This is a genomic window from Saccharibacillus alkalitolerans (genome assembly GCF_011090185.1).
GTDB classification, from domain to species: Bacteria; Bacillota; Bacilli; order Paenibacillales; family Paenibacillaceae; genus Saccharibacillus; species Saccharibacillus alkalitolerans.
This window is the reverse complement of the sequence record NZ_JAAFGS010000003.1, coordinates 57672-115342: the sequence shown is the minus strand read 5'-3', so window position 1 is coordinate 115342 and position 57671 is coordinate 57672. Positions and strand designations below refer to the sequence as shown.

At 55.9% G+C, this 57671-nt stretch carries 57 protein-coding genes; all 57 read left to right on the top strand.

Going from position 1 to position 57671, the window contains the following annotated elements; all coding sequences use genetic code 11:
• The first annotated feature begins 81 nt into the window (after positions 1-81).
• The 57 genes from fliI (at position 82) to dapA (ending at position 57327) form a co-directional block, all read left to right on the top strand.
• Positions 82-1401: a flagellar protein export ATPase FliI gene (gene fliI / locus GYN08_RS09265; RefSeq protein WP_166273938.1), complete on the top strand. Its 1320-nt coding sequence runs from the start codon at positions 82-84 to the stop codon at positions 1399-1401.
• 12 nt (positions 1402-1413) lie between these two features.
• A complete protein-coding gene (gene fliJ, locus GYN08_RS09260) occupies positions 1414-1857 on the top strand; it encodes a flagellar export protein FliJ (RefSeq protein ID WP_166274423.1) in 444 nt (147 codons plus the stop codon).
• Positions 1858-1897: 40 nt separating this feature from the next.
• Positions 1898-2854: a MotE family protein gene (locus GYN08_RS09255; protein WP_166273937.1), complete on the top strand. Its 957-nt coding sequence runs from the start codon at positions 1898-1900 to the stop codon at positions 2852-2854.
• A gap of 30 nt (positions 2855-2884) precedes the next feature.
• A complete protein-coding gene (locus GYN08_RS09250) occupies positions 2885-4270 on the top strand; it encodes a flagellar hook-length control protein FliK (RefSeq protein ID WP_166273936.1) in 1386 nt (461 codons plus the stop codon).
• 21 nt (positions 4271-4291) lie between these two features.
• A complete protein-coding gene (locus GYN08_RS09245; RefSeq protein ID WP_166273935.1) occupies positions 4292-4900 on the top strand; it encodes a flagellar hook capping FlgD N-terminal domain-containing protein in 609 nt (202 codons plus the stop codon).
• On the top strand, positions 4897-5271 hold the full coding sequence (locus GYN08_RS09240; protein ID WP_166273934.1) for a TIGR02530 family flagellar biosynthesis protein: 375 nt from the start codon (positions 4897-4899) through the stop codon (positions 5269-5271). Before GYN08_RS09245 ends, GYN08_RS09240 begins: the two co-directional genes overlap by 4 nt.
• Positions 5272-5427: 156 nt before the next feature.
• Positions 5428-6246: a flagellar basal body rod protein FlgG gene (gene flgG, locus GYN08_RS09235; protein WP_166273933.1), complete on the top strand. Its 819-nt coding sequence runs from the start codon at positions 5428-5430 to the stop codon at positions 6244-6246.
• A 70-nt stretch (positions 6247-6316) separates the two neighbouring features.
• Positions 6317-6541 carry a flagellar FlbD family protein gene (locus GYN08_RS09230; RefSeq protein ID WP_166273932.1) on the top strand — a complete coding sequence of 75 codons (225 nt, stop codon included), beginning with the start codon at positions 6317-6319 and terminating at the stop codon, positions 6539-6541.
• Entirely contained in the window at positions 6538-7002 is a 465-nt protein-coding gene (locus GYN08_RS09225; protein ID WP_166273931.1) for a flagellar basal body-associated FliL family protein, read from the top strand. Before GYN08_RS09230 ends, GYN08_RS09225 begins: the two co-directional genes overlap by 4 nt.
• An 83-nt stretch (positions 7003-7085) precedes the next feature.
• Complete coding sequence (fliM, locus tag GYN08_RS09220) at positions 7086-8084, top strand: flagellar motor switch protein FliM (protein ID WP_166273930.1); 999 nt, start codon at positions 7086-7088, stop codon at positions 8082-8084.
• A complete protein-coding gene (gene fliY, locus GYN08_RS09215) occupies positions 8074-9402 on the top strand; it encodes a flagellar motor switch phosphatase FliY (RefSeq protein ID WP_166273929.1) in 1329 nt (442 codons plus the stop codon). The genes fliM and fliY overlap by 11 nt, the downstream gene beginning before the upstream one ends.
• 28 nt (positions 9403-9430) lie before the next feature.
• Positions 9431-9796, top strand: a complete 366-nt coding sequence (locus tag GYN08_RS09210; RefSeq protein ID WP_087800886.1) for a response regulator — start codon at positions 9431-9433, stop codon at positions 9794-9796.
• Positions 9797-9812: 16 nt separating this feature from the next.
• Positions 9813-10355, top strand: coding sequence for a flagellar biosynthetic protein FliO (locus GYN08_RS09205; protein ID WP_166273928.1), 543 nt, complete (start codon positions 9813-9815; stop codon positions 10353-10355).
• Positions 10352-11125 (top strand): flagellar type III secretion system pore protein FliP, encoded by a 774-nt coding sequence (gene fliP / locus GYN08_RS09200; protein WP_166273927.1) that lies wholly within the window; start codon positions 10352-10354, stop codon positions 11123-11125. Before GYN08_RS09205 ends, fliP begins: the two co-directional genes overlap by 4 nt.
• A 37-nt stretch (positions 11126-11162) precedes the next feature.
• Complete coding sequence (gene fliQ / locus GYN08_RS09195; protein ID WP_166273926.1) at positions 11163-11432, top strand: flagellar biosynthesis protein FliQ; 270 nt, start codon at positions 11163-11165, stop codon at positions 11430-11432.
• A gap of 12 nt (positions 11433-11444) precedes the next feature.
• Positions 11445-12245, top strand: a complete 801-nt coding sequence (fliR, locus tag GYN08_RS09190) for a flagellar biosynthetic protein FliR (protein WP_166274422.1) — start codon at positions 11445-11447, stop codon at positions 12243-12245.
• A gap of 25 nt (positions 12246-12270) precedes the next feature.
• Positions 12271-13359 (top strand): flagellar biosynthesis protein FlhB, encoded by a 1089-nt coding sequence (gene flhB, locus GYN08_RS09185; RefSeq protein WP_408015054.1) that lies wholly within the window; start codon positions 12271-12273, stop codon positions 13357-13359.
• 23 nt (positions 13360-13382) lie between these two features.
• Positions 13383-15416 (top strand): flagellar biosynthesis protein FlhA, encoded by a 2034-nt coding sequence (flhA, locus tag GYN08_RS09180; protein ID WP_166273925.1) that lies wholly within the window; start codon positions 13383-13385, stop codon positions 15414-15416.
• Complete coding sequence (gene flhF / locus GYN08_RS09175; RefSeq protein WP_166273924.1) at positions 15413-16837, top strand: flagellar biosynthesis protein FlhF; 1425 nt, start codon at positions 15413-15415, stop codon at positions 16835-16837. The genes flhA and flhF overlap by 4 nt, the downstream gene beginning before the upstream one ends.
• Positions 16834-17730 carry a MinD/ParA family protein gene (locus tag GYN08_RS09170; protein WP_166273923.1) on the top strand — a complete coding sequence of 299 codons (897 nt, stop codon included), beginning with the start codon at positions 16834-16836 and terminating at the stop codon, positions 17728-17730. Before flhF ends, GYN08_RS09170 begins: the two co-directional genes overlap by 4 nt.
• Before the next feature lie 33 nt (positions 17731-17763).
• Complete coding sequence (locus tag GYN08_RS09165) at positions 17764-19266, top strand: chemotaxis protein CheB (protein ID WP_166273922.1); 1503 nt, start codon at positions 17764-17766, stop codon at positions 19264-19266.
• 29 nt (positions 19267-19295) lie between these two features.
• Complete coding sequence (locus GYN08_RS09160; protein ID WP_166273921.1) at positions 19296-21383, top strand: chemotaxis protein CheA; 2088 nt, start codon at positions 19296-19298, stop codon at positions 21381-21383.
• A gap of 133 nt (positions 21384-21516) precedes the next feature.
• Complete coding sequence (locus GYN08_RS09155; protein ID WP_166273920.1) at positions 21517-21978, top strand: chemotaxis protein CheW; 462 nt, start codon at positions 21517-21519, stop codon at positions 21976-21978.
• A gap of 3 nt (positions 21979-21981) precedes the next feature.
• A complete protein-coding gene (locus GYN08_RS09150; protein WP_166273919.1) occupies positions 21982-22608 on the top strand; it encodes a chemotaxis protein CheC in 627 nt (208 codons plus the stop codon).
• A complete protein-coding gene (locus GYN08_RS09145) occupies positions 22601-23098 on the top strand; it encodes a chemotaxis protein CheD (protein ID WP_166273918.1) in 498 nt (165 codons plus the stop codon). The genes GYN08_RS09150 and GYN08_RS09145 overlap by 8 nt, the downstream gene beginning before the upstream one ends.
• A gap of 3 nt (positions 23099-23101) precedes the next feature.
• On the top strand, positions 23102-23563 hold the full coding sequence (locus GYN08_RS09140; RefSeq protein WP_166273917.1) for a hypothetical protein: 462 nt from the start codon (positions 23102-23104) through the stop codon (positions 23561-23563).
• 2 nt (positions 23564-23565) lie between these two features.
• A complete protein-coding gene (locus tag GYN08_RS09135; RefSeq protein WP_166273916.1) occupies positions 23566-24354 on the top strand; it encodes a FliA/WhiG family RNA polymerase sigma factor in 789 nt (262 codons plus the stop codon).
• Positions 24355-24425: 71 nt separating this feature from the next.
• Positions 24426-25829 (top strand): DUF342 domain-containing protein, encoded by a 1404-nt coding sequence (locus GYN08_RS09130; RefSeq protein ID WP_166273915.1) that lies wholly within the window; start codon positions 24426-24428, stop codon positions 25827-25829.
• 48 nt (positions 25830-25877) lie between these two features.
• Positions 25878-26198, top strand: a complete 321-nt coding sequence (locus GYN08_RS09125) for a hypothetical protein (protein ID WP_166273914.1) — start codon at positions 25878-25880, stop codon at positions 26196-26198.
• A 54-nt stretch (positions 26199-26252) separates the two neighbouring features.
• Positions 26253-26834, top strand: coding sequence for a hypothetical protein (locus GYN08_RS09120; RefSeq protein ID WP_166273913.1), 582 nt, complete (start codon positions 26253-26255; stop codon positions 26832-26834).
• Complete coding sequence (locus GYN08_RS09115; RefSeq protein ID WP_166273912.1) at positions 26834-27589, top strand: endolytic transglycosylase MltG; 756 nt, start codon at positions 26834-26836, stop codon at positions 27587-27589. Before GYN08_RS09120 ends, GYN08_RS09115 begins: the two co-directional genes overlap by 1 nt.
• A gap of 271 nt (positions 27590-27860) precedes the next feature.
• The gene (gene rpsB, locus GYN08_RS09110; RefSeq protein ID WP_166273911.1) at positions 27861-28559 is read left to right on the top strand and encodes a 30S ribosomal protein S2; all 699 of its coding nucleotides are present in this window, start codon (positions 27861-27863) and stop codon (positions 28557-28559) included.
• Between the two features lie 139 nt (positions 28560-28698).
• Positions 28699-29346, top strand: a complete 648-nt coding sequence (tsf, locus tag GYN08_RS09105) for a translation elongation factor Ts (protein WP_166273910.1) — start codon at positions 28699-28701, stop codon at positions 29344-29346.
• A 124-nt stretch (positions 29347-29470) separates the two neighbouring features.
• Entirely contained in the window at positions 29471-30196 is a 726-nt protein-coding gene (gene pyrH, locus GYN08_RS09100; protein ID WP_166273909.1) for a UMP kinase, read from the top strand.
• Complete coding sequence (gene frr / locus GYN08_RS09095) at positions 30196-30750, top strand: ribosome recycling factor (protein WP_166273908.1); 555 nt, start codon at positions 30196-30198, stop codon at positions 30748-30750. Before pyrH ends, frr begins: the two co-directional genes overlap by 1 nt.
• A gap of 81 nt (positions 30751-30831) precedes the next feature.
• The gene (locus GYN08_RS09090) at positions 30832-31608 is read left to right on the top strand and encodes an isoprenyl transferase (RefSeq protein WP_166273907.1); all 777 of its coding nucleotides are present in this window, start codon (positions 30832-30834) and stop codon (positions 31606-31608) included.
• An 83-nt stretch (positions 31609-31691) separates the two neighbouring features.
• Positions 31692-32492 carry a phosphatidate cytidylyltransferase gene (locus GYN08_RS09085; RefSeq protein ID WP_166273906.1) on the top strand — a complete coding sequence of 267 codons (801 nt, stop codon included), beginning with the start codon at positions 31692-31694 and terminating at the stop codon, positions 32490-32492.
• Positions 32493-32543: 51 nt separating this feature from the next.
• Positions 32544-33683 (top strand): 1-deoxy-D-xylulose-5-phosphate reductoisomerase, encoded by a 1140-nt coding sequence (locus GYN08_RS09080; RefSeq protein WP_166273905.1) that lies wholly within the window; start codon positions 32544-32546, stop codon positions 33681-33683.
• A gap of 100 nt (positions 33684-33783) precedes the next feature.
• Entirely contained in the window at positions 33784-35070 is a 1287-nt protein-coding gene (gene rseP, locus GYN08_RS09075) for an RIP metalloprotease RseP (protein ID WP_166273904.1), read from the top strand.
• 74 nt (positions 35071-35144) lie between these two features.
• Entirely contained in the window at positions 35145-36602 is a 1458-nt protein-coding gene (gene proS / locus GYN08_RS09070; protein WP_166273903.1) for a proline--tRNA ligase, read from the top strand.
• A gap of 137 nt (positions 36603-36739) precedes the next feature.
• Positions 36740-41071 carry a PolC-type DNA polymerase III gene (locus GYN08_RS09065; RefSeq protein WP_166273902.1) on the top strand — a complete coding sequence of 1444 codons (4332 nt, stop codon included), beginning with the start codon at positions 36740-36742 and terminating at the stop codon, positions 41069-41071.
• A 208-nt stretch (positions 41072-41279) separates the two neighbouring features.
• The gene (gene rimP, locus GYN08_RS09060; protein WP_166273901.1) at positions 41280-41747 is read left to right on the top strand and encodes a ribosome maturation factor RimP; all 468 of its coding nucleotides are present in this window, start codon (positions 41280-41282) and stop codon (positions 41745-41747) included.
• Between the two features lie 34 nt (positions 41748-41781).
• Entirely contained in the window at positions 41782-42879 is a 1098-nt protein-coding gene (gene nusA / locus GYN08_RS09055; protein WP_166273900.1) for a transcription termination factor NusA, read from the top strand.
• A gap of 32 nt (positions 42880-42911) precedes the next feature.
• Positions 42912-43223, top strand: coding sequence for an RNase P modulator RnpM (rnpM, locus tag GYN08_RS09050; protein ID WP_166273899.1), 312 nt, complete (start codon positions 42912-42914; stop codon positions 43221-43223).
• On the top strand, positions 43216-43539 hold the full coding sequence (locus GYN08_RS09045) for a L7Ae/L30e/S12e/Gadd45 family ribosomal protein (protein WP_166273898.1): 324 nt from the start codon (positions 43216-43218) through the stop codon (positions 43537-43539). The genes rnpM and GYN08_RS09045 overlap by 8 nt, the downstream gene beginning before the upstream one ends.
• Positions 43532-46036, top strand: coding sequence for a translation initiation factor IF-2 (gene infB, locus GYN08_RS09040; protein WP_166273897.1), 2505 nt, complete (start codon positions 43532-43534; stop codon positions 46034-46036). The genes GYN08_RS09045 and infB overlap by 8 nt, the downstream gene beginning before the upstream one ends.
• Positions 46037-46054: 18 nt before the next feature.
• Positions 46055-46459 (top strand): 30S ribosome-binding factor RbfA, encoded by a 405-nt coding sequence (gene rbfA / locus GYN08_RS09035; RefSeq protein WP_166273896.1) that lies wholly within the window; start codon positions 46055-46057, stop codon positions 46457-46459.
• Positions 46446-47423, top strand: a complete 978-nt coding sequence (locus GYN08_RS09030; protein WP_166273895.1) for a DHH family phosphoesterase — start codon at positions 46446-46448, stop codon at positions 47421-47423. The genes rbfA and GYN08_RS09030 overlap by 14 nt, the downstream gene beginning before the upstream one ends.
• Positions 47420-48334, top strand: coding sequence for a tRNA pseudouridine(55) synthase TruB (truB, locus tag GYN08_RS09025; RefSeq protein WP_166273894.1), 915 nt, complete (start codon positions 47420-47422; stop codon positions 48332-48334). The genes GYN08_RS09030 and truB overlap by 4 nt, the downstream gene beginning before the upstream one ends.
• Positions 48335-48400: 66 nt before the next feature.
• Positions 48401-49342, top strand: a complete 942-nt coding sequence (locus GYN08_RS09020; protein WP_166273893.1) for a bifunctional riboflavin kinase/FAD synthetase — start codon at positions 48401-48403, stop codon at positions 49340-49342.
• 145 nt (positions 49343-49487) lie between these two features.
• Complete coding sequence (rpsO, locus tag GYN08_RS09015; RefSeq protein ID WP_087800924.1) at positions 49488-49757, top strand: 30S ribosomal protein S15; 270 nt, start codon at positions 49488-49490, stop codon at positions 49755-49757.
• A 143-nt stretch (positions 49758-49900) separates the two neighbouring features.
• On the top strand, positions 49901-52003 hold the full coding sequence (gene pnp / locus GYN08_RS09010; RefSeq protein ID WP_166273892.1) for a polyribonucleotide nucleotidyltransferase: 2103 nt from the start codon (positions 49901-49903) through the stop codon (positions 52001-52003).
• Between the two features lie 220 nt (positions 52004-52223).
• A complete protein-coding gene (locus GYN08_RS09005) occupies positions 52224-53489 on the top strand; it encodes a M16 family metallopeptidase (RefSeq protein WP_166273891.1) in 1266 nt (421 codons plus the stop codon).
• Positions 53467-53913 carry a dUTP diphosphatase gene (gene dut / locus GYN08_RS09000; RefSeq protein WP_206023678.1) on the top strand — a complete coding sequence of 149 codons (447 nt, stop codon included), beginning with the start codon at positions 53467-53469 and terminating at the stop codon, positions 53911-53913. Before GYN08_RS09005 ends, dut begins: the two co-directional genes overlap by 23 nt.
• A gap of 182 nt (positions 53914-54095) precedes the next feature.
• Positions 54096-55139, top strand: coding sequence for an aspartate-semialdehyde dehydrogenase (locus tag GYN08_RS08995; RefSeq protein ID WP_166273889.1), 1044 nt, complete (start codon positions 54096-54098; stop codon positions 55137-55139).
• A gap of 15 nt (positions 55140-55154) precedes the next feature.
• Positions 55155-56375: an aspartate kinase gene (gene dapG / locus GYN08_RS08990; protein WP_166273888.1), complete on the top strand. Its 1221-nt coding sequence runs from the start codon at positions 55155-55157 to the stop codon at positions 56373-56375.
• A 67-nt stretch (positions 56376-56442) separates the two neighbouring features.
• Positions 56443-57327, top strand: a complete 885-nt coding sequence (dapA, locus tag GYN08_RS08985; RefSeq protein ID WP_166273887.1) for a 4-hydroxy-tetrahydrodipicolinate synthase — start codon at positions 56443-56445, stop codon at positions 57325-57327.
• Positions 57328-57671: the final 344 nt, after the last annotated feature.

Sequence of the window (57671 nt, the reverse complement as noted above, 5' to 3'; positions counted from 1 at the left end):
AGCACTTTTTAGCCTTAGCGGGTTTTTTATAACCATGTAGAATAACAATTGTAAAGAGAACGACGGCATGGAGGTGACGGGATGAAAGAAATTCTGGTCGACAAATACTTGGATCAACTGAGACAGCTCGATCCGATTCGGGTCAACGGCAAAGTTACGCAGGTTATCGGACTGATGGTCGAATCGGAAGGGCCGGATGCAAGCATCGGCGAGGTTTGCTACATTTATCCCACCAAAACCGCGCCTCCGCTTCAGGCCGAAGTCGTCGGATTCCGGGACAACAAGGTGCTGCTGATGCCGCTGGGCGAACTGCAGTCGATCGGCCCGGGATGCGACGTGGTCGGCACGGGCAAGCCGCTTACCGTACAAGTCGGGTCGGAGCTGCTCGGAAAGGTGCTGGACGGTCTCGGAAGACCGCTGGACGGTTCGCTGCTCCCGGCTCGAATGGCTCACGCTTCGACGTTCAATACGCCGAGCAACCCGCTCCAGCGCCCAAGAGTACACGAACCGATCAGCGTCGGCGTTCGGGCCATCGACGGGCTGCTGACGATCGGCAAAGGACAGCGGGTCGGCATTTTCGCCGGTTCGGGCGTCGGCAAAAGCACGTTGATGGGCATGATTGCCCGAAACACTTCGGCTGACATCAACGTCATCGCGCTGATCGGGGAACGGGGACGCGAAGTGCTCGATTTCATCGAACGCGATCTCGGGCCGGAAGGCTTGGCCCGATCGGTCGTCATTGTCGCCACCTCGGATCAGCCCGCGTTGGTACGCATCAAGGGAGCGCTGATCGCCACCAGCATCGCCGAGTACTACAGGGACCGCGGCATGAACGTCATGATGATGATGGACTCCGTTACCCGGTATGCGATGGCGCAGCGCGAAGTCGGATTGGCGGTCGGCGAGCCGCCGGCGATGAGAGGATACACACCTTCGGTATTCGCGAGTTTGCCGAAACTGCTGGAACGTGCGGGTACCGGTCCCACCGGCTCGATCACCGCGTTTTACACGGTCCTGGTCGACGGCGACGACATGAACGAGCCGATCGCCGATGCGGTCCGAGGCATTCTGGACGGCCACATCGTTCTGAACCGCGGCATCGCCAACCGTGGACACTTTCCGGCGATCGACGTTCTTGCCAGCATCAGCCGGGTTATGAAAGACATTTCGCCCGAGATTCAAACGGATGCGGCCAACAATCTCAAACGGCTGCTGTCGGTATATAAAGAATCGGAAGATTTGATCAACATCGGCGCTTACCAACGGGGCTCGAGCATCGAGATCGACGAAGCGATCGAAAACATCCAGCGGATCTGGGACTTTACCAAGCAAAAAGTTGATGAAAAGACGACATTGGACGAATCGATAGAACGTTTAATCCAAGAATTCTCAAGGAGCTGACCTTAGGAAATGTTGAAATTCAATTATGCATTTCAAAAAGTCGTGGATCTGAAAGCAAGCGAAAAAAATCATGCGGAAATGAAACTTTCTTCGGCGCTGGGCGAGCTTCAGGCCGAAGAACAGACGCTCAGCCGGCTGTTTTCCGACAAAGATTCGCTGGTCGATTCCATTCAGAGCGAAACCGTCAACGCCGTTTCGGCTCTGCAGCTTCAGCAGATGCAGGATTATATCAACTATATCGATCAATGCATTTTCCAAAAGCGTCAAGATATTCAAACGGCGCAGGTGAAAGTCGAAGAAAAGAAAGAGCACCTCACGACGAAAATGTTGGATGAGAAAGTCTGGATGCAAGCGCGCGGAAAAGCGTTGGAATCTTTTCAAAAAGAAGAAATGCTGCGGGAACAAAACGAGCTTGACGAAATGGCGACCGTTCGTTTCGTGGCACGCGCCCGTTAAGAACAAATCGCGGCAGCAAGTGTAGAAGGAGGTCAAACGCGTGGCAAAAACCCAAGCGGAAGCCGAAATCGGCTTGGAAGAGGAATCGGGAAGCAAAGCCGGACGAATTCTGCTGTTCGCAGTGCCGATTCTGTTCACAGTCGTACTGGTCGGAGTGCTGATCACCCTGATGAATCCGAATACCCGCAATTCCGTGCTGGAAACGGCCAATAAAGTTCCGGTTGTCGGTTCTCTGCTTCCGAAGCCGACTTATACGCCGGAGCAGCAGGCGGAGCGTCAAAAAGAACAGCAGGCTGCCAGCGCGGAAGCAACGATCGATAAGCTGAAAGCGCAGCTTGAACAAAAAAACACCGAACTAAAAACCGCGCAGCAGGCGCAAGCCGATACGCAAGCCCAAGTGGACAGCCTGCAGAAAAAGCTTGACGATACGCAGGCTCAGCAGGAAGAACAGCAGGCAGCGGCGGCAGCGGCGCCGGAGGAAAAAGAAGGGCCGAGCGATCAGGTGAAGCAGCTCGCCCGAACTTACGGAGCAATGAGCGCAAGCAAAGCGGCTCCGATTCTGGATACGCTGACCAAAGAAGAGATCGCCATGATCTTGAACGCCATGAGCACGGAGCAAAAGTCGGCCATTCTGCAAAGAATGACGGCCGACAAGGCTGCGGAGGTTTCGATCATGCTGAAGAATGCCTCTTCGGCAGCGAAGCTGGAATCTGCGGCCAACGCGGCAAGAGCCGCAGCGGCGAGCGCGGAACAGCCGGCGCAAAAGACTACTGCCAACGGTTCGTTGAACCAGGATCAATTGAGCCAGACGTTTTCTTCCATGGATGCTTCCAGCGCGTCTGCGCTTCTTGTCCAAATGTCCAAAACTAATCAAACTAAGGTGCTGACCATTTTGAAATCGGTAGACGATTCCACGCGTTCCAACATTCTGTCCCAGATGGCAAGCACGGACAGCGAAACGGCCGCTCTGCTGGCCAATAAACTGATCGGCGGTTAAAGCCGGATTGAAGGGAGGTGAGACAAAAAAATGGGAATGACGATTCCTGGCATGACAGTAAGCGCGGCAGCTCCGGCTACGGGGGGGAAAGCCCCGGCAGGCGCGGCGGCGGCGGGCGCGGCGGCCATCTTCGGTCAATCGCTTCAGCAGCTGATGGGGAGCGCGGCCGGCGGCAGTGGCAATACGGCCGGTCAAACCGCAGAAACGCCATCCAATCCGCTTTTGGCCGCGCTGCAGCAGCTGATCGCGGCGGCGGGAGAAGCGAGCGGAGAAGGAACAACGCCGATTGATGCCAAAGAGCTCGATGCGAAGTTGGACGATCTTTTGGGACAGCTCGATTCGCTTGACGATCAGCTGATGCAAAATCCCGAGCTGATGTCCATGCTTCAAAATTGGATTCAGCAGGCGCAGAGTGTTCTTGCCGGACAGGGAAATGAGACGGAGACGGCGGCGGAAGGGCGGCAGGCGTCAAATACGGTCGAAGCTTTGGCTTCCAACCCGGCGACGCTGAAATTCGCGCTGCAGGATACGGTCGCACAGCTGGTCGAGCTGCAGAAATCGCCGCAGACCGCTCCGGAACTGAAGGTGCAGGCGCAGCAGGCGCTTGCGGCGCTCGAACACACCGTCGAAGAAAATACCCGTCAAACAGGCACCAAGACACTCATGCCGCAGCAGAATGTCGAAACGCTTCCGGTTCAAGAAGGAACCCAGCCTGCGAAAACGGAACAACCTTCGGCGAAGCAGGGGGAAGTGCAGGTCAAAGCCGACGCGGCGATCGTATCTTCCAAAGCCCAGACGCAGCAGCAATCGGGATCGAACTTGCAGCAAAACGGCGAGCAAGCGCAGGAGGCCGAGCAGGACATCAAACCTCAAGGAACGATCACGGCCGGAGAACTGGCGCTTCGAACAAACGGCCTGACACCTGCAAAACCGGCAGAGGCGGTACCGGTTCACCGGATGGCGCAGGAAGTCGAAAAGCTTGTCGTGGACCGACTCGAAATTTTGCAGAAACAAGGCTTCACCGAAGCCAAAATCTCGCTGACTCCCGACCATTTGGGCAAAGTCGATATCCGCATCACGATGCACGCCGGACAGCTGGTTGCGCAGTTCGTAACCGAGCATGCGGCCGCCAAAGACATGCTTGAACAGCAGATGGCCCAGCTTCGCGGCACGCTTCAAGGGCAGGGACTGACGGTCGAAAAGCTCGAAGTGACGCAAAGCTCCTCGCTCCAGTCGCAGATGAGCCAAAACGGCGGACAGGCGGGAAGCGGGCAGCAGCAAGGAAGGCGGTCCCAGTCGAGAGAAGAAGCCAACGACGACGCGAGATTGACGGCGGAACTCGGCGAAGAACTCGGCGAATGGTTGAGACAGAAGACGGCCGCGCAATCGGGCAGCTCGTTTATAGCGGAAGCTTAATTCAGACAGGAGGTCAATTTTTTGGCAAACAGCAATGTTTCGACAACGAATATTTGGCCCAATTATTCGACGCAGAACGTCCAGAAGGCTTCCGCAAAGACTTCGGCCGATTCGGCGACGATGGGCAAAGAACAATTTCTGACGATTTTGATCGCCCAGCTTAAAAATCAGGATCCGCTGGCGCCGATGGACAATTCGCAGTTCACCGCTCAAATGGCGCAGTTCTCCTCGCTGGAGCAGCTGATGAATATGTCCACGCAGCTCACGCAAATGAATTCCTCCATGGGAACGGCTTCGCAGCTGATCGGTCAAAAGATCACTTGGTACGATTCCGAAACGAAAAACTACCTGACGGGCAACGTGGCCTCGGTTCTGCAAAAAGACGGGAAGATGTATGCGGCGGTAGGCGATTACCTGGTACCGACTTCCGATATCACGATGGTTGAAGCGGCAGGATCGGGAGACGGGTCGGCAGTTCAACCGTCGACGAAGTCGCCATCGGAAAAAGCGTCGGAAGACACGAAGACGGATACGCCGGCCGAGCAGACGTCCGCGCCGCAATCCTCCCAAAACTCCACAGAGGAGGCAGCCGCGACTACGGATTCCGGCGATAACGGAGGTGTAAAATGAATGATCCGATTCGCGTAGGCCAGTTATATCCGGCGAAGATTCCGCCGGGTGCTTCGAGGAGCCAGACGGCTTCCGCAGCCGGACGGGACAGCTTCCAATCCGTGCTCGGGGAACAGCTGCTGAAATTCAGCGGGCACGCTTCAAAAAGGCTGGAACAGCGGGGCATCGAATTGAATTCCGAGCAGCTCAGAAAGATCGGCAGCGCCATCGACAAGGCGGCGGCCAAAGGTTCGAAAGAATCGCTTCTATTGATGCAGGACATGGCTTTGATCGTCAACGTGCGCAACCGCACGGTCGTGACCGCGGTGGACGGCGGCTCCATGAAAGACAACGTCTTCACCCAAATCGACAGTGCCGTCATCGTTTCCTAGTTTTACCGGCTGGACCGATAGGAAGCCGGCGTGCCGCCGAACGCATGAAGCGGCACAAAATAGCACTTTTTAGCCGGGTTTTTTTCTGGCTGAGAAAGTAAAATGAAACAAAGCAAATACAAATCATATGAACGAAACCATAGGAGGAATCATCTAATGTTGAGATCCATGTATTCGGGCGTGTCGGGCATGAAAGGCTTCCAAACGAAATTGGACGTAATCGGCAACAATATCGCCAACGTCAACACGACCGGATTCAAATCTTCGCGCGTTATGTTCAAAGATATTCTGAGCCAGACTGCCGCAGGTGCCACAGGAGCGACAGCCGAAGTCGGCGGTTCGAACGCCAAGCAGATCGGCTTGGGCGTATCGATCGGTTCCATCGACACCCTGCATCTGGCGGGCAGCGCGATGACGACCAATAACCCGACGGACCTGCGGATCGACGGCGACGGATTCTTCGCCGTAGGCTTGACTGCAGAAACGGACCCGGAAAATGCCTTCCTGACGAGAGCGGGAGACTTCCATGTCGACGGTCAAGGCAACCTGGTCAACTCCGACGGTCTCTTCGTCCTTAATACCGACGGCGCCGTGATCAACGTGCCGACAGGTTCCAGTTTCTCGATCGGCAGCGACGGCACGGTAGCGATGAAGGATGAAGCAGGCGAAGTGAATACGGACAACCGGCTCGCAGTCGTTGTAGTGCGCAACCCGGAAGGTCTGGAGAAAGCGGGGGGCAACCTGTACCGGGTGGGCTTGAACGCGATGCCGGACGGAGAAGAGATCACATTTGAAGCAGGCGACGCCAACGCCATGGCAGGCAAGATCGTAGCCGGCCAACTCGAAATGTCCAACGTCGACCTGACAGGCGAATTCACCGAAATGATTACCGCTCAGCGCGGCTTCCAAGCGAACTCCAGAATCATTACGACATCCGACGAAGTGCTGCAGGAAGTTGTTAACCTGAAACGTTAATCGTAATATTGGCGGCGGAAGAGCCGGCTGATTAAAGCCGCTTTTCCGCCAGCTTTACGGGAGGAAAGTCATGATTCCAGTTACTCGCTTAAACGGATCGCCGCTGTGGCTTAACGCGCTGCAGATCGAAATGGTGGAAGAAACGCCGGACACTTACGTCACGCTGGTTAACGGCAAACGCATGATCGTGCTGGAGAAAGCCGCCGACGTCGTCAAGCTGATGACCGAATATTATGCCGCAATCGGCCTGCACACCGCATCGGTGAAAGTGCAGAATACGGGGGAAGAAGAATGAAGAAACTTTTGCCATGGATCATTACGATGTTTTTGGCGATTACGCTGATCGTCGTGGCCGTATTCCTGGTGCTGGGTAATAATAACAAAGAAACGACCGCATCAGGCGAAAAACAAGAAGTGAAGCACGAAAAGCAGCTTTCCGCCAAAGAAATCGTAGCGGTCAGCTCGGACATGACGGGAATCAAGACGAACTTGTCGGACCCTTCCTACATCGTTCAAGTCGACTTCTCGTTCCAGCTGGACAGCGCGAAAACGAAAGCCGAGTTCGACGAAATCAAGGAGATCACGGTTAAGCCGATCGTTTTGATGACGTTGGCCGACATGACGCCGGAAAGCCTCGGTACCGCAAAAGGCAAAATGCAGCTGAACACGAAGCTTAAAAATCTCATCAATAAATCGCTGCCGGAGGGCGAAGTGGTGAGCGTCAACATTACCAACTTCATCTTGGCGACGATCTGATTCGCACGGCGCCGGAGTTCGCCGCTTAAGTTCAAGGCCGCGCCTTTGGAGGCGGCCGTGTTTATGGGAGGGGGGTGAAAGGTTTGGTTGATGTATTATCCCAGAACGAGATCGACGCTCTATTAGCCGCGCTTTCCTCGGGCGAAATGGACGCGGAAGAACTCAAAAAAGAAGAGACGCAGCGCAAAATTCGTTCCTACGACTTTAAAAGGGCCGTACGGTTCTCGAAAGATCATATTCGCAGTTTAACGCGAATCCACGAAAACTTTGCGCGCAATCTGACCACTTACTTTTCCGCCCAGCTCCGTACCTTCGTTCAGATTAACGTCGTACAGGTCGAACAGCTGCCTTACGACGAATTTATTCGCTCCATTCCGAAAATGACCGTTCTGAACATTTTCGAAGCGGAGCCGCTCGAAGGCCGCATGGTGCTTGAAGTGCATCCCAACATCGCATTTACGATGGTGGACCGGATGCTGGGAGGCAGCGGTACGGCGCCCTTAAAACCGGGAGCGCTGACCGAAATCGAAACCATTATTATGGAACGGATTTTCAGCCGGGCCCTGGAAAATCTGCAGGATGCCTGGAAGACGGTCTACGACCTTTCTCCGCGAATGGAGGCGCTCGAGACCAATCCGCAGTTCATGCAGATCGTATCGCCCAACGAAACGATCGCGCTGATTTCGCTGAGCACCAAAATCGGCGAGACGAGCGGGATGATCAACTTGTGTATCCCGCACGTCGTGATCGAGCCGATCATGTCCAAACTGTCCGTGCATCATTGGTTCGTTTCGCAAAAAAAGGCGCGCGCTCCGGAAGAACTCGAAGCTTTGCGAGAACGGGTAACGCGAGCCGAACTTCCGTTCATTGCGGAACTTGGCCAATCCCAGCTGACGATTCGCGAATTTCTCAGTTTGGCCCCGGGAGACGTCATTACGCTGAACAAAGCAACGGAAGAAGGTCTCGCCATTAGGGTCGGGGAAAAACTGAAATTCATCGGAAGCCCGGGTATGATCAAAGACCGGGTCGCCGTGCAAATCGACGAGATCGTCAACGAAGGAGTTGAGGAATTTGACGAGTAAAGATTATTTGTCCCAGGAAGAAATCGATGCATTGCTGAGACAGTCCGAATCGGACGACGAAGGCTCGCCCTCGGCCGGTGCCGACAAGACGGTCGACGATTTCCTGACTTCGCTGGAGCAGGACGCCCTGGGTGAAATCGGCAACATTACATTCGGCAGTGCCGCGACGGCGTTATCCACTCTGCTGGGCCGCAAAGTCGACATCACGACGCCGAAAGTATCGATTATCACAAGAAGCCAATTCGAATCGGAGTTTCCGAAACCGCATGTCGCCGTGCACGTGAACTATGTCGACGGTTTCCAAGGGATCAACTCTCTGGTTATCAAAACGAGAGACGCCCAGATCATCGCCGATCTCATGCTCGGCGGGGAAGGGAATCCGCAGGATGAAGAGCTGAACGAAATCCATATCAGCGCCGTGCAGGAAGCCATGAACCAAATGATGGGTTCTTCCGCGACGTCCATGTCTACCATCTTCAACCGCTTTGTCAACATATCGCCTCCGGCTATCGATATTCTCGATGTCAGCAACGGGGACGGGGTCAGCAATCTTCCGATGGATGAAACGCTGATCAAAGTTTCTTTCCGGCTCCTGATCGGGGATCTCATCGATTCGACGATCATGCAGCTGATCACGGTTGACTTCGCGAAAAACATGGTGGAAATGCTTCTCGGAGGAGCACCGGCGGAAGAAGAACCTGCCGCGCCGGCTCCGCAGCCGCAAGCCGCCGCGCCGCAGGCGCCTTCTCCCGCGCCGGAACCGCAGATGCAGCAGCCTCCCGTTCAGAACAATCCGTATCCGGATCCTTATGCGGCTTCCGCGCCGCAGCAGGGAATGCCTCCGTACGGAATGCCGGGACAGCCGCAGCAGGCTCCTTATCCGGGGTACGGGATGCCGGGCCAGCAGCCGGATTACGGCATGCCTTATCCGGGTTACGGGCAAATGCCGATGCAGCAGCCGCCTCAACCGAACCATTACGGCAGCGCGGGGCGCAACGTCAACGTTCAACCGGTGCAGTTCGGCAATCTTCAGAACGGAGGATACAGTCCATCGGATGAAAATAATTTAGGATTATTGATGGACATTCCCCTTAAAGTCACCGTAGAATTAGGAAGGACCCGCAAACAGATTAAAGATATTCTGGAATTGTCCCAGGGGTCCATCGTCGAGCTCGACAAGCTTGCCGGCGAACCGGTCGACATCCTGGTCAACAACAAGCTGATCGCCAAGGGGGAAGTGGTCGTTATCGACGAAAACTTCGGCGTACGCGTTACGGATATCGTCAGTCAGTGGGACCGAATTCAAAACTTACAATAACGCATTCGACAGGGAGGATTTTTAATCAATGGCAAACCGTATTCTTATCGTGGACGACGCAGCTTTCATGCGCATGATGATCAGAGATATTTTGACGAAGAACGGCTTTGAAGTCGTGGGGGAAGCTCAAGACGGATCCCAAGCAGTGGAAAAATTCAAGGAACTTAAACCGGATCTGATCACGATGGACATCACGATGCCGGAAATGGACGGAATCGCCGCCCTCAAAGAAATCAAAAAGCTCGATGCGAGCGCAAAAGTCATCATGTGCTCCGCAATGGGTCAGCAGGCGATGGTTATCGACGCCATTCAGGCGGGCGCAAAAGACTTCATCGTAAAGCCGTTCCAATCCGATCGCGTTATCGAGGCTATCAACAAAACCCTCGGCGCCTAAGACGGGAACCACGCCTATGTTTTTATTGAACGAAGAGCAGCCGAACTTCACGGCGGATACCGGCGTATATTCTTATCTGGTATGGGTCATCTTCGTCCTGATTGCAATTGTCGCCCTTATTGTTTTTTTGATCCGCTACTTGGGCAAAAGAAATCGGGGCTGGTTCGGCGGCCGCTCTGTCCGTACACTCGGCGGAGTCGGCCTCGGCCAAAATAAATCGCTGCAGATCGTCCAAATCGGCGGCAGCATTTATTTGATCGGCGTCGGCGAGGATATCTCGTTGATCGACAAAGTCTCCGGAACCGAAGAAGTGGAGCAACTGATCGAGGCGTTGGAGCAGGAAAGTGCCGGTCCGAACCTGACTCTGCCCGCCTGGGCGGAGAAATTCACATCCAGATTCCGAAGCGGTTCCAGCGCTCCCGCGGAAGCGGAAGAGCTTGAAGCGGCTTCGTTCCAACAGCTGTTCGAGAGCAGGCTGAAGGAAGCCACAGATCGCCGGCGCAAGGTTGACGATTTGTTGGAAAAAGAGGAATCTGCTGACCGATCGAGGGAACCATGAAAAAAAAGTTAACGATTACCTTTGTTCTGCTGCTTGCTGTCGCGTTCATTCACATTCTGCCGTCCGCGCATGCGACCGGCACGGAGAATCCGATCCCGAATATCGATCTTCAGATAGGCGGGGATTCGGAAGGCGCGCCCGCAACAAGCACGTTGTCCGTCCTTCTTTTGATTACCGTTATCAGCATCGCGCCGGCTCTGCTGGTCTTGATGACGAGCTTTACACGCATCGTTATTGTGCTCAGTTTCGTCAGAACGTCGCTCGGTACGCAGCAAATGCCGCCGAATCAGGTGCTCGTGGGACTGGCACTTTTTTTGACTCTTTTTATCATGTCTCCTACGCTGTCGTCCATTAACGATACGGCCCTTCAGCCTTATATCCGGGGCGAATTGACGCAGATGGAGGCGCTGGACGAAGCGTCCGTGCCGATCAAGGAATTCATGTTCAAGCATACACGGGAGAAAGACCTTCTGCTGTTCATGGATTACACGGGAGCCGAAAAGCCTCAAAGCTTCGAAGATATCCCGTTGACGGTCATGGTTCCGGCTTACGCCATAAGCGAGATGAAGACCGCTTTTCAGATGGGCTTCATGATTTACATTCCTTTTCTGGTGATCGATATCGTCGTATCCAGTACGCTCATGGCGATGGGGATGATGATGCTTCCGCCGACCGTTATTTCGCTGCCGTTCAAAATTTTGCTGTTCGTGCTCGTGGACGGTTGGTATCTGGTCGTCAAGTCGCTGCTTCTCAGTTTCAATTCGGGCTGAGCCGCTGAAGATCGGATGAATTCGGGAGGGAAACGACATGGATTCAAATTTCATTATCGGTCTCGCCGGCCAAGCCGTGTATGTCGTGCTGAAGGCCAGCGCCCCGATGCTGATTCTGGGCCTTGCAGTCGGCCTGATTGTCAGCGTATTCCAGGCGACGACGCAGATTCAAGAGCAAACGCTCGCTTTCGTGCCGAAGATCGTGGCCGTCATGCTTTCGATTTTGATCTTCGGTCCATGGATCCTGAATACGCTCGTCGATTTTACGTACAATATTTTGAATAACCTGTATTTGTATATCGGGTAAGGCCGGTCGATGATGATAAATTTGATGCAGGCTTTTCCGGTGTTTTTGCTTATGTTTTGCCGAATTACGTCTTTCTTCGTCGTGGCGCCTTTGATTTCTTCGCGCAACGTGCCGACCCGGTTCAAGGTGGGGCTGGCGACGATGGTGGCGCTGCTCGTTTACTTGAGTTTCGGGACGAACCAGACGGCCGCGTTCGACGGCGGTTACGTGCTGCTGATCATACGGGAAATTCTGATCGGACTGATGCTGGGGTATGTCGCGAACTTGATGCTGATTGCCGTTCAGATCGCGGGAGCGATTCTCGATATCCAGATCGGCTTCGGGATGGCGACCGTATTCGATCCGACGACCGGGGCGGTTACTCCGCTTACGGGACAATTCAAGTACATGATCGCCATGCTTCTTTTCCTGTCGATGAACGGACACCATAGGCTGCTTGACGCCATCGTCTACAGTTACAACTGGGTTCCGATCGACAATCGGCTTTTCGTCGAGATTTACAACGGCAGCCTGACCGAATTTTTCTTAAAAGCTTTTGCGGCAGCCATGATCCTTGCTTTCCAAATGGCGGCTCCCATCGTCGTCTCTTTGTTTCTGACGGACGTGGGACTCGGATTCCTTGCAAAGACGGCTCCGCAGTTCAATATCTTTGTTATCGGCATTCCGATCAAGATTATAGTAGGGCTTCTTTTACTTTTGTTGCTGATGCCGAGTTTGTCTTACATTTTCGATCATTTGTTTTCGCTGATGGCCGAAACCATGCAGGGATTTTTGGGAACGGTCGGAGAGCGGCCCGGTTCGGCCGGTTCATGACGGACAGCGAGAGGAGGCAGGAAGATTGGAGCTTAGGCATACGCTCGACCTCCAGATGTTTGCCGGCGAGAAGACGGAAAAAGCGACGCCGAAAAAGCGGGACGAAAGCCGAAAAAAGGGCCAGGTCGCAAAAAGCCAGGAGCTTCCGGGAGCTGGCGTTCTGCTTGTGTCCATCGCGATTCTGATGATTTTCGGGGACAACTTCCGTACGGTCATTACGCACCTGTTCACGGACGTATTCGCAAACCGGATGAACATGGAGATCACGATCGACAATGTCATGAATATGATGATGCAGTACATGCTGGAGATCATGAAGCTGCTCGCTCCCATTTTCATCGCCGTCATTTTTATCGACATCGCGGCCAGCTTCGGCCAATACGGACTTTTGTTCGTAAGCGAGGGACTCAAACCCAAATTCAGCAAACTCGATCCGATCAAGGGGTTCAAAAATATTTTTTCCCTGCGGTCGCTGGTCGAATTGGCAAAGTCGTTGCTGAAAATGACGATAATCGGTTTTCTTGTATACAGCACGCTGCAGGGAGAACTGGATACCATTTCCAAGCTTCATGCCATGTCGCTGGAAGACACTTTGCAGTTTGCGGGTTCGGTCACTCTGTCGCTCGGTATCAAGATCGGCTCGGCCCTCCTTATCTTGGGGGCATTCGATTATATGTATCAGAAATACGAATTCGAGAAAAGCATCCGGATGTCGAAACAGGATATCAAAGACGAGTATAAAAAAGCGGAAGGCGATCCGATGATCAAAGGCAAAATCCGCGAACGGCAGCGCCGCATGGCGATGCAGCGGATGATGCAGGACGTTCCGACCGCCGATGTCATCATTACCAACCCGACGCATTATGCGGTAGCGCTCAAATACGACGGTACGCAGATGCAGGCTCCGGAAGTCGTGGCCAAAGGACAGGATTTCGTCGCGCTGCGGATTCGGGAGATCGCAAAAGAAAACGGCGTCATGATTATGGAAAACAAGCCGCTGGCACGCGCTTTGTTCGCCCAGGCGGAGATCGGGGACACGGTTCCCGCGGATCTCTTTCAGGCGGTGGCCGAAGTGCTGGCTTATGTATATAAGTTAAAAGGGAAAGTGAAGTAATCGAGCCCGGAGGGAGAAAAATTATGAAGAAAACGGACATAGTGGTTCTTGCCGGGGTGCTGGCAATCGTCCTGATGATGATTCTGCCGATTCCCACCTGGCTGCTCGACGTCCTGATCGTTATCAATATTGCGGGCGCAATGCTGATCATGCTGCTCGCGATGAGTACCAAAGAAGCGCTCCAATTTTCCATCTTCCCGGCGCTGCTGCTGATTACGACGCTGTTCCGGCTGTCGCTTAACATTTCGACGACCAAGCTGATTCTCGGTCAAGCCGATGCCGGCTCGGTCGTCGAGACGTTCGGCAAGTTCGTGGCCGGCGGCGAGATCGCGATCGGCTTCATCGTTTTCCTGATTTTGGTCGCTGTCCAATTTATCGTTATTGTCAAAGGTTCGGAACGCGTAGCCGAAGTAGGAGCGCGCTTTACGCTCGACGCGATGCCTGGCAAGCAGATGAGCATTGACGCCGATCTGAACGCAGGCCTGATCAATGAGCAGCAGGCGCGGGAAAGACGTTCTAAAATCGAGCGCGAAGCGGACTTCTACGGCGCAATGGACGGTGCGAGTAAATTCGTCAAAGGCGACGCGATCGCCAGTATCATCCTGCTGATCATCAACTTGGTCGGCGGTTTCATTATCGGGATGACCATCCACGGAATGCCGTTTTCGGACGCGCTGTCGACGTATTCGATCCTGACGATCGGGGACGGTCTGGTCAGCCAGATTCCGGCGCTGCTGATTTCCACGGCATCTGGTCTGATCGTCACGCGCGCCACTTCGGAAGGCAACCTGGCCGACGACGTGGTAGGTCAGCTGTTTTCTTATCCGAAGCTGCTGTACATCGTGGCTATCGCCATCGCCCTTCTGGGTTTCCTGACTCCGATTCATTTGTTCTCGACGCTGCCGTTGGCCCTCCTGCTCTTCTACGCCGCCCGGCGCATGCAGACGAACCTGAACAAACAGCAGGTTGCCGAGGAAATGCAGGTGGAGGAGCAGGAGATCGAGGAAGTGCGCAGCCCGGAAAGCGTCGTCAGCCTGCTTCAGGTGGATCCTATCGAATTCGAATTCGGCTACGGCCTGATTCCGCTGGCGGATATGCAGCAGGGAGGCGATCTGCTTGATCGGATCATCATGATTCGCAGGCAGTGCGCGTTAGAATTGGGATTGGTCGTTCCGGTCATCCGGATTCGTGATAATATTCAATTGAGGCCGAACGAGTATATTATCAAAATCAAAGGCAATATCGTCGGCCGGGGCGAACTGCTGTTGAACCATTACCTCGCCATGAGCCCGGGCTTCGACGACGAGAGCATCACCGGCATCGAGACCATGGAGCCCGCTTTCGGCCTTCCGGCCCTGTGGATCGACGAAGCGACCAAGGAACGGGCGGAACTGTCCGGCTATACGGTCGTCGATCCGCCTTCGGTCGTCGCTACCCACTTGACCGAACTGGTGAAGCGTCATGCGCACGAGCTGCTGGGCCGTCAGGAAACGAGAGCGTTGATCGACAACCTCAAAGAGAATTATCCGGTTCTGGTCGACGAGCTTATCCCTTCGGTTTTGGCGATCGGAGACATTCAAAAGGTATTGGCCAAACTGTTGAAAGAAAAAATTTCGATCCGCGACATGGTGACGATTTTCGAAACGCTGGCCGACTACGGGACCTATACGAAGGATCCGGATATTTTGACGGAGTATGTGCGGCAGGCGCTTTCCCGCCAGATTACGCAGCAGTTTACGCAGCAGGGGGAAACGATGCGCGTGATTACCGTCGGGCCGAACCTCGAAAAGAAAATCGCGGAAAGCGTGCAGCAGACCGAACAGGGCAGTTATCTGGCACTCGATCCTGTATCCACGCAGACGGTATACCAGAAGCTGACCGAGCAGGTTAACCGGGCGATTCAATCGGGCCAACAGCCGATTCTGCTCGCGTCGCCGACGATTCGCATGTACATGCGCCAAATCATCGAACGAACGATGCAGGACATCCCGGTGCTTTCTTACAGCGAACTTGAACCGAGCGTCGAAATTCAAAGTGTCGGAGTGGTGAATTTATGATCGTGAAACGGTACGTAGTGGAAACGATGATTGAAGCGATGCAGAAGATTCGTACCGACCTCGGATCGGACGCCGTCATTCTAAGCACGAAGGAAACAAAAGTAGGCGGCGTATTCGGCTTGTTCGGCAAAAAAAAGCTGGAAGTCGTGGCGGCGCTGGAAAACGACAAAAAAGAAACGGAGCCTGCGCAGGCGAATGCCGCGGCGGCTCCGCTGCCCGTTCCGGCAGCTATTCCTCGCAGCGCGGGAGCGGGCGCTTACCGAAAAGCGAGCGCTTCGGCAAATCCGGAGCAGATTACCGGAAAATCGGTGCAAACGGCGCCGAAAATCGAAAAAAATGAAGAAACTGAGCCCTCGGGCTCAGGTACGGGGAACCTATATATAAAACCTGAGCCCCAATCTTCCGATAATTTTACTAACGGGAGCGTTCTGTCCACGGCGTTTCCGGAAAACGGACCGATCCTTCCGAAAGAAACAGCCCCGGGTTGGCAGGCCGAGCAGCAGCTGCAGCTTGAAAAAAGCGTGCGCGAGCACAAAGGCGAGCAGGTTCTGGCCAAGGAGGATCGCCTATACCAAGAGCTGCATCAGATGAAGATAATGATCGACAAGCTTTCCAAACAAAAGGACGAAATCGAACCGCTGCCCGATAATTTGGAACGGCTGATTGAACGCCTGCGTGAACAGCATGTCGACGAAGGCCTGATCGAGGAGTGGCTGAATGCGGTGCGGGAGGGAGAAGAACAGACGTACTCCGAAGCTTCCGCGGATGAACTGCGGAAAAAGATTCGCAGCTTTGCCGAGACGCGGGAAGGGGGAGGCATCGACGAGCAGACGCGTATCGTTTACGTGGCCGGACCGACCGGGGTCGGGAAAACGACCACCATTGCCAAGTTGGCCGCCGAGCAGATGTTCAAGAAAAAGCGGAAAGTCGGGTTTATTACTTCCGATACGTACCGCATTTCCGCGATCGAACAGCTTCGGACCTATGCGTCGATCCTCAACGTCCCGCTCGAAGTCGTGCAATCTCCGGGGGACCTGCAGCGCGCTTTTCAAAAACTTGAAGGCTGCGATCTGATTCTGATGGACACCGCCGGGCGAAATTATCGAAACGAACTGCTGGTGTCCGAGCTTCAAGCTTTGATCGCTCCCGCCGAATACAGCGAGACGTACCTTGTGTTGAGCCTGACGTCCAAATTTATGGATATGGCCGAAATTACCGACAACTTCAACCAGTACAAGCTCGACAAAGTCGTCTTCACCAAAGCCGATGAAACCGGAAGCTTTGGAAGCATCTTCAGCTTGCTGTATCGTTATCCGCTTAAGTATTCTTACATCACGAATGGACAAAACGTGCCGGATGATCTGCTGCTTCCCCGCGGAGACCTGCTCGCCGACGTCCTGCTGGGAGAACAAAGCTTATGACTGATCAGGCCGCGGCGCTCAGGGAGTTGATTTCCTCGCTTCGCACCGACCCGTCGAAACAGACGGAAACCTCCGGACCCTCGGGAAAAACAGCGCATATCATTGCGGTGACGAGCGGAAAAGGGGGTGTCGGGAAATCGAATTTCACCTTGAATTTCGCTCTTGAACTTCAGAAGTTGGGACGAAGGGTGCTTGTATTCGACGCCGATATCGGAATGGCCAACATCGACGTCCTTATGGGCGTCCGATCGCAGTACAACTTGTTTCATTTGCTGAAAAGGGAAAAAAGCATGAGCGAGATTATCCAAACGGGACCGAATTCGCTGCCCTTTGTGGCAGGCGGATCCGGCCTGACCGAACTCTTCTCGCTTTCCGAGGAAGATCTGCTGTATTTTACCCGGCAGATCGAGGAAATCGCGCAGGACATGGATTACGTTCTGTTCGATACCGGGGCGGGACTGTCCAAGGAGACCATCCGATTCATTACGGCCTCCGACGAATGCATCGTGGTGACCACGCCGGAGCCGACTTCGATTACCGACGCTTACGCACTTGTCAAAGTCGTTCACGATCTGGAGAGCGAAGCTCGCTTCCGGCTGGTCGTCAACAGGGCGTCGGATTACAGGGAAGCGCAGCAGACGGCGGACAAGATCCGGCTCGTCGCCGAGAAATTTTTGCGGTTGGACATCCCGGTTCTCGGCCATGTCAGCGACGATCCCCATGTAAGCCAGGCGGTCAAGAAGCAGACGCCTTTCTCTATCCGATTTCCAAACAGTCAGGCTTCGAAAGACATCCAAGAACTGGCGCTTCGTTACACGCAGCATTCCTTACAGGTTCGAGCCGATTCGCCGAAAGGAATCAAAGGTTTTGTGCGCAAACTATTAAAACGGTGAAACTGATTCTGGAGCAGGACAGGAGTTGAGGACATGACGCCATATCGCGTGCTTGTGGTCGACGATTCAGGCTTTATGCGGAAGATCGTAACCGACCTGATCGAAAAAGACGTATCGTTTTCCGTAGTCGACACGGCTAAAAACGGACGAGAAGCCGTCGAAAAAGTCAGAAAAATCAAACCGGACATCGTAACGATGGACGTCGAAATGCCGGAAATGAACGGACTGGAATCGCTGCAGCATATCATGCGGGAATATCCGCTGCCCGTCATCATGCTGTCGGGCATCAACGAAGAGGGCGTGCGCGAAACGATCATGGCGCTGGAAGCCGGCGCATTCGATTTTATTCGCAAGCCCTCGGTGTCCAGCTCGCAGGATATCGAAGCGGTCGGCGAAGCGCTCCTCCGCCAGCTTCATGCGGCGGTACACGATTCCTCTTGGAGGAAAGACAAGCCGTCTTCGCCGCCGGCCGTAGGATCGGCTTCTGCGGAGAGCCCGGCTCCCGAACTTCCGGTTTCGGCGGACGTACCGCCCGCCGAAACCGGGAAGCGGGAAGAACGGGCGCCCGAAACGCCGCGTCCGAAAAACGAAACGCCGGTTCCGGAAGCCCGGCCGCGCAAAGATTCGCCGCCCGCCGCTTCCGCTCCGCCGCGCAGCGCTTCTCCGGCGCCGAAACCGAAAACGCCGCCGGCTCCGGCACCTCAGCCTTCCGTTCGTCCGTCGGCGCAGCCGCCGAGCGTTCGCGAAGAGAGAAAAACCGAGCGCCCGGCCGCTGCGCGGCCGACGGCTTCCCGGCCGTCCGTTCCGGCGGACAAGCCGCAGCCGCGGAACGAATCGGCCGCTCCGGCCAGAAAGCCGTCTTCCGCGCCGGCTCCCGCGCCGAAGAGCCAAGCTCCGAAAGCGCCGGAACGTTCGGCTGCCCCGCCGGCCGCTTCGCGCTCGCAGGGCGGCGATCATATCGATCAGATCGTCGCGGTCGGCTGTTCGACGGGCGGGCCGCGGGCGCTCAAGGAACTGCTGGAAAATATTCCGGCTTCCTTCCCGGCCCCGATCGTCATCGTGCAGCATATGCCGCCGAAATTCACCCACTCGCTGGCGCAGCGTTTGAATACGCTGAGCCCGCTGGAGGTCGTGGAAGCGCAGCACGGCATGCCGCTGCGCAAAGGCACGGCGTATATCGCGCCGGGAGCGCAGCATCTGCTCGTGAAACGTACGGGCAGCGGACAGTATGCGATTGAGCTGTCCGACGCTCCGCCGCAGAACGGGCATAAGCCTTCGGTCGGCGCCATGTTCGACTCCATTCTGCCGATGAACGAGATTCGCCGGCATGCGGTCATCATGACGGGCATGGGCAGCGATGGGGCCAAAGAAATGAAAAAGCTGTACGACTCGGGGATTTCCACCACGATTGCAGAAAGCGAAGAAACCTGCGTGGTTTACGGCATGCCTCGGTCTGCCGCCGAATTAAACTGCGTGATGCATCTGCTTCCTCTGCCGCAAATTGCAACAAAATTGAACCAGGTCGTTAAAACTTAACTGCACTTTAATGGAGGAGGTGTCTCACGATGGACATGAATCAGTATCTATCCATGTTTATTGATGAGTCGAATGATCATCTGCAATCGTTGAACGAAAAAATGCTGGAACTGGAAGGAAGCCCGGAAGATATCGGTATCGTACAAGTTATCTTCCGTTCCGCGCATACGTTGAAAGGGATGGCGGCTACCATGGGCTTCGAAGACCTGGCCGCTCTGACCCACCAGATGGAGAATGTGCTCGATCTGGTTCGTAACGACAAGCTGAAAATGCAAAACTTTATTTTTGACACCCTTTTCAAGAGCCTTGACGCGCTCGAAGCCATGGTTCAGGACATTACCCAAGGCGGCGAAGGCAAAGCCGACGTCTCCTCGATCGTGGCTGCCCTGCAGGCGATCGTACGCGGCGAAGTGCCGAGCGGAGAAGCCGGCGGCGCTTCGGCGGAAGCCGCCGCATCCCCGGCCGCTTCCGGACCCGCAGTTTCCAAAGAACAGGTTCAGCTGGACGAATTCCAGTATTCGATTCTCGAACAGTCGTTGGCGGCAGGACATCGCGTGCTGTATATCGAAGTTTCCATTCGGGAAGATTGCCAGCTGAAGGCGGCGCGGGCTTACATGGTATTCGACCTGCTGGAACGCAGCGGCGAAGTCGTGAAGTCGCATCCGACCGTTCAGGAAATCGAGCAGGAGAAATTCGATCGCAGCTTCTCCCTTTACTTCATTACGGAAAAAGATCCGCAGGAACTGCGCACGATGATTTTGAACTTGTCCGAAATCGAGGAAGCGAAGTTGGTGCCGGTGGATTCCGATACGCTGACTCAACTGGCTGCGAAAAGCGAGGCGGAAGCCTCGGAAACCGCGCCTGCGGCAGAGACGTCCGCAGAGCTGCCCGCGGCGGACCAGACGGCGGCTTCTGCCGGCGACAAAGAAAAGCAGCCTGCTGCGGCCAAAAAGATCGTCGCCGCGCCGTCGCGTACGATCCGGGTGGATATCGAACGTCTGGACGTACTGATGAATCTGTTCAGCGAGCTGCTGATCGACCGCGTACGTCTGGAACAGCTGGCGACCGAGATTAAGAGCCAGGAACTGACCGAGTCGGTCGAGCACATGGGCCGTGTCAGCAGCGACCTGCAGAACATTGTCATGAAGCTTCGGATGGTGGCGATCGATACCGTATTCAACCGCTTCCCGCGGATGGTACGGGATTTGGCCAAGTCGCTGGGCAAAAAGCTGGATCTGGTCATTACGGGTGCGGAGACGGAGCTCGATCGGACCGTCATCGACGAAATCGGCGATCCGCTCGTGCACCTGCTGAGAAACTCGGTCGACCACGGTATCGAATCGATCGCCGAACGGATCGCCGCCGGCAAACCGGAAACGGGAACGGTTAATCTGCGTGCTTTCCACAGCGGCAACCATGTCTTCATCGAAATTCAAGACGACGGCAAGGGGATCGATCGCAACAAGATACTGGCATCGGCAATCAAAAAAGGAGTCGTGACGGAAGAAGAATCCCGCACGATGACCGACGAACAGGTTTACCAACTGCTCTTTGCGGCAGGATTCAGCACGGCGGAGAAAATTTCCGACATTTCCGGCCGCGGCGTAGGCCTTGACGTCGTCAAATCCAAAATCGCTTCGCTCGGAGGCCATGTGACGGTTACGTCGACGCTCGGCGAAGGCACGTTGTTCTCCGTACAGCTGCCGCTGACGCTGTCGATCATCTCCGCGATGATGATCCGTCTGGGTTCCGAAAAATACGCAATTCCGCTGTCGTCGATCGTGGAGACGGGGATCATCCGCAAGGAGCAGGTCCGCAACGTGCACGGCAGCAAGCTGATTCCTTACCGCGATGCGCATATTCCGCTTATGTCGCTGAGCCGTTTCTTCGATGCTCCGGACTACAGCGAGGACGACGAAGAAGAAACAGAGATCGTCGTCATCCGCAAAGGAGACCGCCTGGCGGCGCTGGCCATCGATTCGTTCATCGGCCAAAACGAAGTCGTCATCAAAAACCTGGGCAAATACCTGCCTCAAGTTCGCGGCATCTCCGGCGCGACCATTCTCGGGGACGGTCAGGTAGCTTTGATTCTGGATCCGAACGCGCTGATCAAGTAGTGGGGGCCAAGCGCCGGGGCAATTTCAACTCGAAATAAGGGCCGGCGCTTGATTCGGGATCTCGAAAGCCGGAATCGACAGAAGGAACAGTTAATGCGGGCAGGGAAACAGGCCCAATAAAGGGGGATTTTTTGTGGCAGAACAAATTAAAGTAATTGTGTTTGCATTGGGTAATGAAGAGTACGGTATCGACGTGGATAAAGTGCGTACAATCGAACGCATGATGCCGATCACCCGCGTACCGAAGACTTACTCGTTCATTAAAGGCGTCATCAACCTGCGCGGGGTGGTTATTCCGGTCATCGACCTGAGAGGACGCTTCAATCTCGAGGAGACGGAATACAACGATCAAACTCGGATCATTATCGTTGCGGTCGGCGAAATGGAAGTCGGTTTTATTGTCGATGCAGCAAACGATGTGGTTGACCTTGACCGCGACAGCATCGATTCTCCACCCGAAGTCGTCGGAGGAGTCAAGGCGAAGTACCTGGACGGTGTCGCCAAAGTCGGCGATGATCGCCTGCTGATCATGCTGAATTTGGCGGAAGTATTAAACCGGGGTGAAGTGGCGCACCTCGAGCAGTTAGAGGACTAAAGCATGGAAATCTTTTCGAAGCTGGAAGGGTTCAAGCTCGACGTTCTGAAGGAAGTCGGCAATATCGGTGCGGGCCACGCTGCCACAGCGTTATCGCAACTGCTGAATAAACCGATCGATATGGCCGTTCCGAAAGTTCAAATCCTTCCGTTCGAAGATATCGCGGAGAAAGTCGGCGGCCCGGAAAAAATCGTGCTGACCGTCTTCTTCCGGGTCGAAGGCGATGCGCCCGGCAATCTGTTCTACATTATGGCTCCGGAGGCCGGCAAGTCGCTGCTTCAGCGGCTCGGGGCATTCGTGCCGACGGATGGATTGGATCTGACCGAGATGGAGCAGTCGGCTCTCGGCGAGATCGGCAATATTTTGGCGGGTTCGTACCTGTCGTCGTTGGCGGATTTTACCAACCTGGCGATGTCGCCTACCGTGCCGGCGCTTGCGCTCGACATGGCCGGTGCGATTCTCAGCTACGGCATGATCCAGTTCGGCGAGATGGGCGACGCGGCCCTGCTGATCGATACGACTTTCGTGCAAGGCAACGATGAGGTCGAGGGGCAATTTTTCCTCATTCCGGATCCCGAATCGTTCGATAAAATTTTTGCGGCGCTTGGAGTTCCGTTTGACAATGACTGACGCGCAAAATTTGGTTAAAGTCGGCATGGCTGATCTGAACGTAGTCGGGAATTCCGGAATTCTTCGTACGACGGGACTCGGTTCCTGCGTCGGTTTGACGCTTTACGATCCGCAGATCAAAGTAGCCGGCATGGCTCACGTCATGCTTCCTTCATCGGACATTGCACGAGAGAGCCAGGTCAATATCGCCAAGTATGCGGATACGGCTCTTCCGGTTCTGGTGGACAAATTGGTCGAGTTGGGAGCGGTTAAACGCCGCTTAATCGCCAAAATGGCCGGAGGCGCCCAGATGTTTGCGTTTGCCGGCAGCGGCGACACGATGCGTATCGGTCCCCGAAACGTCGAGTCCTGCAAAGAAATGCTGAAGAAGTTGGGCATTTCCCTGCAGGCCGAAGATACGGGTGCCAATTACGGACGAACGATCGAAATCAGTTCGGAAACCGGAATTTTGACTATACGCAGTGTTCAAAAAGGGGTAAAGGAATTGTAGCTGATGAAGGGAACCATACGAGTTAATCTGATATTCGCTTTGATCGGATTTGTTATTACTTTTTTATTTGCGGTCCGAACCAATCTTCCCGTAACCAGTTTGATTCGGGGAGGCATCGGAGCGGCGGTCTGGTTTCTCCTGGCGTTTCTTTTTCGCATCGTGCTCGGGGCTCTCGAGCCGCTGCCTAAAAACAAGACAGGCGGCGGCTCTTTGCCGCCGGACCTGGCTGCGAACGAAGAAGTTCGCGGCGCCAGACTCGATATGGTGACGCCGGATGAAAGCGACGAACTGAATGATTTATTGAAGCCGGATGCGGATAAGACTCGACACATCGAAGAGCGAACGGTTCAAGAAAACGGATTTCAGCCGCTCAATCCGCCGAAGCTCGTATCGACGAAAGAGAAAGACCCCGAAGAACTGGCGAAAGCCGTACGTCATCTCACGGAGGATGAAGGAGGGAGATAGCAATGGATGAACGCAAATCCGGTCAGTTAAACCATCTGGATTTATGGATCCGCTGGAAAGAGCATAACGATATCGAGGCCAAGAAGAAACTGATCGAGAATCACTTATCCATTGTCGATTACGTCTCTTCACGGCTTGCGGTGGGACTCCCGAAAAACGTTTCCAAAGACGACCTGGCAAGCAACGGAGTCATGGGACTGATCGACGCGATCGAAAAATTCGATTACAAGCGCGGCCTGCAGTTCGAAACCTATGCTTCGTGGCGGGTTCGCGGCGCCATATTGGACGGGCTGCGGCAGGGAGACTGGGTGCCTCGCTCGGTTCGTGAAAAAGCGAAAAAGATCGAGGAAGCTTATCAAAAGTTGGAGCAGGAAAATATGCGCGGCGCATCGGACAAAGAGATGAGCGAGTTTTTGGGGGTGTCCGAGAAAGAATTCCAGCAAATGCTGCAGGATGTCTCGGTCATGTCGCTGGTTTCTCTGGAAGACCCGATTCGGGAAGAAGAATCGGAAACGCGGCTGTCTGTTCTGGTTGACGAAAAAGCAAAAAATCCGGATCACAAAGTCAACGAATTTTACTTGAAGGATGCGCTGGCTAAAGGAATCGAAAAGCTGACCGAGAAAGAGCGGATCGTCATTTCGCTGCTTTATTACGAAGATCTGTCGCTCAGCGAGATTGCCGAAGTCATGTCGCTGTCGCCGTCTCGGATTTCGCAGCTGCACTCCAAGGCGATTTTGCGTCTGCGGGGAACGCTGGACAAGCAAAAAGGCCTGCTCATGCAGGATCGTTAAGGTCGGATAGAAGACGCCGGGAGCGCTTCTGCCGCCAACAAGCAAAGTTGAGTTGAAAAGAGGGGTTGTCCGTGGTAGAGCATTTGGCTTTGGATCGTCATCTCGTCGTTGCAATTGAAGCATCCAAGATGTCGGCTCGTCTTCGTTTTGCGAAGCCTGAAGAAGGTTTTGCCTGTACGGAAGAGAGTTTGAGGCAATTTCTGCACGATCAAAATGTCCGCTTCGGGTTGTTGGACGAGCAGATCCGCAGATTCGCCGCTTCGCCGGAAAGTTACTTTTTCGAAGAAGTGGAAATTGCCCGGGGGACTCCGGCCGTAGACGGACGGAACGGCCGCATCGAGATGCTGTTTGATCAAAACGGGGAAGCAAAACCTGCGGAGAAAGAAAACGGGCAGGTCGATTATAAAGAATTAATTCGGCTGAGCAACGTCAATAAAGGCCAGCTTTTGGCAAGGCGTTATCCTGCGGAAGCAGGCACGCCGGGCACCGCGGTAACCGGAGAAGAGGTTCCGTTCAAGCCCGGTAAGGAAGCGCGTTTTAAAGTTGGAAAAAACGTCGTGGTGGACGAAAATCATACATCGATGTACGCGACGATCGACGGCATGGTCAGCAGTACGGATAACGGGAAAATCAACGTGTTTACCGTTTATGAAGTACACGGCGACGTCGATTACAGCACGGGTAACGTGGACTTTGTGGGAACGGTCGTCATTCGCGGCAGCGTGCTGCCCGGATTCCGGGTCAAAGCGGCCGGCGATATTCGCGTGCGAGGAGGCGTCGAAGGCGCCGAACTGTTTGCGGACGGATCGATCGAAATTTCCGGAGGAATCATCGGTTACCATAAAGGAATCGTCAAAGCCGGAGTAAACGTGACCAGCTCGTTTATTCAGGACGGAAACGTGGAGGCCGGCGAAAATGTCATGGTTTCCCAAAGTATTTTGCATTCCGAAGTCAGAGCCGGGAAAAGCGTCATCTGCAGCGGGACGAAGGGGTTGATCGTCGGAGGGCATATTCAAGCCGGCGAAGGCGTCACCGCACGGACAATCGGCAACAGCATGGCGACGGCCACCGCAATCGAAGTAGGCGTGCTGCCGAATCTTCGCAACGAATTGGCGGACCTACATAAACGACTGCGGGAAACCGCCGACAATATGCAAAAAACGACCCAGGCGCTGGGACTGCTGGACCAAATGGCGCTTGCGGGAACGCTGAGCCCCGATAAGCTGGCTTTGCGCGCCAAATTAAGCGTCACGAAGCGCCAGCAGGAGCAGGACCGGGCACATACCAAGGAACGCATTTTCGAAATCGAACAGGTGCTTGAAGATACGGGGCGGGCCAAAGTCGTCGTCAACGACGCGATTTACGGAGGCGCCAAGATCGTGATCGGGCGCTATACCAAATTTTTGAAAGAGACCACCTATAAAGTGTCGTTCCAGTATGCGAACGGAGACATCGTAATGTCGGTTAACCGTTAATTTCCGGCGTACGGCCGGGCGAAATCAGAGGGACGGGAGTGTCCGATTATGAAAGCGATCGAAGTTCAATTAGCGGTTCACCGCGCTCCGGAAACAAGCCGCATGCAGCACGAGCAGCTTCAGCGTCCTCTGATCGATCAGGAACGGCTTGCCGGACAGGCAAGCGCGGAGATTGATCGAGCCCGGCATCGCAGCGCGCCCGCGGCGGAAGCCTCGGACGCCCATATTCGAAAAGAAGGCGACGGAGGCGGCCGGCAGCAGGAGCAGCAGCCGGGCGGAGAGCGCGGCCGAACGGAACATGTGGTCGAAGTGCGTCCTTCCTCCGCCCCGCATCCTTTTAAAGGGAAACATCTGGATTTGTCGTTGTGAGGTAGGGATTGCGCGAAATGCGACGTTTATCGTGCAGACAGAAAGGAACCTAAGATGAACGATGCCTGGCTTTACGTGGTTCTGCTCGGTGCAGCGGCAGTCGTATACGCTTTCCTGATTCCGAAAGACAGGACGGGGAAGCCGGCTGCCGGCAGCGACCGTGTCGTACGCGAAGTGGAACAAACTCTCGAACAATATATGATGGAGATGGAGAAAGAAAACGACGATCTCGTCAACCTGCTGGTGCAGATTCGGCAGGAGACCGGAGCGAAGCAGCTGGCGCTGCAGGAGCAGGTTGCGGAGATGCGAGGCAGGCTGGCCGAGATGGAACGGACGGCCGGCAAGCATGAAGCACGCATCGAACAGCTCTCTTACGCCGAAGTTTCGATGCCGGAAGCATCCGCGCCTCAGCAGGAAACGGGCAAACGGATCAGCAGCGCAGCGATCGAGAACGCGGCGGAGCAGGGAACGGACAATCCGAAGGAAGAGCCCGAGGAGTCCGTCCGGAGCCGTTATCCTCAGCTTTTTGAACTTCACGACCAGGGAAAGTCAGTTGATGCGATCGCCAAGGCCACCGGGCTGCAGCGAGGCGAAATTCAGCTGATTTTGCGTTTGGCGAAGAGGGAGGATGCGTAGTGTTTAAAAATCGCTTTTTTATGCTGGGCTTGGGAATCGGAATTATCGTGGGAGCGCTGCTGCTGCAGTTGATGCTGCTTGCCCAGAGCGGCCGCGAGCAGCTGCCCGCGGCCGCGGAGTCCACGGCGAACGAACAGCGCAATGCGGGCGGAGAAGAACCTGCGGGAGACGCCGGGGCCGACGCTTCGGAGCAGCCTGCCGCCGGAACGGCCGATGATTCTTCCGTTCCCGCCGAAGGAGACGAGCAAACTCCAGCGGCGGACAAGGCGGAGGAACCGGCGGCGGAAGCGCCGGCGAAGCCGGAGTCCCAACCGGCCGAAGCGCCGAAATCCGGAGAGAAACCAGCCGCTTCGGCGCCGACGAACAAGGCGACCGAGAAACCTTCCGCGCCGGAATCTTCCGCAGCGAATAAGCCTTCTTCTCCGCAAAAACCGGCGAACGCCGCCGATTCGAAGCAGACGGCCGAGGCGCCGACGGCACCCAAGGAACCGACTTCGTCCGACGCTGTACAGCCGCAGCGCTCGAACGCTGCGGAATCGTCCCGCGTTACGTTCGAGATCGAACGCGGCATGAACCTTCAAGCCGTGGCGCAGGCGCTGGAACGTTCGGGCATCGTAGGCGATGCCGCGGAATTCCAGCGGCAGGCGGATAAGGCGGGAGTGAGCGCCAAGCTCCAAATCGGAAACTACTCGTTCGAGTCCGGAGATTCCTACGAGGCGATCATCCGCGAAATTTCGACGCCCAAAAACGAATAATAACGAATAATATGGATGCAAGGCCGGGACTTCCGAAAGGATTTTCCGGCTTTTTCTCTTTTTTCGTACCCGTCCGTATCCTGCCCCGAAGCCGTGAAAATATTGTTCGTCGGGGATTGCGAAGCACACCCGATTATGCTAAACTAAACAACGGTGTTAAAACACACGCCGATTAATTCCGCGGAAGGTGCTTCGCCCAGGGCGGAGTCTCCACGGGAAATGATTTCGGCGGAGGGACATCATACAAAAACCATTAGGAGGTGTATGGAGAATGGCAGTTATCTCCATGAAACAGCTTCTCGAAGCTGGCGTACACTTCGGTCACCAAACTCGTCGTTGGAACCCGAAGATGGACCGTTACATTTTTACAGAAAGAAACGGAATCTACATCATCGACCTGCAAAAGACGGTCAAGAAAGTTGACGAAGCGTACAACTTCGTTAAAAACCTGGCCGGTGAAGGCGGTACGATCCTGTTCGTAGGTACCAAAAAACAAGCTCAGGATTCCGTGAAAGAAGAAGCGGAACGCTGCGGCATGTACTTCATCAACCAGCGTTGGCTCGGCGGCACGCTGACCAACTTCCAAACGATCCAAAAGCGGATCGACCGTCTGAAAAAGCTGGAACTTTGGGAAGAGGACGGCACTTTCGAAGTGCTGCCTAAAAAAGAAGTTATCCTGCTCCGCAAAGAAAAAGAGCGCCTCGAGAAGTTCCTCGGCGGCATCAAGAACATGAAGAAACTCCCTAGCGCGCTGTTCATCATCGACCCGCGCAAAGAGCGCATCGCGGTTGCCGAAGCGCGCAAGCTGAATATTCCGATCGTAGGTATCGTTGATACAAACTGCGATCCGGACGAAATCGACTACGTCATCCCGGGCAACGACGACGCGATTCGCGCTGTTAAACTGCTGACTGGTAAAATGGCTGAAGCGGTAATCGAAGCAAACCAAGGCGAACAAACGACTGCATAAGTTCGGCTGTACCGGAAACGGTGCCTGAACATGCAGAGTTAAAAAAAGAGGGTGGTTGGTGGTGAATAGCCTCTTAACCGCCCTTTTTTTAGGGATATAAGCTCGAAAACCAATACTTAACTTTTGGAGGGAATCCACAATGGCAGTAAATGCGAGTGCAGTAAAAGAACTTCGTGAAAGAACGGGCGCAGGGATGCTCGATTGCAAAAAAGCGCTGGAAGAAACAAACGGCGACATCGACAAAGCCGTAGACTTGCTTCGCGAAAAAGGCCTGTCCGCAGCAGCGAACAAAGCCGGCCGCGCCGCTACGGAAGGCACGGTTGAATCCTACATCCACGCCGGAGGCCGCATCGGCGTTCTGGTCGAGATCAACTGCGAAACGGACTTCGTCGGCAAAACCGAACAGTTCAAAAACTTCGCGCGCGACATCGCGATGCACATCGCCGCTGCGAGCCCGCTCTACGTGCGCCGCGAAGAAGTTCCGGCCGAAGTCGTAGAGAAGGAAAAAGAAATCCTGAAGGCTCAAGCGCTGAACGAAGGCAAACCGGAAAAAATCGTCGAAAAAATGGTCGAAGGCCGCGTCAACAAATACTACGAAGAAAACTGCCTGTTGGAACAGAGCTTCGTAAAAGACCCGGACAAAACGATCTCGCAGCTGCTGAACGAAAAGATCAGCACGATCGGCGAAAACATCTCCATCCGCCGCTTCGCTCGTTTCGAGCTGGGCGAAGGTCTCGAGAAAAAAGTCGACAACTTCGTCGAAGAAGTTATGGCTCAAGTTAAGTAATTTTTCGGCAAGTAACTAAAGATCAATCACAGCTTCTGTGTATGGGGGAACACTCGGTGTTCCTTCTTTTTTAACCGGGGTTCTCCCCGTACTCAGGCAGCGGAAAAAAGCGGAGGGTAAATAGATGCAGCCTGCATTTAAGCGAGTGGTACTCAAAGTCAGCGGCGAGTCGCTTGCGGGACAGAACGGATACGGAATCGACGGATTGACCATTGCCGATATTGCCGAGCAGATCAAAGAAGTGGTGGCGCTCGGGGTAGAAGTGGCAGTCGTCTGCGGCGGAGGGAATATCTGGCGGGGAATCGCCGGCAGCGCGAGCGGGATCGACCGTTCGACCGCAGATTACATGGGGATGCTGGCGACGGTCATGAACTCGCTGGCGCTTCAGGACGCGCTCGAATCGATCGGCGTGCCGACGCGCGTGCAGACCTCGATCGCGATGCAGCAGATCGCCGAACCGTACATCCGCCGCAGAGCGATCCGTCACCTGGAAAAAGGCCGCGTCGTCATCTTTGCCGCAGGTACGGGCAATCCGTTCTTCTCGACCGATACGACCGCCGCGCTGCGCGCTGCGGAAATCGAGGCGGAAGTGATCCTGATGGCGAAGAACAAAGTGGACGGCGTCTACTCGGCCGATCCGTTCGTCGACAGCACCGCTGAAAAATACGAGCAGCTCACCTACCTGGAAGTGCTGAACCGCAACCTGGGCGTGATGGACTCTACCGCTTCTTCCCTGTGCATGGACAACAATATTCCGCTGATCGTATTTGCCATTACCGAAAAAGGCAATATCAAAAAAGTCGTTCTCGGTGAAAAAATCGGAACGATCGTCAAAGGGAGTGTAGATTAATGCCTCAAGCCGTGAAAAAAAGCGCGGAAGAACGCATGGTCAAAGCCATCCAGGCGCTTCAGCGCGATCTGAGTACGCTGCGCGCCGGACGTGCGGTTCCGGCTCTGCTCGATCGGATTCAGGTCGAATACTACGGAGCTCCGACTCCGCTGAACCAACTGGCAAACATTAATACGCCGGATTCCCGCACGCTGATGATTCAGCCGTGGGACAAATCGTCGCTGAACGAAATCGAACGCGCCATTCAAAAATCGGACCTCGGTCTGACGCCTTCCAACGACGGCAATGCGATTCGTCTCGTAATTCCGGCACTGACGGAAGAACGCCGGGCGGAACTCGTCAAACTTACGAAAAAGTTCGGCGAAGAAGGCAAGGTTGCGATCCGGAACATTCGCCGCGACGCCAACGACGACATCAAGAAGAAAGAAAAGGGCGAAATCTCCGAAGACGAATCCCGTGGCCATCAGGAAGACATCCAAAAGCTTACGGATAAATATATCGCGGAAGTCGATAAAGTGATCGCTGCAAAAGAAAAAGAGATTATGGAAGTTTAAGACCCCGCGACCCCTCCGTTACAGGTGGGGTTGTGTCTTTTTTAGGGACATCTACGGGAGCTGAAGCATGGAGGAGAAGACATGATAAATCGGTTTCGCTCATGGATCGGTCCGAAAGAGCGCGAAGGAGCGTCAGGACCGGCCGAACCTTCGGCGGAGAATGTGCCGCAGCATATCGCCATCATCATGGACGGCAACGGACGATGGGCCAAGAAGCTCGGCATGCCGCGGATCGTCGGTCACCAGAGCGGGATGAAGGCGGTCAAGCGCGCCACTATCGCCGCGGACGAACTGGGCGTTCGCTATTTGACGCTGTATGCTTTTTCCACGGAAAACTGGAGCAGGCCCAAAGAAGAAGTCGACTTCCTGATGCGGCTGCCGCAGGAGTTCCTTGCACTCGAGCTGGAAGAGCTCATTGAAAAGAACGTGCAGGTACGCATGATGGGAAATATGGAGAATTTGCCCGAACATACGCTGTCGGCGATGCGCGAAGCAACGCGGCGTACGCAGGGCAATACGGGACTGGTATTGAATTTCGCCCTGAATTACGGCGCGCGGCGCGAACTCGTGGAAGGGGTGCGCGAGATTGCGCGTCGGGTCGAATCCGGCGAGCTTCGTTCGGAAGACATCGATCAGGACATGATTTCCGCCCATCTGCAAAGCGAGGGCATGCCGGACCCGGATCTGCTGATCCGGACGAGCGGCGAACTTCGGATCAGCAACTTCATGCTATGGCAGATTGCTTACAGCGAATTGTGGTTCACGGACGCCTATTGGCCGGAATTCGGCAGAGAACATCTGAGACAAGCGGTAGCCGAATACCAGCGGCGCACGCGCCGATACGGCGGTTTGAAATAACCGCCTGCGCTTGGGGAAACAAACTCAAGGGAGTGGGTATGGCGATTTGAAATAGCGGCGTCGCCCGGACGGAGGATGAGACGGTGAAACAGCGAATTATAACCGGCGTCGTAGCCGGAGGGTTATTTTTGGGATTATGCGTCGTGGGCGGAGTATGGTACCCGGCGCTGGTCATGCTGATGGCACTTGTCGGCTATTACGAGTTTGCGAAAATGAGCACGGGCGCCCCTTTTCGGACGGAAGCCTGGATCGGTTACGCGGGCGTGGCCTATTTGACATTCCCGTGGCAGGCATGGAACTTGGATTTTCCGATGCCGCCTCAGCATGCGATTTGGCTGGCTCTGCTGCTGCTGCTTTGCGCGACGGTGCTCACCAAAAACGAAATCAATATCAAGCAGGCGGCGCTTCTCTTTCTGGGAGCGGTCTATGTCGGCTTGGGTTTTTATTATATTGCCATCTCCCGGGATACGCCGGACGGGCACGGGCTGTTTTGGACGTTCCTGCTGCTGCTCAGTATCTGGGGCAGCGACGCCGGCGCTTATTTTACCGGCAAAGCTTTTGGCAAAAACAAGCTTTGGCCGGCAATCAGTCCGAATAAAACGATCGAGGGCGCTGTGGGAGGCATTCTGATCGCGGTCGTCATCGCGATCGCTTTTTCCCTGACCGCGCCGGCGCTGCTTGACCCGGTTCGGGCGATGCTCATCGGTTTGGCCGCTTCGGTCGTCGGGCAAATGGGCGATTTGATCCAGTCGGCTTATAAGAGGGTGTACGGAATCAAGGATTCGGGCAGCATTCTTCCGGGGCACGGAGGGATTCTGGACCGGTGCGACAGCTGGCTGGCAGTATTCCCTTTCGTACATATACTGCTTTTGCTTCCTTACTAGACTAGGGCGCCGCCCGGGAAGGAAAAGGAAACGGAAAGGGGACAACGGAACATGACGAAAAAGATAGCGCTGCTCGGCTCCACGGGGTCGATCGGCACGCAAACTCTGCAGGTTGCCGAGGAGCATCCCGAACATTTTCAAATCGAAGCGTTGGCAGCGGGGAACAATACTTCGCTGCTGCTGGAACAAATTCGGCGTTTTCGTCCGTCAAAAGTGTCGGTAGCGACCAAAGAAGCCGCGGATTCGTTGAAAAATCAGGTTCCTGCGGGAACGGAAGTTTTCTTCGGCGACGAAGGCCTGATCGAGATCGCCGCCGGAACGAAAGCCGATACGGTCGTGACGGCCGTGACGGGCAGCATGGGGCTGCCCGCCACGCTGGCGGCCATCGACCAAGGCAAAACGATCGCCCTTGCCAATAAGGAGACGCTGGTGACGGCCGGCCACCTGGTTATGCGGCGCGCAGCCGAACAGGGCGTGCCGATCCTGCCGGTGGACAGCGAACATTCGGCCATTTTCCAATGTCTGAACGGAGAGCCTCGGGAGCGGCTGCTGGGCATTACGCTGACCGCTTCCGGAGGTTCGTTCCGTCATTTGAGCCGGCAGGAACTGGAGAACGTCACGGTCGAAGACGCGCTCAAACACCCGAACTGGTCGATGGGAGCAAAGATCACGATCGACTCCGCGACCATGGTCAACAAGGGACTCGAAGTGATCGAAGCGCACTGGCTGTTCGGATTGTCTTACGAAGAGATCGGCGTGCTGCTGCATCCGGAAAGCATTATCCACTCTTTTGTCGAGTTTCAAGATACCAGCATCGTCGCGCAGCTCGGAAATCCCGACATGCGAGTGCCGATCCAATACGCGCTCACCTACCCGGACCGGATTCCGCTGAACGCCAAGCGTTTATCGCTGGCGGAAGTCGGAAAGTTGAATTTCCGGGAAATGGATTTCGAACGCTTCCCTTGTTTAAGGATGGCTTACGAATGTGGTAGAATGGGAGGAACCGCACCGACCGTATTCAACGCGGCGAACGAGATCGCGGTCGCGCGTTTTTTGCGCGGAGAAATTTCGTTCCTGCAGATCGAAGAGACGCTGGAACGGGTGATGCGGCGGCACAGCGCGACAGCCGACCCGGATCTGGACGCGATCCGGGAAGCCGACGTCTGGGCTCGCCGCGTCGCTGCCGAGTAAGCGCGCGGCGCTCGCATGATCGTTCCCGCCGTTTTTCGGCCTTACGGAATGCCGCTTCATCCGATTCGGGGCTTTACCAACAGGGAGGATCAGACCAGATATGATGACACTTCAGATTGTCGTGCTGACCGTATTGATGTTTTTCGTCGTCGTTACGGTCCACGAATGGGGACATTATTATTTTGCCAAACGAGCGGGAATTCTCGTCCGCGAGTTTGCGATCGGCTTCGGTCCCAAGCTGTTTGCTTATAAACGAGACGAAACGACGTTTACCCTGCGCATGCTTCCGCTGGGCGGATACGCAAGAATGGCCGGCGAAGACCCGGAACTCGATCCGATTCAACCGGGGCAGACGATCGCCGTCCGTTTATCCGATGAAGGGGTCGTCAAGAAAATTTATCTCGATCGGCTCGATACCCGCCGCAACGTCGTGATCGGCGAAATCGAATGGATCGACATCGAAGACCGGATGCAGATCCGTCTGAACGTCGACGGCGAAACGCAGCATCTGGACGTCGACCGGAAAGCCGATATCGTTATGCGAGGTCAGGAACTGCAGGTCGCTCCCAAGGATCGTCAGTTCCGCAGCAAAAGCGTCGGCAAGCGGGCGCTGGCGATCTTTGCCGGACCTCTGATGAACTTTTTGCTGGCTTTCGTTCTGTTTCTGATTTACGTTCAAGTATCCGGCGTTCCCGACGAAAAAGCGACGGGTGTCAAGGTAGGCGATGTGGTCGCCGGTACGCCGGCGGCTTCCGCAGGCCTGCAAAAAGGCGATGTCGTGCAAAGCATCGACGGGCAGCCCGTGAACGGCGACCTGTCCAAAGTAACCGAACTCGTCAACGCTTCCGGCGGCAGCGAAATTCAAATGGCCGTAGAGCGCGGAAGCGAAACGCTGCAGATTCCGGTCACGCCCAAGACGGTCAAGACCGAGGACGGACGCGAAGTGCTGCAGGTAGGCATCGCGCTCGAACAGCTTAAACGAAGCGCCTCTTTCACGGAAACCTTCCAGTTCGCAGGCAAATCGTTCGCCAGCGGAAGCACGGCGATTCTCGACGCGCTCCGCAAGCTGGTGTTCGAACGCTTCGATATCAACCAGTTAGCGGGGCCGGTCGGCACGCTGCAGGCGACGGGACAAATCGCGAGCCAGGGCATCGACCAGATGATTCTCTGGACGGCGTTGGTCAGCATCAACCTCGGCATTTTCAACCTGCTGCCGATTCCGATGCTGGACGGCAGCCGGCTGATCTTCCTCGGCATCGAAGCGGTGCGCAGAAAGCCGATCGATCCGAACAAAGAAGGGATCGTCCACTTCGTCGGCTTCGCGCTCATTTTCCTGCTGATGATCGCCGTCACGTATAACGATATTTTGCGCATTATCAATAGTTAGAACGAACGGTTAGGAACCGGCCGTGCCGCCCTGCGGCGGCAAAAGCGGTTCGTTCGATAAACGGAGGGAATGTCATGGCAAGCGAGAAACAGGATAAACAGTTCGTTACCGAAATTACGCCGCAGAGCGAAGATTTTTCGCGCTGGTATATCGACGTCATCAAAAAAGCGGAGCTGATGGATTATTCGCCGGTTCGCGGCTGCATCGTCTTCCGCCCGGACGGCTACGCCATCTGGGAAAACATTCAGCAGGAAATGGACCGCCGGTTCAAGGAAACGGGACACCGCAACGCCTATTTCCCGATGCTGATTCCGGAAAGCTTTTTCCAAAAAGAAAAAGAGCACATCGAAGGCTTTAACCCGGAGCTGCCGTTCGTGACGGAAGCGGGCGGGGACATCCTCGAAGAGCGTCTCGCGGTGCGTCCGACGTCGGAAACGATGTTCGGCCATATGTACTCCAAATGGATCAAGTCGTACCGCGACCTGCCGGTGCTGATCAACCAGTGGGCAAACGTCATGCGCTGGGAGAAGCGTACGCTTCCGTTCCTGCGCACGAGCGAATTTTTGTGGCAGGAAGGCCATACGGCGCACGAGAACGAGCAGGACGCGCGCGAAGAAACGATGCGCATGCTCGAATTGTACCGCGACTTCGTCGAAGATTTCCTTGCGCTTCCGGTCGTGATGGGGCAGAAGACGCCTTCGGAAAAATTCGCGGGCGCCGTCGACACGTTCTCGATCGAAGCGATGATGAAAGACGGCAAAGCCGTACAGGCCGGAACGTCTCACTATATGGGAACGAACTTTGCCAAGGCGTTCGAAATCCAGTACCTCAACCGGGACAACGAGCTGGAATTCACCCACACGACGTCTTGGGGTACCAGTACCCGCCTGATCGGATCGATGATTATGGCGCACGGCGACGACCGCGGCCTCGTCATTCCGCCGAAAGTGGCGCCGACGCAGGTGATGATCATCCCGATCGGCCCTCCGAAAACGCGCGATATGGTCATTGAGCGCGCCGACGCGCTGTATGCCGAGCTTAAAGCCGCCGGCATTCGCGTAGGCATGGACGACCGCGCGGACGTGCGTCCGGGTTGGAAGTTCAACGAATACGAGATGCGCGGCGTGCCGGTGCGGATCGAGATCGGACCGCGAGACATCGAAAACGGCGTCTGCCTCTTGGCTTCGCGCCTGGGCGGCGACAAGCTGACCGTGCAGCTGGATAACGTGACGGCGGAAGTGAAGCAGCTGCTGGACGAGGTGCAAAAAGGCATCTTCCAACGCGCGCTGGAATTCCGCGAAAGCAATTTCCATGCGGTGGACAATTTGGACGAGATGAAAGCGCAGATGGAAGAAAAGCGCGGATTTTTCCTCGCCGGCTGGTGCGGAAGCGAAGCCTGCGAGGAAACGGTACGCGCCGAGACCGGAGCGACGAGCCGCAACATTCCGTTCGAGCCGCGGGAGCGCAAGACGACCTGCGCGGCCTGCGGAGAAGCGGCCAAGCATACGGTCGTGTTCGCCAAAGCGTATTGATGCATGCAGTTAGACCGGGCCCGTACGGCCGGACAACCGGATGAAGGCAGCCCGGAATGAAGCTTCCGGCGGCGAGGCGAAGATAGCGGCCCGCCGCGGAAGCTCTTCGCTTTTTACGAAACAAAGGGGGACAGACGATGAGTGAGACGGCAGAGCGCCGGCAGCGGCTCGAACTGCTGATGAAGCAGGCCGAGATGCCCGCCAGCGCGGCGGACCCTTATTTTAACGACGGATATATCGATCGGGTGGAAATCAGCCGTTCGAACCGGGACTGGAAAATCGTGCTCGTCAAGGACACGCTGGTACCGGCCCAGATTTACCGCACGTTCTGTCTGCAGATCCAGGAGCGGCTGAAGCATATCGCGAAGATTCGCTTCCTTTTTCAATATACGGGCGAGAACCGGGAAAGCGAAATTATCGGCGAGTACTGGAAGCTGTTCATCGAATGGGCACAGCGCGAAATTCCGTCGGTTAACGGCTGGATGGCGAGAGCCCAAGCGGTGACGGAAGGCAAAACGACGACCGTGTCGTTTACCGACAACATGTCGCTGGAGATGGCGCGCAAGCGGAACATCGACCGGGCGCTGATCGATTTTTACGAAAAATACTTCGGGCTGCAGCTGCAGGTCAAACTGAACGTCAACGAAGGCGAAGCCGCCGCCCAGGAGGCGAAAGCCGCGTTCGACGAGATGCGCCGCCGCGAAGAGCTGGCCGCGATCGAGAAGATGATGGCCGAGATCGACGCCGAAGTCAGCGCGGGCAGCGAAAGCGAAGGCGAGGAGAATATCAAGCTGCAGATCGGCTACGATATTCGCGACGAAGCCGTGCCTCTGCAGAATTTGCAGGACGAGGAGAAGAAAATTACGATTCAAGGTCTTATTTTCGGCCTTGAGAGCAAAGAGCTCCGCAACGGCAGCACTCTGTTTACGTACTATCTGACCGATTACAGCGACTCCCTGCAGATGAAAATGTTCGCCAAAAACAAAGAGGATCTCAAAGTCATGAGCCTGCTCGCCAACGGCAAGTGGGTCAAGGCGCGCGGCCGCGTGGAATTGGATCGTTTTATGCAAATTCCGGAACTGGTCATGATCCCGTCGGATTTGATGGAAATCAAGTCGCCTCCGATCCGCATGGACAACGCCGAAGAGAAGCGGGTCGAATTCCACCTGCATACAAAAATGAGCACGATGGACGCGGTCTGCTCGATCGACGAGTACGTCAAACGGGCCGCCAAGTGGGGGCATAAAGCGATCGCGGTTACGGACCACGGCGGCGTGCAGTGTTACCCGGACGCGGCGAAAGCGGCCAAAAAAAACGGCATCAAAATGATCTACGGCCTTGAAGCGAACGTCGTGAACGATTCCGTGGCGGTCGTGGAGAACCCGCGGGACGAGGAATTGAAGACGGCCGAGTATGTCGTATTCGATATCGAGACCACCGGCTTGTCGATCACGCAGAACAAGATTATCGAAATCGCGGCTGTCAAAATGCAGAACGGCCAGGAGCTGGGACGATATTCGACGTTCGTCGATCCGCATGAGCGGATTCCGTATCATATCCAACAGCTGACCAACATCACGGACGACATGGTAAGGGGCGCGCCCGAGATTGACAGCGTTATTCGCGAATTCGTCGAATTTGCCGGCGATTCCATCTTGGTTGCCCATAACGCGAGATTCGATATCGGATTCATTCAGGCAACGCTGAAAAATTTCGGTCTGCCTCTAATGGAAAATCCAGTGCTCGATACGCTGGAACTTGCGCGTTTGCTGCATCCGTCGATGAAAAATCACCGTTTGAATACGCTGGCGACCAAGTATAAAGTTGCGCTTGAGAGCCATCACCGCGCCATTGACGATACGATCGCGCTCGGCGGCATTCTGACGGGATTGATCGACGAAGCCGTCAAGGAGCGCAATTTGAAAAATTTGAGCCGGTTGAACGACTTCGTCGGCATGGACCTGTCCAACGCCCGTCCGTTCCACTGCGGCATTTATGCGCTGAACGACGTGGGCAGAAAAAATTTGTACAAGCTCGTATCCATGTCGCATACCGAACATTTCAAGCGGGTACCGTGTATTCCGAAGTCGAAGCTCGAAAAAATGCGCGAAGGCCTGCTGATCCTGTCGGGCTGCGAAAAAGGCGAGTTTTTCGAAGCGGTCCTCAACAAAACGGTGGAAGAGGCGGAGGAAGTCGCGCAGTTCTACGATATTCTCGAAATCCAGCCGCTGACCATGTATATGCATTTGGTGGACAAAGGACTGGTCGGCAGCGCGGAAGAGTTGAAAATCGCCGTCGAAAAAGTGTGCAAAATCGGCAATAAGCTGAACAAGCCGGTCGTGGCGACGGGCAACGCGCATTACCTCGATCCACGCGACAAGCTGTACCGGGATATTACCATTCACGGCATTACGGGATTCAGCCCGCTCAAAGACCAGAACAAACCCGACGCGCATTTCCGCACCACGGAAGAGATGTTGGAAGAATTTAAATTCCTCGGCGAAGAAAAGGCGAAAGAAGTCGTCGTGACCAACACGTCCGAACTGGCCGACCGCTTCGAGGAGCTCAAGCTGTTCCCTTCGGAGCTGTACACGCCCGTCATCGAAGGAGCAGACCAGGAAATCCGCGACACCTGCTACAGTACGGCAAAGGACATGTACGGCGACGAACTGCCGGAAGTCATCATTGCCCGCCTGGAAAAAGAATTGGAGCCGATCATCAAATACGGCTTCTCCGCCAACTATCTGATTTCCGAACGCCTGGTGAAAAAGTCCAACAGCGACGGCTATCTGGTCGGTTCTCGGGGGTCCGTCGGTTCGTCCGTCGTCGCGATGTTCCTCGGCATTTCCGAGGTCAATCCGCTGCCTCCGCATTACATCTGCCGCAACAAGGCGTGCAAGCACAGCGAATGGTTCCTCGACGGCAGCGTGCGAAGCGGATTCGACCTGCCGAACAAGGAATGCCCGGACTGCGGGTCGACCATGCTCGGCGAAGGACACGATATTCCGTTCGAGACTTTCCTGGGCTTCAAAGGCGACAAGGTTCCCGATATCGACTTGAACTTCTCCGGCGAGTATCAGCCGCAGGCGCACAACTTCACCAAAACGATGTTCGGGCCGGACAACGTATTCCGCGCCGGCACGATCGGTACGGTCGCCGAGAAAACGGCGTTCGGTTTTGCGAAAAAATACGAAGAAGAGCATCAAAAGCGCTGGCGTTCCGCCGAACTGAACCGGCTGGCGTCAGGCTGTACCGGCGTCAAGCGAAGCACCGGGCAGCACCCCGGCGGCATCGTCGTTCTTCCGGATTATATGGAGATCGAAGATATCACTCCGGTTCAGTATCCGGCCGACGACGTCAACGCGGAGTGGAAAACGACCCACTTCGACTATCACGCGTTTGACGAAAACCTGCTGAAGCTCGATATTCTGGGGCACGACGATCCGACCATGATGCGGATGCTGCAGGATCTCACCGGCGTCGATCCGACGACCATCCCGATGAACGATCCGAAAGTCATGAGCATGTTCAATTCGACGGATGCGCTCGGCGTTACGCCGGAACAGATCCGGACCCCCGTCGCGACGTACGGCGTGCCGGAAATGGGGACGAAATTCGTCCGCCAGATGCTGATCGAGGCCAAGCCGTCCAGCTTTGCCGACCTTCTGCAGATTTCCGGCCTATCGCACGGAACCGGCGTCTGGCTCGGCAATGCCGACGAATTGATCAAGAACGGAACCTGCAACATCAAAACCGTGATCGGCTGCCGGGACGATATCATGCTGTTCCTGATCTACAAAGCGGGCATGGACGCGGGCCTCGCGTTCAAGATCACGGAGAGCGTGCGTAAGGGCAAAGGTTTGAGCCAGGAGTGGATCGACGAGATGAAGAGATGCAAAGTGCCGAACTGGTACATCGATTCCTGCTTGAAGATCCAGTACATGTTCCCGAAAGCGCACGCCGCGGCTTATGTAATCTCGGCCGTGCGGACGGCTTATTTCAAGCTTTATCATCCGATCGAATATTACGCGACGTATTTCTCGGTCCGCGCGGCGGACTTCGACATCGAGCTGTTCTGCCAGGGTTACGAAGCGATCGGCCGCAAAATCGTCGAGATCGAGCAAAAGGGCTTCCAGGCGCAGCCGAAAGAAAAAGCGATGCTGCCGATCCTCGAAATGGCGCTTGAAATGACGGCCCGCGGCTTTACGTTCCAATCGATCGACCTGTATCGTTCCGACGCCACCAAGTTTATCGTCGACGGCAGCAGCCTGATCTTCCCGTTCGCGGCGCTCGCGGGTCTGGGCGAGAACGCGGCCCGCGGCGTGGCGGCCGCTCGCGAACACGGCGAATTTCTGTCGATCGAAGACTTCCAGCAGAAGTCCAAAGCATCGAAAACGATCATCGAACTGCTCGGCCAGCTCGGCTGCTTCCGCGGTCTGCCGGAGAGCAACCAGCTTTCGCTGTTTTGACGGCAAAGCTCGGCGGGACGCTTTGTAAAGCCCCGATACTTGTCACCATAGCCTGCCTATGGTATAATGGCTAGAGGAAATTGGAGTTAGACACAGTAGGAGATAGACCTTTGCGTAGAGAGTGGGGCAACCCACTCTTTACTTTTGGGCTCACATCTTCTGCGCCGCCCCTGCGGACGGAACCTGACAACGCTTGGAGGGTGAATGCTTGAGCACACCGAAGATCAAAACAACCGTGGAACAGATGATCGAGCCGTATTTGGCCGAGCATGGATTCGAGCTTGTGGACGTGGAATACGTCAAGGAAGGCGGAAGTTACTTCCTGCGGATTTACGTGGACAAAGAAGGCGGAATCGATATCGACGACTGCGGGCAAATCAGCGAGTACATGAGCCAGAAACTGGATGAAAACGACCCGATCGACGAGGCTTACTTCCTGGAGGTATCGTCTCCCGGAGCCGAACGGCCGCTCAAAAAAGCGGACGACGTGCGCAAGGCGGTCGGCAAAGACGTTTTTGTGACCACTTACGAGCCGGTTGGCGGATCGAAGGAATTCGAGGGCAAGCTTCTGTCGTTCGAGGGCGACGAGCTTGTGATCGCCGTCGGCAAGAAGCAGAAGCAGGCAACGGTGCCTTACGACAAAGTTGCCAGCGCCAGGCTGGCCATCATTTTCTAATATAGATAGTCTTGGAAGGGGGAGCGTTGGGCAAATGAGTACGGATTTTATTGAAGCTTTGAACGAGCTGGAGCGCGAGAGGGGGATCAGCAAGGAGGTGCTTTTCGAAGCGATTGAAGCGGCGCTGATTTCCAGCTACAAGCGCAACTTCAATACGGCTCAAAACGTGCGAGTGGATATGAACCGCAATACCGGGGTAATCAAGGTATATGCGCGCAAACTCGTCGCCGAGGAAGTACTGGACGATCGCACCGAAATTTCGCTCGAAAGCGCACGGGAAATCAACCCGCATCTGCAGATCGACGACATTGCGGAGATCGAAGTCACGCCTCGCGACTTCGGGCGTATCGCCGCTCAGACGGCCAAACAGGTCGTCACGCAGCGCATTCGCGAAGCGGAAAGAGGCCTGATCTATAACGCGTTCGTCGACAAGACGGAAGACATCGTAACCGGTACCGTGCAGCGCATGGACACCCGGAACCTTTATGTCGATCTCGGCAAGATCGAAGCGGCGCTGCCGCTTACGGAATTGATGCCGGGCGAGAAATTTGCGCACAATGAGCGTATCAAAGGGTATATAACCAAAGTGGAGAACACGACGAAGGGACCGCAAATCATTTTGTCCCGGACGCATCCGGGTCTCCTGAAGCGCTTGTTCGAGCTTGAAGTGCCGGAAATTTTCGACGGCGTCGTCGAAATCAAATCGGTTGCCCGCGAAGCGGGTTTCCGTTCCAAAATCGCCGTTTACTCCCGCAATCCGGAAGTCGATCCGGTCGGTTCCTGCGTAGGCCCGAAAGGCGTTCGCGTTCAGACCATCGTCAACGAGCTTCGCGGCGAAAAGATCGACATCGTCAATTATTCCGAGAGCGTGGAAGAATACGTGGCGAATGCGCTCAGCCCTTCTAAGGTGCTGGAAGTCGAAGTTTTCGAAGCCGAGAAAATGGCTCGCGTCATCGTGCCGGATTATCAGCTTTCGCTCGCGATCGGCATCAAAGGCCAGAACGCCCGTCTCGCGGCGAAGCTGACCGGATGGAAGATCGATATCAAGAGCGAGACGCAGGCCGAGGAAGAATTCGGCAGAGCGCGCACGTACGACGGCGAACTGCCGCAGGACTCCGTGTCCTTCGACTGACAGCCGGGCTCGGCGAAAGCGGGGAGACAGAGATGAAGAAGAGAAAAACGCCGCTGCGCAAATGCGTGGCGAGCCAGGAAATGCTGCCCAAGAAGGAATTGATTCGGGTCGTCCGCACGCCGGAAGGCCAGATCGAAATTGACCTGACGGGCAAAAAATCCGGCAGAGGCGCTTATTTGCGCGCGGACGCGGAATGCTTCAGGCTTGCCCAGAAGAACAAAGCGCTCGACCGCGCGCTCAAGCAGCCGGTACCGGCCGAGATCTATGAACAGCTTGCCCGGGATTTCATCCGGGTGGAACACCAATTCCGTGAATTACAGGAGAGAGAAACAGACGATGAATAATGAGCTTTCGGGACTGGGGCTGGCCATGCGCGCCGGAAAGATGGTTACCGGAGACGAGTTGGTCCTCAAAGCCATCCGGTCGCGCGAAGCCAAGTTGGTCGTCTTGGCCGGCGACGCCTCGTCCAATACCCACAAAAAGTTTCGCGACAAATGCGGTTCATACGGCATTCCCCTGCTCGTCGGCTTCGACCGCGAGCGGCTCGGGGCCAGCATCGGCAAGCCGGAACGCCTTGTGCTCGCGCTGACCGATCAGGGATTCGCCGACATGATCCGCAGGAAACTGGGGACTACGTCGGAGGTGGAGTATATTGAGTAAACCAGAAAACAAAGTTCGGGTCTATGAATACGCCAAGTCGCTCGACATGAGCAGTAAAGAAATCATTACCATTTTGAAAAGACTCGAAATGCCGGTAAACAATCACATGAGCGTGATGGAGCCCGAAGCGATCGGCAAAGTGGAACAATTTTTTCGAAACATCAAGTCGAACGCCTCCAAGCCGGCATCTCCAAGCAGTAAGCCGCAATCGAACGGTGACAGCCAAATAAAAAATTCACAAGAAAAGCAGGTAGGTATGAATAATAAACCACAAACCCCAAACAGCAGTCAGTCGTCAAGTCAAAGCGGTAACCGTCCTCAGGGCAGCCGTCCTTCTTCCGTAGGCGGAGGACAAAGCCGTCCGCAGGGCGGCGGTCAAGGACGTCCGCAGCAAAGCGGCCAAGGCCAGCGCCCGAGCGGCGGCCAAGGCGGCAGCCGTCCTGCACAAGGCGGCCAGGGCGGACAAAGCCAGCGCCCTTCGGGCAGCGGCGGTTCGCAAAACCGTGCGGGCGGCACTTCGCCGAGCCGCGGCGGATCTTCCACGGGCGGCGGCTTCGGCGGCAACCGCGGAGGCGGTCAGGGAGGCCAAGGCGGCAACCGCGGAGGCCAGGGCGGACGTCCGGGCGGCCAACGCCGTTCCGACGATAACCGCGGCGGATTCCGCGGCGGTCAAGGCGGCCGCGGAGGCAAAGGCGGCAACCGCGGAGGCGGACGTAGCCAACAGCCGCCGAGAGAGAAAATCGACAATACGCCGAAGAAAATTATCGTGCGCGGCACGATGACCGTCGGCGAAACGGCCAAGCTGCTGCATAAGGACGCTTCGGAAGTCATCAAGAAGCTGATCATGCTCGGCGTCATGGCCACGATCAACCAGGAACTGGACATCGACACGATCCAGCTGCTGGCCGGCGATTTCGGCGTCGAAGTCGAAATCAAGATCCCGGTCGAGGACGACCGCTTCGAGACGATCGAAGAAGTGGACGACGAAGCGGATCTGAAAGAACGCCCGCCGGTCGTAACCATCATGGGTCACGTCGACCACGGCAAAACGACTCTGCTCGACGCCATCCGTTCGACGAACGTAACCGGCGGCGAAGCGGGCGGCATCACGCAGCACATCGGCGCTTACCAGGTCGAAATCAACGGCAAAAAGATTACGTTCCTGGATACTCCGGGCCACGAAGCCTTCACGGCCATGCGTGCGCGCGGCGCCCAGGTTACCGATATGACCATCATCGTGGTCGCGGCCGACGACGGCGTTATGCCGCAGACGGTCGAAGCGGTCAACCACGCCAAAGCGGCCAATCTGCCGATTATCGTGGCGGTCAACAAAATCGATAAGCCGGATTCCAATCCGGATCGCGTCAAGCAGGAATTGACCGAATACGGCCTCGTTCCGGAAGAGTGGGGCGGAGACACGATCTTCGTCAACGTATCCGCGAAGCAAAAAATGGGCCTTGAAGGTCTGCTCGAAATGATTCTGCTCGTTGCTGAAGTCAACGACTACAAAGCGAACCCGGACAAACGCGCCCGCGGTACGGTCATCGAGGCCGAACTGGACAAAGGCCGCGGACCGGTAGCCCGCGTACTCGTTCAGCACGGCACGCTCAAAGTAGGCGACGCCTTCGTGGCGGGCAACTGCTTCGGCCGCGTACGGGCGATGGTCAACGACAAAGGACGCCGCCTGAAAGAAGCCGGCCCTTCGACTCCGGTCGAAATTACGGGTCTGACGGAAGTGCCGCTGGCCGGCGATCCGTTCATGGTCTTCGAAGACGAGCGCAAAGCCCGCAGCATCGCCGACAAACGCGCGATCACGCAGCGCGAATCCGACATGGGCGCGAATACCCGCGTTACGCTGGACGATCTGTTCAAGCACATCAAGGACGGCGAGATCAAAGATCTGAACGTCATCATCAAAGGCGACGTGCAGGGTTCGGTCGAAGCTCTCAAAGGCTCGCTCGCAAAGATCGAAGTCGAAGGCGTACGCGTCAAGATCATTCACAGCGGCGCCGGCGCGATCAACGAGTCCGACATCATTCTCGCGGCGGCATCGAATGCCATCGTAATCGGCTTCAACGTCCGTCCGGACAACCAGGCGGCTATCACGGCCGAACAGGAGAAAGTCGACATTCGTCTGCACCGCGTCATTTACAACGCGATCGAAGAGATCGAACAGGCCATGAAGGGCATGCTCGATCCGGTTTATAAAGAAAAAGTGATCGGCCAAGCCGAAGTCCGCAATGTATTCAAAGTCAGCAAAGTCGGCACTATCGCGGGTTCGATGGTTATTCAGGGCAAAATCGCCCGCAACGCGGAAGCTCGCTTGATCCGCGGCGGCATCGTCATCCACGAAGGCAAGGTCGACTCGCTCAAGCGCTTCAAGGACGATGCCAAAGAAGTATCCCAAGGTTACGAGTGCGGCATTACGCTCGACTACGCCGACGTTAAGGAAGGCGACATCATCGAAGCATTCGTGATGGAGGCCGTCGAGCGCTAAAAAGTGGGGTGAAAACAAATGGCGAAGATTAGAGTAGGCCGGGTTGCCGAGGAGATCAAAAAGGAACTCAGCCAAATGATCCAGAGCGAACTGAAAGATCCCCGGATCGGGTTCGTCACCGTCACCGATGTGGAGGTGACGGGCGACCTGTCCCAGGCGAACGTTTATCTGAGCATTTTCGGAGACGACGAACAAAAGCAGAAATCGCTGACGGGCATTGCCAAAGCGACCGGATTTTTGCGCAGCGAGATCGGCAAGCGGATCCGTCTGCGGCATACGCCGGAACTGCTGTTCCATATCGATCAGTCGATCGAATACGGAAGCAAGATCGAAAGTCTTCTCGGACAGATCAAGACCGAGGAGCCGGCTAAAGACAATGAAAGCACTAAAGGCAATAAAGGAGACGGCGATGCGGACGTATGAACAGGATCTGCTCGATGCACGAACGTTTATCGAAAAGCATGATGATTTCCTGGTCGTGGCGCACGTACAGCCGGACGGAGACGCAGTCAGTTCCACCCTCGCGGTGGGCTGGCTTCTCTCGCGTTTGGGGAAAACCTTCACATTGATCAACGAAGGTCCCATTCCGCAGCGGATGACGTACATGCACGGGGCGGGGACAATCGTCGATATGAGTCTGACCGAACGCACGCGCACTTACGGCAGCGTGATCTGCGTGGACTGCGCCGATTTCAAGCGGGTCGGGCTGGTCTCGGAATGGATGGAAGAAGGAGCGAATATGCTCAATATCGACCATCATCCGACCAACGACCGCTACGGAACGCAGAACCTGATCAAGGCCGACGCGGCCGCGACGGCAGAAATTTTGTACGATCTGGTGGCGTTGTTCGACCTCGGTTGGGACCGCAACATTGCGGAAATGCTGTATACCGGCATTTTGACCGATACGGGCGGATTCCGCTATTCCAGCACGTCGCCGAAAGTGATGCAGATCGCTTCGCATCTGCTGGAGCTCGGGGTTAACGGTCCGGATCTGGCGGATTCGCTGCTGGAGCAGCTGACCAAGCCGCAGTTCGATGTGCTGACGTTGGCGCTCGGCACGCTGCAAATGTCGGAGAACGGACAGGTGGCCTGGGTGCATGTCACGCCGGAGCATATGATACAAGCGGGCGCTGCGAACGAAGATTTGGAAGGCATCGTCAACTACCCGCGAAATATTCAAGGCGTTGAAGTCGGCGTTTTGTTTAAAGTCATCGACGAAAACGCGGTCAAGGCGAGCATGCGCTCGGCCGGCAAAGTGGACGTGGCGGCGGTCGCCGCCGAATTCGGCGGCGGCGGGCATGTGCGCGCCGCCGGCTGCCGGCTGGAAGGCACGCTTGAAGAAGTGACCAAGCTTGTTATCGAAAGGATCAAACAATCGCTATGAACGATTTCGACGGCGTACTGCCGGTACGCAAGCCTGCGGGCATGACGTCGCACGACGTCGTGGCGAAGTGCCGCAGGCTGCTGAAAATGAAACGAATCGGCCATACCGGCACGCTCGATCCGTCCGTTACCGGCGTACTCCCCCTTTGTTTGGGACGCGCCACGCGGATGGTCGAGTATCTGCAGGAAATGCCGAAGGAATACCGGGCGGTGCTGAAGCTCGGAATCGCTACCGATACCGAAGACTTGACGGGAACCGTAATTGAAGAAATGACGAAGGCCGAAGTGACGGAAGCGCAGGTGCGGGAAGCGTTAAAGGACTTTATCGGTCCGATTATGCAGACTCCGCCGATGTATTCCGCCGTAAAAGTCGACGGAAAGCGGCTGTACGAGCTGGCGCGCGAAGGCAAGACGGTCGAGCGCAAAGCCCGCGAAGTCGTGATCCACGAGCTGGAGCTGACGGAATTTCAGGACGGCGATCAGCCGGAAGTGTCGCTGCGCGTGCTCTGTTCGAAAGGCACGTATATCCGCACGCTGTGCGTCGACCTGGGAGCCAGATTGGGCGTGCCTTCGGCGATGGCGAAGCTGGAGCGGACCCTGTCGGCCGGTATCGGACTGGACCGCTGCCTGACGTTCGACGAAATTGCGGAGCGGGCGGAAGCGGGTACGCTGGAGGAAGCGCTGATCCGCGCGGACAAGGCGGCCCTGCATATGCCCGAGCATTTCGTGGATGAAAGCCGGTTGGAAAATGCGCTGCGCGGACAAAAGCTTTCGGCCTGGGCCGTATCGCCTTCCGCGAAGGGCATGACAAGGGAATTCAGGCTGTATGCGCCGGATGACCGTTTTATCGGGATTTACAAATGGGACGAAGAAGCCGAAAAAGTCGTTCCCGTCAAAGTTTTCCTTCCTTAGCGCTTGCCGCGGGAACGAAAACCGGACGGAGAACGGCAGCCGGCGGAAAATGCAGGTGATCGAAGAGTGAAGACGGTAACGTTAACTTATCCTTTAGTCGGGATCGGAGAAACGATCTCCGTTCAAAAGCAGGTCATGGCCATCGGCCAGTTCGACGGGCTTCATCTCGGGCATGTCAGCGTCATTCGGCGTGCGTTGGAAATGGGACGCAGCCTCGGACTGCCGGTCGCGGTTCTGACTTTTCATCCCCATCCGAAAGAAGTGATGGGCAAAGGCGACTACGAAGGTTATTTGACGCCGCTGCGCGACAAGGAACGGATCTTGGAAGAGCTGGGCGTCGATTATATGTACGTCGGCGAGTTTACGCCCGACTTCTCGAAAGTGCTGCCTGCCGATTTCGTGGCCAACGTGCTGCTGCCGCTCGAAGTGGAGGCGGCGGTTGTCGGTTTCGACTTCCGTTTCGGTTTCATGGGCGAAGGCACGGCGGAGTCGCTCGGCCCGCTCAGCGGAGGCAAGATCGCCGTCGAGACGGTGTCGCCGTTCCTGTTGGACGGGGAAAAGGTCGGCAGCTCCGGTATTCGGGCGGCTCTCAAAGCCGGCGACGCGGAAAAAGCCCGTCTCTGGCTCGGACGGCCGTACCGGGTGCAGGGCACCGTCGTCGGAGGCGATAAACGCGGCCGCACGATCGGATTCCCTACGGCGAACGTCGATCCGTCGGGTCATTACGTGACGCCGGCGAAAGGCGTATACGCCGTGCGTTTCGGATTGGGCGACGAAGTGCTGGACGGCGTCATGAATGTCGGGGTTAAGCCTACCTTTACGGACGGCAGCGTCAAGCCGACGTTCGAGACGCATCTGTTCGATTTCGATCGCAGCATTTACGGCGAAGAAGTATGGATGGATTTCGTGCGGTATATTCGTCCGGAACGTAAATTTTCGGGCATTGACGAGCTGGTTGCGCAGATCGCGAAAGATGCCGAAGAAGCTAGGCGGATTTTAAAAGGTTAAGGTTTACTTTTGAATGTACTTTTGTTATACTGAACTACGTTGCTTACGGACACGTGAGTGACTTAACCATGGCTTGGTTGCAGGCTTTCACCGGCCGCTACGAGGCTTTTGGGGATATTCTTATTGAATTTAGGAGGTGAATAGGATGGCATTGACTCAAGAACGTAAACAGCAGCTGATCGAGGAACACAGAACTCACGAGTCCGATACAGGATCTCCGGAAGTTCAAGTCGCTATCCTGACTGAAAACATCACAAACCTGACAGACCACCTGCGTACGCACAAGAAGGATCACCACTCGCGTCGCGGACTTCTGAAAATGGTCGGACAACGCCGCAGACTTCTGGCGTATCTGAAAAACAATGATGTTAGACGTTACAGCGCACTGATCGAAAAACTCGGCCTGCGTCGCTAAAATTAAAAAGTCTTGCACAAGCAGCCTGGTTGTGAACCCGTATGGTCTTTTTTGGAGCCGACGGCAGCAGCCGGGTTGTTTTTGTAACCGGGATTTCCCATAATCCTTATATACTTAACGTTAGAAGATCGAGGAGGAGTTTCATGGAACAGCAAGTAGAAATGCAGCTGGGGGGACGAACCCTTACGCTGAAGACCGGCCGTTTGGCCAAACAAGCGAATGCGGCGGTCATGGTCCATTACGGAGAAACGGTCGTGCTGTGCACCGTGACGGCCTCCACTCAACCGAAAGACCTCGACTTTTTCCCGCTGACCGTAAACTACGAGGAAAGAATGTATGCGGTAGGCAAAATCCCCGGCGGATTTATCAAGCGCGAAGGACGTCCGAGCGAAAAAGCGATTTTGGCCAGCCGCTTGACCGACCGTCCGATTCGTCCGCTGTTCCCGGAAGGTTTCCGCAACGACGTTCAAATTCAAAATATCGTCATGAGCGTCGATCAGGACAACGAACCGCAAATCGCGGCGATGATCGGCACTTCCGCTGCGCTTAGCATTTCCGATGTGCCGTTCGACGGACCGATCGGCGGCGTAGCCGTCGGACGCGTAGACGGCCAATTCGTCGTGAACCCGACGCTTGCCCAGCAGGAAGCCAGCGACCTGTATCTGGTTGTGGCAGGCACGAAAGACGCCATTATGATGGTCGAAGCGGAAGCGAACGAAGTGCCCGAAGAAGTCATGCTCGAAGCGATTATGTTCGGACACGACGCGGTTAAAGAGATCGTCGCGACGATCGAGCAGCTGGTCGAGGTGGCCGGCAAACCGAAAATGGAAGTCAAACTGCATGCCGTCGACGCCGAAGTCAACGAAGCGGTTCGCGCCTTTGCGTCCGATCGTCTGGTCGAAGCTGTCCGCATCGCCGAGAAGCATGCCCGCCAGGATGCGATCGACGCCGTAAACGACGAGACGGTCGCGCACTTCGCCGAGCAGTATCTGGAAACGCCGGACAAAATGGACGATGTCAAAGAGATCCTGCACGATATCGTCAAAGAAGAAGTTCGCCGCCTGATCACGCACGACAAAGTGCGTCCTGACGGACGGGGATTGGCCGAAATTCGTCCGATCAGCTCGGATGTCGCTCTGCTGCCCCGCGTTCACGGTTCGGGCTTGTTCACCCGCGGCCAGACGCAGGCGCTCAGCATTTGTACGCTCGGCGTACTGGGCGATGCTCAGATGCTCGACGGCGTCGCGCCGGAAGACACCAAACGTTTCATGCACCATTACAACTTCCCTCCGTTCAGCGTAGGCGAAGCCCGTCCGCTCAGAGCGCCGGGACGCCGCGAGATCGGGCACGGAGCGCTCGGCGAACGCGCGCTGATGAAAGTTATTCCTTCCGAAACGGAATTCCCGTACACGATCCGTCTCGTTTCCGAAGTGCTGGAATCGAACGGCTCCACGTCGCAGGCGAGTATCTGTGCCAGCACGCTGGCCATGATGGATGCGGGCGTTCCTATTAAAGCGCCGGTTGCCGGCGTGGCTATGGGACTGATCAAAGACGGAGAGCATGTTTCCATCCTGTCGGATATTCAGGGTATGGAAGATCACCTGGGCGATATGGACTTCAAAGTCGCGGGAACGAAGGAAGGCGTAACGGCCATTCAGATGGACATCAAGATCGACGGCATCAGCCGCGAGATTCTGTCCGAAGCGCTGACGCAGGCCCGCGAAGGCCGCATGCACATTCTCGAGCAAATGCTTCAGGCGATCCAGGAGCCGAGAACCAAAATGTCGAAATACGCGCCGAAGATCATGATCATCAACATCAAGCCGGAGAAGATCCGCGACGTGATCGGCGCCGGCGGCAAAGTGATCAACAAGATCATCGAAGACACCGGAGTCAAGATCGATATCGAGCAGGACGGCCGCGTCTTCATCGCTTCTTCCGACGAAGAGATGAACAATAAAGCCGCCGACATCATTCAAGGCATCGTACGCGAAGTGGTCGTCGGCGAAGTCTATGAAGGCACCGTCAGACGGATCGAGAAATTCGGCGCATTCGTCGAACTGATTCCGGGCAAAGACGGACTCGTGCATATTTCGCAGCTGGCTGCGGAACGGGTCGGCAAAGTAGAGGACGTTGTCGCAGTCGGCGACAAGCTGCAGGTCAAAGTGACGGAAATCGATGCTCAGGGACGGGTGAATCTGTCGCACAAGGTGCTGCTGAACGCCAGCGAGCCTTCGAAGTCCTGATTCGATAAGCAAATTTCAGATTCATAAAAGCACAAAAAAGAGCCAGAAGTCGATTCTGTCTCTTTTTTTGTGCATGCGCGTACGAAGGACAGGGCCGCGAGCGGCGGAATCGCAAGCTTTCTAATCCGGTTGAGTACGAACCGAAAATTTGCTAGGATAGAGTCTGCACGTTCATTTGAACCGATACCTATCGGAAGCGCGCACGGGAGGGAATAACGTTTTGGAAAAATATACGCTGAGCAGCGGGCTGCGGGTTGTAGCCGAGCATATTCCGGGTTCGCGCTCCGTTTCGTTCGGCATCTGGGTCAAAAACGGATCGCGGAACGAGTCGGAAGCCGATAACGGCATTTCGCACTTTATCGAACATATGCTGTTCAAGGGCACGGAACGCTACGATGCGAGAGCGATCGCAGAGCAGTTTGACGCCGTAGGAGGCAACGTCAATGCCTTCACGTCCAAAGAATATACAAGCTATTACGCAAAAGTGCTGGACGAACATCTGCCGATCGCCATGGATATTTTGGCGGACATGTTCTTCAACTCCAAGTTCGATCCGGAGGAGCTGTCGCGCGAGAAAAACGTCATTTTCGAGGAAATTTCCATGTATCTCGACGATCCCGACGACTTGGTGCACGATTTGATCGTCGAAGCCGCGTACGAAGGACATCCGCTGGCGATGCCGATTCTGGGCACGCAGGACCATTTGGCAGGTATGTCTTCGGAAGACCTGCGCCGCTTCATGCATGAACGTTATACGGTCGACAATACGATCGTCGCGATCGCCGGCAATCTCGGAGACAATGTGCTCGAACTGCTCGAACAGCATTTCGGGTCTTTCGCCCGCAAAGGAGACGTATCGCCGATCACGGAACCGTCTTTCGGGGGCGGACTCGTCTACCGGAAAAAGAAAACGGAGCAGAACCATATCTGTATGGCGTTTCAAGGCTTCGGTTACGACGATCCGAGGCAGTACGCGATGGCGCTGCTCAACAACTCGATCGGAGGAGGCATGAGCTCCAAGCTGTTCCAGGAAATCCGGGAAAAAAGAGGCTTGGCTTACTCCGTCTATTCGTATCACAGCGCCCATGCCGACAGCGGATACTTCACGATTTATGCGGGAACGGCGCCCAAGCAGACTGCCGACGTCTTGAAGCTGACGCAGGAAGTGCTGCACGATATCCGGGCGAACGGGCTGAGCGAATCGGAAATCCGCAAGGGGCAGCAGCAGTTGAAAGGCAGCCTGATCATGGGGCTGGAAGGCAGCGGAAGCCGCATGAACCGTCTGGGCAAAAACGAGCTGATGCTCGGACGCCACGAGACGATCGACGAGACGATCGCCAAGATCGAAGCGGTGACGGAAGCCGACGTTAAGCTTGCGCTCGACCATTTGTTTGCACAACCGTTCGCCGTCGCGATGGTCGGGAATTCCGACCGCGCGCTGAACGCATTAAGGAGAGATGAACTTGTCCCATCTGGTACAAATTAAACGGTTTCCCGGCAACGAAGATTTGGCGCTGCCGCGAAAAATGACCGAGCTGGCCGCTGGCTACGACCTGCAGGCCGCCGTGATCGAACCGATCGTGCTGGCGCCGATGCAGCGCGCGCTTGTCCCGACCGGAATCGCCATCGCCATGCCTGGCGGCCTCGAAGCGCAGATCCGTCCGCGCAGCGGGTTGGCGTTCAAGCACGGCATTACCTGCTTGAATACGCCGGGCACGATCGACGCCGATTACCGGGGCGAGATCAAAGTGCTGCTGATCAATCTCGGTCAGGAGCCTTTCACGATCGCGCGCGGAGAACGCATCGCGCAGATGGTCTTCCAGGAGGTGCCGGAGACCGAATTGGCCGAGGTCGAGGAGCTGTCCGAGACGGTCCGCGGCGCCGGCGGCTTCGGCCACACGGGCAAATAGAACCGGTTTTGAAAAAAAGCCGCGGCCTCTTCCGAGCGAAGAAAGCCGCGGGTTTTTTTGCTTTCGGAATGCTGACACGGAGCGTTAACGTCTTGCATTTTACCCCGATACAAACTATGATATTCACAATGCAAACCTTGATGTTTAGCGATTTTGCCCCATATAAAGGAGAGACAAGCCAGATGTCGAATGAAACGTTTAACGTAGCTGTCGTCGGCTCGACCGGCGCGGTCGGCGAACAAATTCTCAGATTGCTCGAAGAGCGCGACTTCCCGATCAAGACCTTGAAACTGCTGTCGTCCGCGAGAAGCGCGGGCACGAAGCTCAAGTTCAAAGGCCGGGAAGTCACGGTCGAAGAAGCGAAGCCGGAGAGCTTCGAAGGCGTGCAGATCGCGCTGTTCAGCGCGGGCGGAGACGTCAGCAAAGCGCTTGTGCCCGAAGCGATCAAGCGGGGCACCGTCTGCATCGACAATACGAGCGCCTTCCGGATGGATCCGACCGCTCCGCTTGTCGTGCCGGAAGTCAATGAAGAGAAAATTTTCGAGCATAACGGCGTCATCGCGAATCCGAACTGCTCGACGATCCAGATGGTCGCCGCGCTGAAGCCGCTGCAGGACCGCTACGGACTTAAACGGATCATCGTATCGACGTACCAGGCGGTGTCCGGAGCGGGCGCCAAAGCCATCGCGGAATTGAACCGCCAGACGAAAGCGATCGTGGACGGAGAGCCGGTCAATCCCGACGTGCTTCCGGTATCCTCGCTGCCGGTCAAGCATCAAATCGCCTACAACGCGGTTCCGCAGATCGACAAGTTCATGGACAACGGCTTTACGTACGAAGAGATGAAGATGGTTAACGAAACGAAAAAAATCATGGGCGACGAGTCGATCCAGGTCACGGCGACCTGCGTGCGCATTCCCGTCGTATACGGCCATTCGGAATCCGTTTACGTGGAACTGGGTTCGGAATACGACCTGCAGGAAGTACGCTCGCTGCTGGAAAACGCCCCGGGCATCACCGTCGTCGACGATCCGGCCAACCAGGCGTATCCGCTGGCGACCGACGCGGCCGGCAAAAACGACGTGTTCGTCGGCCGTCTGCGCCGCGACCTCGATTCGCCGACCGGACTCAATATGTGGATCGTCTCGGATAATCTGCTCAAAGGCGCGGCGTGGAACGCCGTGCAAATCGCTGAAATCATTGCGGCTCGTTCGCGGCAGGCATAACGAAAGGAAGAGACCATGGCTATTCGGGTTCAAAAATTCGGCGGAACGTCGCTGTCTTCGGAAGAAGCGAGAGCGCACGTCGTCCGTCATATCCAGCGCGAGCTGGCTGCCGGTTACCAACTGGTTGTCGTCGTCTCCGCGATGGGGCGCAGCGGCGATCCGTACGCGACCGACACGCTGCTCGGCTGGGCGGCATCCACGAGCGGCAAATCGCTGCCGGCTAAAGAAAAAGATCTGCTTATGGGCTGCGGGGAGATTATTTCCGCGGCCACGCTCTGCGGCATTTTGCATCAGGAAGGCATCGACGCGACCGTATTGACGGGCGCGCAGGCCGGCTTCATGACGGACAGCCATTTCGGCAACGCGCGCATTTTGGAAATGCGTCCGGAGCGAGTGCTGCGAGAGCTGCAGGACCACAGCGTCGTCATCGTGACCGGTTTTCAAGGACAGAACGAATACGGAGATCTCACCACGCTGGGCCGGGGCGGCAGCGACACGTCGGCGACGGCGCTGGGCGCCGCCCTTCATGCGGAGATCGTCGACATTTATACGGACGTCAACGGCATTCTGACCGCGGACCCGCGCCTGGTGGAAGACGCCAAGCCGCTTGAAGTGGTCAGTTACACCGAAATCTGCAACATGGCTCACCAGGGCGCGAAAGTGATTCATCCGCGCGCCGTGGAAATCGCCATGCAGGCGCAGATTCCGGTACGGGTGCGTTCGACGTTCTCCGAAGAGGAAGGCACGCTCGTGACCCATCCGGAGAACTTCGCGGACGTTTCGGCCGGTGTCATCGACCGTTTCGTCACGGGCATCGCTTACGTCAGCAACGTGACCCAGATTACGGTCGAGCAGCCGGACCCGAGCGGTCAGCTGTCGTTGAACGTGTTCAAAGCGATGGCGGAAAACGCGATCAGCGTCGACTTCATCAACGTGACGCCGGTCGGCGCCGTGTACACGGTGTTCGATACCGAAGCGGAACGCGCGCTCGCTGCCCTGCGCGGTATCGGTTACGAGCCCCGTGCCCTGAACGGCTGCGCCAAAGTTTCCGTCATCGGCGGAGGCATCAACGGAGTGCCGGGCATCATGTCCCATATCGTCGAGGCGTTGACGCTGCAGAACGTGCAGATTCTGCAATCGGCCGACTCGAACACGACGATCTGGGTGCTCGTGAAAAAAGAGGACATGGTCAAAGCGCTGAAGGCGCTGCATGCCCGCTTCGAACTGCACCGGTAAGGCCTAACCATACAGACAAAGCAGATATACAAAGATCACACAAGGCACGAAGAAGGAGAGTAAAAAAATGGATTTCGGACGATTGATAACCGCCATGGTCACTCCTTTCGACGGGCAGGGGGAAGTGGCGTGGGAGCAAATTCCCGCGCTCATCGATATGCTGATCGAACGTCAGCGAACGGAAGCGATCGTCGTGTTCGGCACGACGGGAGAGTCTCCGACGCTGACCGATGAAGAAAAAATCCGGCTGCTCGAAGTTTCGGTCAAGCATGCGGCCGGACGCTGCAAAATCATTGCCGGAACGGGCAGCAACGATACGCACCACAGCGTGGAATTGACGAAAGCGGCGGAAAAAGCGGGTGCGGACGGCGTGCTGTTGGTCGTTCCTTACTACAACCGTCCGAATCAGGGCGGCCTGTACGCGCATTTCGCGGCGATCGCGGAGGCGACATCGCTTCCGGTCATGCTTTATAACGTGCCGAGCCGCACCGCTTCCAATCTCGAAGGGGCGACGACGCTTCGTCTGGCGCAGCTGCCCAACGTGGTGGCCATCAAAGAGTGCGCGTCCGTCGATCAGGTTGCTTATATCGCGTCGCGCGCTCCGTCGGGCTTTCGCGTATATACGGGCGACGATTCGGCGTCTCTGCCGGCGCTGTCCGTCGGCGCTTACGGCGTCGTCAGCGTGGCGAGCCACGTGGTCGGCGCGCGGATGAGCGAGATGATCGCCGCGCACGCCGGAGGAGACGCCGCAGAAGCGACGCGCATCTATCATTCGCTGCTGCCGGTATTCAAGGGGCTGTTCGCCTGCCCTCATCCGGTGCCGAATCCCGTCGCGGTCAAATACGCACTGAAGCTGCGCGGTTACGAAGCGGGCGGAGTGCGCCTGCCTCTCGTGGATGCCACCGAGGAAGAGAAGGCTTACATCGAACGATTCATGGCCGATTTCTCTTAAAAAGAATGTCCTTTATTTTCGGAATGAGAAAAGCGCCGTTTCCTTAAGGAAACGGCGCTTTTTGCATGTCCGAACATCCTGGAAATCGACGCTTCGGAGGGCAGGGAAAGGGAGCATGCAGGGAATGAGAGGGCTTTCGACTTGTATTTTGGGTTTTCATTCATGTATAATGGACGCAAGTGACTGGGTGCGGGTTATAGAAAAACAACACGAACCATATTTGACGGAGGTTCGTGCATCGGCTTGATCGGATGATATCGGGCGGCTTTTGCGTACAAAAAACCCTCTCGAATCGTTAGCGGTGAAAGTCTTTGTTCGAGCTATGCCAAAAACCGGAAAAATAG

Excerpts from the sequence above, each read along its gene's own strand:
- fliI (WP_166273938.1), top strand. The coding sequence starts at position 82 with ATGAAAGAAATTCTGGTCGACAAATACTTGGATCAACTGAGACAGCTC.
- GYN08_RS09250 (WP_166273936.1), top strand. The coding sequence starts at position 2,885 with ATGGGAATGACGATTCCTGGCATGACAGTAAGCGCGGCAGCTCCGGCT.
- GYN08_RS09240 (WP_166273934.1), top strand. The coding sequence starts at position 4,897 with ATGAATGATCCGATTCGCGTAGGCCAGTTATATCCGGCGAAGATTCCG.
- flgG (WP_166273933.1), top strand. The coding sequence starts at position 5,428 with ATGTTGAGATCCATGTATTCGGGCGTGTCGGGCATGAAAGGCTTCCAA.
- GYN08_RS09230 (WP_166273932.1), top strand. The coding sequence starts at position 6,317 with ATGATTCCAGTTACTCGCTTAAACGGATCGCCGCTGTGGCTTAACGCG.
- GYN08_RS09225 (WP_166273931.1), top strand. The coding sequence starts at position 6,538 with ATGAAGAAACTTTTGCCATGGATCATTACGATGTTTTTGGCGATTACG.
- GYN08_RS09210 (WP_087800886.1), top strand. The coding sequence starts at position 9,431 with ATGGCAAACCGTATTCTTATCGTGGACGACGCAGCTTTCATGCGCATG.
- GYN08_RS09205 (WP_166273928.1), top strand. The coding sequence starts at position 9,813 with ATGTTTTTATTGAACGAAGAGCAGCCGAACTTCACGGCGGATACCGGC.
- fliP (WP_166273927.1), top strand. The coding sequence starts at position 10,352 with ATGAAAAAAAAGTTAACGATTACCTTTGTTCTGCTGCTTGCTGTCGCG.
- fliQ (WP_166273926.1), top strand. The coding sequence starts at position 11,163 with ATGGATTCAAATTTCATTATCGGTCTCGCCGGCCAAGCCGTGTATGTC.
- fliR (WP_166274422.1), top strand. The coding sequence starts at position 11,445 with ATGATAAATTTGATGCAGGCTTTTCCGGTGTTTTTGCTTATGTTTTGC.
- flhA (WP_166273925.1), top strand. The coding sequence starts at position 13,383 with ATGAAGAAAACGGACATAGTGGTTCTTGCCGGGGTGCTGGCAATCGTC.
- flhF (WP_166273924.1), top strand. The coding sequence starts at position 15,413 with ATGATCGTGAAACGGTACGTAGTGGAAACGATGATTGAAGCGATGCAG.
- GYN08_RS09170 (WP_166273923.1), top strand. The coding sequence starts at position 16,834 with ATGACTGATCAGGCCGCGGCGCTCAGGGAGTTGATTTCCTCGCTTCGC.
- GYN08_RS09165 (WP_166273922.1), top strand. The coding sequence starts at position 17,764 with ATGACGCCATATCGCGTGCTTGTGGTCGACGATTCAGGCTTTATGCGG.
- GYN08_RS09160 (WP_166273921.1), top strand. The coding sequence starts at position 19,296 with ATGGACATGAATCAGTATCTATCCATGTTTATTGATGAGTCGAATGAT.
- GYN08_RS09150 (WP_166273919.1), top strand. The coding sequence starts at position 21,982 with ATGGAAATCTTTTCGAAGCTGGAAGGGTTCAAGCTCGACGTTCTGAAG.
- GYN08_RS09145 (WP_166273918.1), top strand. The coding sequence starts at position 22,601 with ATGACTGACGCGCAAAATTTGGTTAAAGTCGGCATGGCTGATCTGAAC.
- GYN08_RS09140 (WP_166273917.1), top strand. The coding sequence starts at position 23,102 with ATGAAGGGAACCATACGAGTTAATCTGATATTCGCTTTGATCGGATTT.
- GYN08_RS09135 (WP_166273916.1), top strand. The coding sequence starts at position 23,566 with ATGGATGAACGCAAATCCGGTCAGTTAAACCATCTGGATTTATGGATC.
- GYN08_RS09125 (WP_166273914.1), top strand. The coding sequence starts at position 25,878 with ATGAAAGCGATCGAAGTTCAATTAGCGGTTCACCGCGCTCCGGAAACA.
- GYN08_RS09120 (WP_166273913.1), top strand. The coding sequence starts at position 26,253 with ATGAACGATGCCTGGCTTTACGTGGTTCTGCTCGGTGCAGCGGCAGTC.
- rpsB (WP_166273911.1), top strand. The coding sequence starts at position 27,861 with ATGGCAGTTATCTCCATGAAACAGCTTCTCGAAGCTGGCGTACACTTC.
- tsf (WP_166273910.1), top strand. The coding sequence starts at position 28,699 with ATGGCAGTAAATGCGAGTGCAGTAAAAGAACTTCGTGAAAGAACGGGC.
- pyrH (WP_166273909.1), top strand. The coding sequence starts at position 29,471 with ATGCAGCCTGCATTTAAGCGAGTGGTACTCAAAGTCAGCGGCGAGTCG.
- frr (WP_166273908.1), top strand. The coding sequence starts at position 30,196 with ATGCCTCAAGCCGTGAAAAAAAGCGCGGAAGAACGCATGGTCAAAGCC.
- GYN08_RS09090 (WP_166273907.1), top strand. The coding sequence starts at position 30,832 with ATGATAAATCGGTTTCGCTCATGGATCGGTCCGAAAGAGCGCGAAGGA.
- GYN08_RS09080 (WP_166273905.1), top strand. The coding sequence starts at position 32,544 with ATGACGAAAAAGATAGCGCTGCTCGGCTCCACGGGGTCGATCGGCACG.
- rseP (WP_166273904.1), top strand. The coding sequence starts at position 33,784 with ATGATGACACTTCAGATTGTCGTGCTGACCGTATTGATGTTTTTCGTC.
- proS (WP_166273903.1), top strand. The coding sequence starts at position 35,145 with ATGGCAAGCGAGAAACAGGATAAACAGTTCGTTACCGAAATTACGCCG.
- GYN08_RS09065 (WP_166273902.1), top strand. The coding sequence starts at position 36,740 with ATGAGTGAGACGGCAGAGCGCCGGCAGCGGCTCGAACTGCTGATGAAG.
- nusA (WP_166273900.1), top strand. The coding sequence starts at position 41,782 with ATGAGTACGGATTTTATTGAAGCTTTGAACGAGCTGGAGCGCGAGAGG.
- rnpM (WP_166273899.1), top strand. The coding sequence starts at position 42,912 with ATGAAGAAGAGAAAAACGCCGCTGCGCAAATGCGTGGCGAGCCAGGAA.
- GYN08_RS09045 (WP_166273898.1), top strand. The coding sequence starts at position 43,216 with ATGAATAATGAGCTTTCGGGACTGGGGCTGGCCATGCGCGCCGGAAAG.
- rbfA (WP_166273896.1), top strand. The coding sequence starts at position 46,055 with ATGGCGAAGATTAGAGTAGGCCGGGTTGCCGAGGAGATCAAAAAGGAA.
- GYN08_RS09030 (WP_166273895.1), top strand. The coding sequence starts at position 46,446 with ATGCGGACGTATGAACAGGATCTGCTCGATGCACGAACGTTTATCGAA.
- truB (WP_166273894.1), top strand. The coding sequence starts at position 47,420 with ATGAACGATTTCGACGGCGTACTGCCGGTACGCAAGCCTGCGGGCATG.
- rpsO (WP_087800924.1), top strand. The coding sequence starts at position 49,488 with ATGGCATTGACTCAAGAACGTAAACAGCAGCTGATCGAGGAACACAGA.
- pnp (WP_166273892.1), top strand. The coding sequence starts at position 49,901 with ATGGAACAGCAAGTAGAAATGCAGCTGGGGGGACGAACCCTTACGCTG.
- GYN08_RS08995 (WP_166273889.1), top strand. The coding sequence starts at position 54,096 with ATGTCGAATGAAACGTTTAACGTAGCTGTCGTCGGCTCGACCGGCGCG.
- dapG (WP_166273888.1), top strand. The coding sequence starts at position 55,155 with ATGGCTATTCGGGTTCAAAAATTCGGCGGAACGTCGCTGTCTTCGGAA.
- dapA (WP_166273887.1), top strand. The coding sequence starts at position 56,443 with ATGGATTTCGGACGATTGATAACCGCCATGGTCACTCCTTTCGACGGG.